Here is a 50289-nt window from a genome sequence, read left to right on the forward strand (position 1 = left end):
ATAAATTAAGTCAATAGTATTTTTATATTTTTTTATTTTTCAAAAAAGCAAAAGCATCAATTTAAGATACTTTTGCTTTATTCATATAGAACATTCAAGTATTTTTACATATAAATCTAATTTTTTAGAATCTTTTAAAGTAGATATTATTACATTCGGATAAAAAGATAATAGCTTTATAAACACTCTAGCAACAAAAATATTTTCTATACTCTTCTTATATATCTTACAAAGAGCATTCAAACTATTTTCATTGACATACTCATAAAATAAATTCATACTTTCATTATAGAATTTAGTTTCATTGGAAAGGATACTAATTATAAGATCAATATTTTGTGATATAAATATATTTTCATAATATTCATCCGCTTCTGAACTTTTAAATATTTTATTTATCTTTTTTAAAATTTCACTATATCTCATTTTAAAATTAGATTTTTTATTTATATCCACTTCATGGTTCAACTCTATATCTTTATGCTCTATTTCATTACCGTTTAATTTAACAAATTTATTTTCAAATAAATTATATATTTCTTCCAAAACTTCAAATTGTGTAAGCGACACAAAAGACTTAGTATATACTTCAAAACATTTGTTAAAAATCTCATATACTAGTACATCATTTTCTATAATTTTATTATTATCTTCCTTAAGCAACTTCATAATAGTCTTTAATTTTAAGGTGGTCATATTTACATCATTATAAATACTAGTACTATCTACGTGATCTAAAAAAACAATTATATAAACAAAAGCATACGAATTTAATTTTGTACCAAATCTATCTAAATATTTAAATATAATTTCCCTTAAACTATCAAGTTTTATATTACCTCTCACCATTTCCCATTTTATCACAAAAACATATGACTCATGAGAAGATAAAATGTATTCTTCATCTAAACACTTAAATTTTCTATAAACTTCATAAAAAATATCACCATAAGTTAATTTTGAAACAACATTCTTATAAACATCTTCATAAATTTTTTCATCTAATTCAAGCGAAAGCAATATACCAAATTTAAACCCTTCTTCATGTGGAGAATCATATATTAAAAAATCACATTCATCTTTTAATACACACTTATCAATACATAATTTCTTAATTTTTTCTAAAATATCAAATTTATAAACATCAAAATACTTGTTATTTATTAAAAATCTATAATAATCATCTCTATTTAAAGAATTTCTATTTTCAAAATAACTTTCTAATTTTTTTATTAATTCCTCTTTTTCATTTAAAACTTCAAAATCATATTCTTGATAAAAAATACTTTTAGCATGAAAATATTCCCTATCTATTCTTCTATAATAAACACCCTGCTCTTTTTCCAAAACAAACTTATAAAATGATTTCCCCTCAAAACTGTATGTATAAACATGTTCAATTTTTGAAACTAAATTTTTAATTAAGTTATACATTTGACTATTTTGAATTTTATTATTTCTACTCAATAAATTTATAACATCTTCAATTCCAGTAATATTAGTTCCACTATTTACTATATCATTAGTTATCCATAATAAATAATTAAATAACACCTCATCTCCATAAGTAAATTCTTCCAATATATTAGTATAAAATATCTTTATAAAATATATAAAATAATCTCTTTTATTATCAATTTCTTCAGATAATATAAGTTTCAAAATATATAAACATATTTCTTTATTAAAACCATACTTTTTACAATTATCACTAAACAAAATAACATAATTAAGTCCCGTTAAAAAAGAAAAACTTAATATATTTATAATATCCTGAGTGTTATTTGAAACCATAATACTTTCAATCTTGTCATACTTAAATACAGGTGAAACTAAGTATTTAACAATTTTTGTCACCTTTTTCACAACATCATAATCCATATAATCAAACATTAATCTTGAATATACACTTAAAATAACACTGCAATCTTCTTCATTAATCAGAAATTCAGTTAAATATTTCAAAAACGTATAAATAACATCTCTATTCTCTATAAATTTCTTATTTTTATCATCAATTTGCTCAATAAACACCAAATTATATTCTCTACAATAATTACTAAATAATTTTAGTGTAGCCAATATAAATTTCTTATCCTTTGACCAAAAATCATTCTCTGAATTTTTTGACAAATTAATTAGTGTTTTATTCAACTTAAATGTTAGAAACATAAGTATGGATATGTGCTCAACAGAATTATCAATAACATCTAAATAATCTTCTGAATATAGTATAAATTCTTTAACATATTTATCTAAATATTTAAATTCAACCATATCTTTCAAAAAATTTATGAGAAAATAAAAATCATCAAATGTTAAACTATTGTATTTTATAATATCATATATAAATTCCATAAATTTCTCTTGAGACAAATTTATAAAAACTCCAAAAATAGATATATAAAAACTTTCATAATCAAATATGTTTTCATTATATATATCCATAAAATCATCAAACATTAAAGATAATGATTTAATGGAAATTCCTCTATTATCTGAAGCCTCAGAATTTATATTTTCAAATAAAAATTTATTTAACTTCTGTTTATAAGAAATATTCTTTTCAATTATGTCATTTATATTTTTTATCAAATGATCTAATTCAAATATACAAAAATTAGAATTATCAAAAAATTCCAACAAATCATTAGAAGATATATCCCCATATAAATAAGATCTTATATTTTCAAAATAAATTAAATAACTATCCCCTTCATAATCACTTCCAAATTCATCAACCAATAATTTTGTAAACAAAGGAATATGTTCTGAATATCCAATATAAGCCATTAATCCCTAACTCCTTTCCAAAATTTTTTGGGCTATAAAATTTATATAACTACTACTTTCATCATAAAATTCTTGATAATCCATAATAATATTTAAAAAACTACTTCCAACAATTTCAAAATTAAAATCTTTATAAACTATACACAAGCTTCTAAACAAAATAATTCTAAAATCAAAATCATTTACAAGTTTAGTTAAATAAAACCTTTTCTCTAATTGACCTATAATAGAAGTAAAATACTCATAATCTCTAAATGCTCTTAAAATAAATTTTCCAAATTCTACAGAACTATACTCTTTATTAAATATTTCAGAAATTTTTTCACCTATATTAATATTTAGTTCATTATATATCATTATAATTTGTTTAACTTCTCTAAAATTTCTATCATAAAAAGCTTCTCTAAGTTTTACAAAAATAAAGTTTAAAAATTCATTCCCTAAATAAATTTCTTTTAAATCATCAAATAAATTTATATTTAAATAAATAAATTCCATATCAAGATTTTCATAATTTAAAAATCTTTCTTTAATAATATCTCTCATTTTATTTAAAACTAAATTCAAATCTTCATTTATATTTTTAAATTCATTAAATTTATCTTCAAATAAAAACCTATCACTAATATTATTTAAAGATTTTCTACAATTTGAAACATATCTAAGTAATATTTTAAAATTAAAATCATTTAAATCACGTAAATTTAAATCTTTAATATTAAACAAATAAAAACCCACAATAAATTTTCTATAACTATTACTATAAATTTTATTTAATCTATCTAATAATTCCGTAATATTCACATTCTTATAGACATACTTAAACAAATCAAAATACGTATAATTATCCTCAATATTATAATTTTTCAAAACAAAACTTGATATTTCTAAATAATCTATATCCTTACATAAAACATTTTTACAAAAATCAATAATTTGATTGAAATCAAAAACACTGAGAACAAAAATAGCTAAACTTATACTATTTACCGTTTCTCCTTTTTTTAATAACTCCATAAAAATAGAATATATTTTCTTAAAATTATTACAATCAATAACAACATTTCTACTTATGTAATCAAAAACTTTAAAAAATCTAAATTCATAGGAATCACATAAATAAATTAATTTTTCAAAATCAAAACTATTTATTGAAGTTTTAATATTCTCTAAAAACTCCAAATCTTCCTCATGAAAATCAAAAGCAAATTTTAATCTATAAAACCCATCTTTTATTAAAGATTGATTACTATTTACATTCTCAAATTTAAAGCTTTTTAAATATTTTATATTCTCTATTTCTTTCTTAACTTCATTACTAATTTTTTTATTGAATTTATTTCTTATGTAAATATCTTTCATTAAAAATTCTCCTAAAAGTAAATTTAGAAACCTTAGACCATTATATCAAATTAATTTATTATAACTAACTAGTTTTTAAATAAAATTTTTAATATTTGTTATTAATTACCATATTTATACTTAAAAATTAAATTATTTTAAATTACTGTACAATTTTATAACTTAAATGTATAATTTACTTATCACTTATTACAAATGAACCTATTTTCACTTTTTGTTTAGGAGAAATATTTATGATTAAGTATAAAATTCTTTCATCCTTGGAACTTCTTAATTTATCAAAACCAAGGGTCACATTAATATTAAAAGAGTTAATAGACAATCTCTTGCATTTAATTAATAATGGTTATTGTGAAAATTTATCTGATTTCAAAAATTTATGTGTACAATTAAAAAATAAAAATATCAGTGATATTTCTTCTTTTCTCACGCAAAATATTGTTGACTATAACATTAAACTAAATACATCTTCAAAAATAACTACAGCGGATATAGAACTTATTTTTAAAAATAATTTTCCTATAAATAAATTAAACATAAAAAATTTAGAATTATGAAAAAAATAGAATCACCTAATTAAAGATGATTCTATTTTTTGTATGAAAATCTAATATATTTTTAATAATTCTAACTTTCCTTTTATGGTATAATCCACATTTTGAAAAATATATAAAGTCTCTCCCTGATTTATAGAAATTTCATTTCCAAAATTATCTAATATTATCCCATCTCCACTTAAGCAAACGTAAACATTAAATTTATCTTTTGAATTATCTCTGTAAACATCTGAAACTAATATTTTTCCTACAACAAAATACGGAGTATTAAGTATTTCAAATTGTTCAATTTTTCCTGATTTTTCATCCCCATTAAAATTTATAACATCTAGTGCTTTATTTATGTGAACTTCTCTGTCTCTTCCCCAATCATAAATTCTATATGTTACATCACTACATTGCTGAATTTCTATTAATTTTATTCCTTTATCTATAGCATGTACTGTTCCTGCTTGTATGTATATCATATCACCTTTTTTTACATATTCTCTTTTTAAAAATCCCTCAATATCATTTCCACTATTAAGTATTTCTAAAAATTTTTCTCTATCTAATCCATCTTTTATTCCACAAATTAAACTAGCATCATCATCAGCTTCTACTATATACCAACATTCAGTTTTTCCATTATCATTTTCATGTTTTTGAGCATACTCATCAAAAGGATGAACTTGAACAGACAATGCATCATTTGCTTTTATCTCTTTTATCAAAATAGGTAATTCTTTTCCTAAATATTCAAATAAATTTTCTTCCTTCCCATCTATAAATGAATACCCATTTTTATGTGTGGACAGAATCCACTTTTCATATCCCCAAACTTTTTCAACATAATATGGTTTTAGTTTTATTATTTTATCCATAAACTCATCCCTCACTTTCTATAAAAAATAAAATAGCGATGTAACAAACTACAAACGCTATTTAAAATCATGGTGCAGGTAAAGGGACTTGAACCCATACGTGCATACGCACACTAGACCCTCAATCTAGCCTGTCTGCCAATTTCAGCATACCTGCAAATATACGTTAATTATAATTATAATTTTTACTATTGTCAATTAATTTATCTCCATAAAGAGCTTTATAAATATTATAATTTAAATTAATTTTCTTTATATAAAGTTCTGTTTCTTTAAACAGTATATAATCTAAATTCTTACCATCTTTTGAAAATTCTGGATTTTGTAACCATTTATTTACATTTCCTCTTCCTGCATTATACGCAGAAAGTATTAACATGTAATTATCATCAAACTCTTTTCTTAAATTATCTAAATACCAACATCCCATAAATATATTCTGTTCTGGATCATACAATTTATCTGGAGAAAATTCCACTAAATTCATTTGTTCTGCAATCCAATTTCCTGTAGATGGAGTTATTTGCATTAATCCTCGTGCATCTTTTACAGAAGTAGCCTTTTCATTAAAATTACTTTCTACCTTTATAACAGACATAACTAAATATTTATCCAAATCATACATTGCAGAATATTTTTCAATGTAACTATAATACTTAATAGGATACATCATCCTCAAAAGATTATTGAACACGAAAAACGTAATTATCAAACCAAATATTATTAAAAAAAACACCTTTAATTTACTCATAACTCATACCACCTATTTATAACGTTTTTAAAATAACACATAGGCGATGTATTTGTTGTCTTAAATATTCTTTTCCTTTTGAATTATCAACAATAAAATCCGCAAACTGTTTCTTAAAATCAATATCTATTTGAGAATTTATTCTTTTAATAGCATTTTCTTCATCTATTTTATCTCTATCTATAAGTCTTTTTAACTGTTCTTCTGCACTTACCCAAATCAATACAACATAATCCATTTCTTTATGTAAATTTTTTTCAATTAATAATGGAGCATCTAATATACACAATTTTTCATGATTTTTCTCGTGGAAGGAAAATTCTTCATTAATTTTATTAAAAATTTTATCCATTATAAAGTTCTCGTATCTAATTCTTTCATCCTCATAAGTAAATATATAATTTCCAAATTCTCTTTTTAAAATTTTATTATTATATACAAATTGATTTCCAAATTCCCTTTCAATATATCTAATAACTTCTTCATCTTCTCTTAAAATATTTTTCACAATCATATCAGAGTCAATAACTTTGAATCCATTCTCAAGTAGTATACTTACAGATGTACTTTTACCTGATGCAATACCACCAGTTAAACCAACTTTTTTCAAAATTAAACCCCCAAAATTTATTTAGCTTCAAACCAATTTTCACCATAAGATATATTGACAACAAGAGGTACTAACATATCTTTATAACATAATTCCATCTCTTCTTTTACAATATTTGAAACCTTATCTAACTCATTTTTAAAAACATTTAAAACAAGTTCATCATGCACTTGAAGTATTATTTTAGATTTTAAATTTTCACTATTTAATCTATTAAAAACTTTTATCATTGCAAGTTTTATAATATCTGCAGCACTTCCTTGAATAGGAGTGTTCATAGATAATCTTTCTCCAAGAGATTTCACTATTTTATTTGAAGATCTAATCTCTGGAATATTTCTAATTCTGTTAAAAATTGTTCTAACATACCCATTTTGTTTTGAAAATTCTATAATATTATCTAAATAGTATTTTACTCCAACATATCTAGCAAAATATTTATCCATGTATTCTTTTGCTTCTTTTCTTGAAATTTTCAAATCCTGAGAAAGTGCAAAATCGCTTATCCCATAAACTATACCAAAATTTACAGCTTTACATTTATTTCTCATTTCAGTTGTTACCTCATCTTCTTCAACAGAAAAAATTTCAGATGCGGTAATTTTATGTATGTCCAAATTATTTCTAAAAGCTTCTATCATTTGTTTATCTTCTGAAATATGAGCTAACACTCTAAGTTCTATTTGAGAATAATCAGCACTTAAAATAACACATTCTTCATTATCTGGAATAAAAACTTTTCTAATCTCTCTTCCTAACGGATACTTAATAGGAATATTTTGCAAATTAGGATCTGTACTTGATAATCTTCCAGTAACAGTTATTGTTTGATTAAAAGAAGTATGAATCTTTCCATCATTATCAATAACCTCAATTAATCCAGTTATATATGTAGATTGAAGCTTTGTAATTTGTCTATAATTAATTATCTCATTTATAATATCATGTTTATCTATTAAAGCTTCAAGCACATCAGCATTTGTTGAATAACCTGTTTTAGTCTTTTTTATAACAGGTAAATCTAATTTCTCAAACAAAATTTTTCCTAATTGTTTAGGAGAATTTATATTAAATTCCTCTCCTGCTAAATCATATATCTTTTCAGAATACTCTTTTATTTTAATTTCAAACTTTTCTTTTAAATAATTCAAAGTATTTAAACATACCTTAAATCCTTCTAATTCAGTTTTAGCCAAAACTAAGGACAAAGGATTTTCTATTTCAAAATATAAATCCTCCATATTATTTTCTTCTATCTTGTTTTTTAAAATATTATAAATTTTTTCAAAACAACAAATTCCTAAATATTTTTTATCTTCATTTAAATATGTATTTGCATAATTGCTACACAAACTAAGAACATCACATTCTTTACCTGGATTTATCAAATATTCTGCAAGTATTATATCAAAAATAACATTATTAATTTCTTTATTGTGTTTAAACATAATTTTATAAATAATCTTAGAATTAAAACAAACTTTTTTAACTTCACAGGAAAATATTTTTGAAATTAAATCAAAATTTTCCTCTATTAATTCTCTACATATTAAATAACTTTCATTATTAAAATTCAAATATATATTTTCAAAGTCAAGATTAGATACCTTATCTCCTCTTGTATCACAATCTAAGTATAAAATTCTTGCATTTTTATGTATGTTTTTTACTAAATTCTCTAATTCCTCAATATTATTAACTTTATTTATATGTAAATTTTCATTTTCACTACTTGTTTTATCTCCAAAACCAATTTTACTCATAATTGATTTCAGTTCATACTCTTTATATAATTCAACCACTTTATTTAATTCAAAATCTTTATAAATTTTAAGCTCATCAAAATTAAATTCAATAGGAACCTCTCTATTTATTCTACTTAATTTCTTAGATAAAAAAGCTAAATCCATATGTTCTATTAAATTGTTTTTAACTTTTCCTTCTTTCATAGAATCTATATTTTCATAAATATTTTCGATAGATTTGTATTCCTTAATTAAATTTATAGCTCCCTTTTCTCCAATTCCAGATACTCCAGGTATATTATCAGACTTGTCTCCCATAAGAGCTTTAACATCAATAAATTCACTTGATGTTACTCCATAAGTCTCAATCATTTTCTTATTATCATAAATTTCTTTATCTGATATTCCCTTTTTTGTTATAATTACTTTTGTTATATCAGAACAAAGTTGAAGAGCATCTTTATCTCCAGTTATTATTATAGGTTCAAATCCCATCTCTTCAAAAATTTTCGAAAAAGTTCCAATTAAATCATCTGCTTCAAAACCATCAAGTTCAAAAATATTTATGTTCATAGCTCTTAAAATTTCTTTTAAAGGATCTAATTGCTCTCTTAATTCATTTGGCATGGATTTTCTACCAGCTTTATACTCTTTATACTCTAAATGTCTAAAGGTTTTTGCTTTTCTATCAAATGTAGCAACTACATATTTTGCATCAAACTCCTCTTGCATTTTAAAAAACATAGTTAAATATCCAAGTATTCCATTTGTATGAATACCTTTTGAGCTTGTTAAAAGTGGAAGTGCATAAAACGCTCTATTTAAAAGACTGTTACTATCAAGTATTAAAATTTTTTCCATAGTTTACCTCTTTAAACGTAAATACTTATCTTTAAATTTACAATAATTAAAAATAATTTTCAATTTTATAAAAGGAGATTTATATGTTAAATATTTTTTTATCTATAGGTATAATAATCATAATTTTATTAAACATATTTTTGATTTTATGTTTCCGAGAATACATATACAAATTTCAAACAAATAACTATTTAAACAAAATATCAAACATAGAAAACATAATTTCAAAAATTGATTCTAAAATCACGAATTATGTTTCAAATACTGAAAAAAATCTACGTGATGAAATTAGAAATCAAATTATGGCATTAATAGAAATTTTAAATAATAGGTTAAACGAAATTAATATAAATTTAAACTCTTCCATAAATTCATTAAGAAATCAATCAAATATAGATTCGAAAATGAATAGAGATGAACTTTCAAATTCATTTGAAAAAATTTCTACAAACCTTGAAAAACAATTAAATATTATTAACACCACTCAAAATAATCTTATTATATCTACAGAAAAAAAACTTGATATAATGCGTGATACCGTTGATGAAAAACTTCAGAAAACTCTTGAAAATAGAATATCAAAATCTTTCGAATTCGTAAGTAAAAGATTAGAATTTGTACATAAAGGAATAGGTGAGATGAACACTCTTGCAGTTTCAATAAACGATCTTAGAAAAATTTTATCAAACGTAAAAACTAGGGGAATAATAGGAGAATATCAATTAGAAAATATACTTTCTCAAACACTTAATGAAAATCAATATTGTAAAAATGTTATAACAAAACAAAACTCAAAAGATAGAGTTGAATTTGCTTTAAAAATACCAACTAAAAATTCTAATGAACAAATACTACTTCCAATTGATTCAAAATTTCCAATTGAAAACTACGCTAATTTATTAAACGCATATGAAACTTCAAATAAAGAAGAGATTTCAAAATTTTCAAAATTATTAGAAACATCTATTAAAAAATTTTCAAAAGATATAAGCGAAAAATATATAGATATAAACAACACAACAGACTTTGCAATATTATTTCTTCCAATAGAAAGCCTATACTCTGAAATATCTAAAAGAGTACATTTAATAGAATTCATACAAAGAGAATACAAAATAATTATAACTGGTCCTACAACACTATACGCATTATTAAACAGTTTAAACTTAGCATTTAAAACAATATCCATAGAAAAACATTCGAGCAAAGTTTGGAAAGTATTAGGAGAGGTAAAAAAAGAATTTGAAAGTTTCTCAAATATACTAGAAAAAGCAAAAGATAAACTAGAACAGGCAACAAACGATTTAAATTCTCTATCAACAACTAAAACAAAAAAGATACAAAATAAACTTAAAAACGTAGAATCTTTACCATACAATTAAAAATTTAACATGAGTTCTAATTTTAGAACTCATGTTTTTATATGTACACTTAATTGTGAAAAAATGAACATTCCTCAAGTTCCTTTAAAATACTATTTGGTATTTCTCCATATATTTTACATTCATTGTTTTCACCTCTATTTTTACAATCATAACAATTAATGCTTCTTATTATAACATCAATATTATTGTTAATTATGTCATTATTGTTCACTTAGACACCCCTCAAAATTATAATAACTTAAAACACAAATAAACTCTTCATCAACAACTTAAAAATATTATACTATATTAATTTTAAAAAATTTGTTTTTTTATGCCTTAAATTTGCAAATATTTTTCTTAATTTCTTCAAATATCCATTCCAAATTTATATTTTCAAAAGTATATTCTATAAAATCTTTATTCCTATCAAGCTCATTTTCAAAATATATAAGCGTGTAATATTCCTGATTATTTTGTGGCACAAAATTAATTACATTGTTAAATAATTCATTAAATTTATACTTTACATTATTAAAAAGCTCTTCTACATTTTCTAAAAATATAAACTTAACATTGAACTTTTCAATTAAAACTTTTAAATCAATTAAAGCTTGTTTAATTTCATTACTTAAACTAAAATACTCTAAATTAAAATATGAATTTATATTATTTAAAATTATGTTTACAAGTCTATCAAAATATTTTTTTATATCCAAAAATTCCTCATCATCTATAGTATCATACAAATTATAAAACTCACTTACAAATAAAAAATATTTAAAATTATAATTATAAAATTCAAAATCTCTTAAAGAATTATAACTATACATTAAATTAAAAAGCTTATTTTTAAATATCTCATTCTCTATTAAAATCTCTTTAAAATCTTTTATAACACAAAAATAATTTATAGCGTTATCCATATTAACATTTGAATAAATTATTCTAATATTTAAATTATCTATTATAGAAAAATCTCTTACTCCTATAATATCAAACAATTCTAAACTAAATTTTAAAAGCCCTATAACATCCTTAATATTATTTGAACATATAATTTCAAACAAATTACACTTTAAATTACTTTCATATTCTTCCTGTGTATAACTAACTTTTATATTTAATTTTTTCAAAATTCCTACAAAGTTTTTCAAATTAGAATAACAACTTATATTATTAAACAAGTCTTTAACAATATTAAGTTCATTTTTTAATTTACTTAATAAGAAGTCCTCAACAACTAAATTTTTTATACAAAAACTTCCATCTTCACATATAGAAATAAATTCATCTTCAAGTTTTTTAAATGATTCCAAAATACTCTCATTAAAATCTTTATTTTCCCTTAAAATATGTTTACCTAAAAAATAATTTTTCGTAATTTTTAACCACATATCTATATGATTTAAATTATTAATAACTACAGAAAATAAAATAAACTTATCCATATAGAAAAATCTAGAATATACATCTTCAAAAGTATTAGTTACTTCTTTTAGGTTACTACCTAAAATATTTAAAATATCATCTTTATAATCATTTAAATTTTCACATAAAGCAAAATGAGAAATTTTATCTTTTGTAAAATCTCTTATATTCACAATTAAAAACTTATTTTTTGAATTAGTTATTCTATCTAAATAACTTTTAAATTTTAATAATTTAAAATTAATTTTTCCAAAAAAATCATTTAAATAAAATATCTGAGCTTTATCACCTAAATAAATTTCATCTAATTCATCCACGCAACTTATTTTAAAAACACTCAAATCTAAATTTTCATTACCATAAAAAAACCTATAAATAACTTCAATACAAATCTCTTCTCTAATTTTGTTATCAAATCCATAAACAATCAAAACATTTTCATTACGAATTTTATTCAAAAATTTATCAAATAAATAACTCTCACTACAACCAAATAATTTATTCCTAAAACTACCATTTTTTATATTAAAAATGATTTCCTCACTTATATTAAACTTAAACATATTATCTCAAAATACCTTCTATAATTTCGCAAAAATGTAACTTCTAATTGATTTCATTAAATTAATTTAACATATTTCAAAAAAAAAATAAACACTTATAAAACCATATAAGTGTTCATTTTTAAATTCTATGTATTAACATTTTAACAAAATTTATACTTAAAACTAAAGGAGTAATAACAATAATTAAAATTAAAGTGTATATAATTCCAACTAAATTCAAATTTATTCCATTTAAAAATTCACCACTCAATATAAAACTAAATACACCTTCATTATAAAGTATGTAATAAATAGGCATATGAAAAGCAAAATAATACAATGAATTTCTACCAATAAACCTTAAAATATTTATCCATTTTAAAATATAAGATAAAAACAAATAAGTAAATACCCCTGTTAAACTTATAAATACATGAAAAAGATATGATATTAAAGCGATCCAAAAACCAAAGTCGTAATATATAATATCTGCATGCTCTATTAAATTAAATAAATTCATAACATTAATTGTTATAGATACAACAAAAACTAAAAATAAATTTTTAAAAAAATGTAAAAAATCTCTATTTGAATATGTAACAACATTTGCAAATAAATCCCCAATGAAATAATAAATAATAAAATACAAAGAGGCATCAAAGCTCCAAGGAAGAGTATACAAAGATCCTGTAGTCCTAAAAATTACGACTCCAATAAATCCAAATACAAATACTAAAATAAAAATTACATAATTATTAAATATACATTTCAAAACATAATAAATAATTTCTACAGTAAAAAACGAAGTTAAAAACCATAATGGTACATTAATATAAATTTTATTTCTTTTAGATATTAAAAGAGAATTCGCTATATCTAAAACATCATAACTCTCCCCCAAATATCTGTTATATAAAATATATACAATAGATGACAATATTCCTAAAATAAAATAAGGAACAAGAACTCTTTTTATTTTTTTCTTTAAATAATCCCAAAATGAATTAATTAAATGAGCATCTCTATATAAAAAACCACCAACAAAATAAAATATAGCTAATTGAAATGAAAAAATATAAGAATATATCTCTCCTTTAATCGGCATATGTCCAAGTATAACAAAAAACACACCAAAAGCCTTAAATACATCTATAAAGTCAAATCGTCTCAAATTTTAATCATCCTTAATCTATTTTAAAAACTCTTCTTAAAAAATAAAAATGCAATACTAACTAATTATAGTATTACATTTTTAATTTTTATTATAACTACAATCTATGTACAATCTCACCATTAATTATAGTATATAAACATTTTGAATCAGAAAATAATGCACTTTTATCAAAAATTACAATATCTGCATCTTTTCCTTTTTCAATACTTCCAACTTTATCTTGTATATTTACAATTTCAGCTGCATTAATTGTAATTGCTTTAAGAGCATCTAGTTCGCTTAATCCTGTATTTTTAGTTGCAAGCCCTGCACAAATTGGAAGATATTCTTGCTCTATTACTGGATGATCAGTAACTATAGCAACCTTTACTCCTTTATTTATTAAAACAGATGGTGTATCAAAAGTTTTATTTCCTAATTCTATTTTTGATGCGTGAGTCATTGTAGGACCAACTATAGCTGGAAAACCTGACTCTTTTATTTTATCTGCAATTAAATGTCCTTCAGTGCAGTGATCTAAAGTTAAATCTAAATCAAATTCTTTTGCAATTCGTATAGCTGTTAAAATATCATCTGCCCTATGACAATGAGCTTTTAAAGGAATTTCTTTCTTAAGAACAGGTATCATAGCTTCATATTTTAAATTAAATTCTGTAAATACTTCATTTTTTGATTCTGCTTTTTCCTTTTTAGCTAAATAATTTTTTGACTCCACTATTAAACTTCTTAAAAGCGCCGCAGTCCCCATACGAGTCATTGGCATTTTAGATTTTGAATTGTAAACCCTCTTTGGATTTTCTCCAAATGCTACTTTCATACCTATAGGATTTTTAACAACCATTTCATCTATACAAGTTCCATAAGTTTTAAACGCTCCAAATGTTCCACCACAAACATTTGCACTTCCAGGTCCAGAAACAACTACAGTAACCCCTCCTTCTCTAGCATGCTTAAAACTAATATCCATAGGATTTATTCCATCTATTCCTCTCATGTGCGGAGTTATTGGATCTGTCATTTCATTTCCATCAGCTCCTTCAAATCCCATTCCCCATTCATACAATCCCATATGTCCATGTACATCAATAAATCCTGGATAAACAAATTCTCCATTAAGTTTTATAACTTCCTCATTATTTATAGGTGATAAATCATTTCCAATCTCAACTATTTTACCTTTATCTATTCTTATATCTCCAGAATTTAAAATTCCAAAATTACTCATAGTATAAACTTTACCATTTTTAATTAACATCTCAAATCCCTCCTATATATAACTAATTTTTACATTTCATTATACACCCATATAAAATAATTTAATAGTCCTGCATAACTTAACCATAATAAATATATCAAAATAATTAATGATGCAATTTTTGAATTTTTAAAAAACCTTATTCCTAAATAAATACATAAAACAATTAAAACTATTATTATTAAAAAACCTATGCCATAAAGTCTTTGTGCAAAAAATATATAACTCCATGAAAAATTTATAAACATTGATATAAAATATATTAAAAAATCTCTTCCACCTTTTTTATAATTTAAAAAAATTGCAACAGCCAGTAAAAAATATAAAATACTCCAAACTATCGGAAACACAATACTAGGTGGTGAAAACCAAGGTTTTTCTAAAGAATTATATACTAACTTTTGATCTCCTGAAAGTAAGCTTGATATGTATCCTCCCAAAAAATTAAATATTAAAATAAAAATCAAAACTCTTAAATTATTTAATTTTTCTTTCACAAATATCACTACCTTTTTTTATTTTTTAATATATTATTATAATCTAATTGCTTTTATACAAAAAAATAATTGGAAGCTAAACCTCCCAATTATTTTTTTATTCTCTATGTTCATGATTAAATATATGTTCACTACAATATTCATAACTTCCATTACATTTAGAACAATATCTAAACTCTAAATTTTCATCATCTTTTTCAGTCTTTTTACATTCACAACATCTATGTCTTGAAATTTTAGAATCTTCAAATTTTAAAACCTTGGACTCAAAAACTTGTCTCCTTTTTGTAGCTTTAATTCCACTTTTTGTATTTTTCAAAAAATATGGCAAAAAGAATATTAAAAAATTTAAAATTGGAGCAATTACTATAAATTTAATTTGCCAAAAACTAGTTGTAAAGAATTTATAACCTAATATAGTCAAAGTAACTATAGCTAAATATTTCATTTTTATTGGAAAAACCATAAATAAATATAACATATGATCTGGATTTAAAACTGCATAAGCCAAAAATAAAGACATATTTAAATCTGAAACTCCAACAACTGGTATATTAAATATCATTGCTGTTACACTACTTATCAATACCCCTGAAAAATAATATAAATTAAATTTAAATGTTCCCCAATAATTTTCAAGTTCTCTACCAATATAAAAATAGAACATCAATACAAATATTAAAAAGAATGGATTAAAAGTTGGAGGTATAAAAATATAACTTATAACTCTCCAAATCTCTCCTTGAAGCACACGACTAGGAATAAGTGCAAGTGCTAAAGACAAATTAATGTTTCCAAACATAGATAATAAATAAACCAAAATATTCGCAGAAATTATTACAAACATTAAGTTTTTAATTCCAAAGTTTCTGTACTTATGTTTAATTTTTGAAGCCTTCATAAAAAGCCTCCTTCCTGAAACTAGCTATCACATTATAACAAAACTACTTTATATCAGATAATATTGCCTTTAAAAATTCCCAAACTTTTTTTGTTGAACCTATAGAAACCCATTCACCTGGAGTATGATTATCTTTAATGATTGGACCAAAGGATACCATATCAAGATGTGGTAATTTTTCCTTTATAAGTCCACATTCAACTCCTGCATGAATAGCATAAACTTCCATTTCATCATTAAACATTTTTTTATAAACTCTTTGAGCAATCTCTCTAATTTCTGAATTTTTATCATATTCCCAACCTGGATATGATGCAGATTCTTTTGTTACAGCTCTAAAAGCACGACTTAAAACATCTATTTCCCTAACAACATTATATTTTGCAGAATCTATAGAACTTCTAATAGCATTTTTAAAAATTACAGTATCTCCATCATATTCAATAACTCCAAAATTATTAGAAGTTATAACCAAATCTTTTATAGCAATACTTTGAGTTTTTACTCCATTTGGAATTAAGTACATTAAATCTATTAAATCTTTAGAATCTTTAACTGTAATCATATTATTTTTTAAAGGTTTATCATTTTTAGAAACTATAACATTAAATTCTTCTTCACATTCTAACTCTTTTTTTATAACTTCTTCTACAGATTTAACAGCTAAAATTATATTGTCAACATCACTAGAATCAACAGCTATTTGACAATCTGCTTCCCTTGGAATTGCATTATCTTTAGCACCACCGCTTAAAGATACAATATTTATGTTAGTATAATTTTTCTCTATATTTATCAAAATTCTTCCAAGTATTTTATTTGCATTTCCTCTTTCTTTATTAATATCAATTCCAGAATGTCCACCTTTTAATCCTCTTACTTTTATTGTAACAATCTCTCCTTGAATCTCTTCATGATTAACCTTTTTTGTCACAGAAGCTCTAAGTCCTCCAGAACAACTCACTAAAAGTTTAGAGTCATATGTTGAATCAATATTTATTAAATATTTACCTCTAAAAAAACTAGGATCAAAAGTTTTAGCACCATTCATAGAAGTTTCTTCATCAACAGTTATTAAAGCTTCTATTTCAGGGTGAGGTATATCTTTTGATGCCATAAGTGCCATTATATATGCTACAGCTATACCATTATCTGCTCCTAATGTTGTATCTGTTGCATAAATTTTTCCATCAATAACTCTAAGTTTTAAAGGATCTTTTTTAAAATCGTGTATTGTTCCCTCATTTTTTTCACAAACCATATCCATATGACCTTGTAAAATAACAGTTTTTCCATTTTCATATCCAGGTGTTGCTTTCTTTCTCATATAAATATTTAAATTTTCATCTTGTACTACTTCTAAATTCAATGTTTTTGCAAAATTTAATAAATAATCACTAATTTGTTTTTCTTCCTTAGATGCTCTTGGAATTTTACTTATATCCTCAAAATATTTTAAAACCTCTTTAGGCTCGATATTTTCTAAAACCCTACTCATAATATAAATTCTCCTTAAACAATTATTTTAACTTTGAAAAAATATCCTTAAAAACATCTCCAAGAGTACTATTTGAAACTTCATTATCTACATAAGTAGAATCATTTTCTTCTTCAAAAACTTTTTTATAACTTAAAGATATTTTTTCATCTTCCCCGTTTATAGATAAAATTTTAGCTTTTATTTTATCTCCTACCTTAAATGATTTATTCAAATTTACCATATCATCTGAAATTTCACTTACATGTATAAAACCTGTTAATTCGTCATTTAAAGATACAATAATTCCTGAAGATACAATTTTTAAAACAGTAACATCATATATATTTCCTTCTATGAAATCATTTTTATATTCTAAAAATGGGCTATAATTTGAATCTTTCATAGTTAATAATACTTTGTTATTTTCCTTATCATAATTTAAAACATAAACATTAACCTTGTCCCCAACTTTAACCAAATCATTAATATTAAATTTTTGCTTGTGAGTCATTTCAGATTTATGTACAAATCCTTGAACTCCTCCAATATCTAAAAAGATTCCAAAATCCTTTATATTTTTAACTGTTCCTAAAAATTTATCTCCAACATTTATTCTACTTAAAAGTTCTCTCTTATTTTTTTCAATTTTCTCTTGCTCTATTTCCTTTCTTGAAAATACAACTTTATTTTTACTCATATCAAATTCAATTAAAACAACTTCTAAAACTTTATTTAAATAATCACTCAAATTAACTTTATTAATTGAAACTCTTGATTTTGGAATAAATCCTCTAACTCCTTTAAAGTCACAAACAAGTCCTGCATTTACTTCTTCTTTAACAAAAACTTCAACCTTTTTACCATTTTTATAAATTTCTCTAAGCTCATTAATAGCATTCTCATAATAAGCTTTTTTCTCAGATAATAATACATTTCCAAATCCATCATCTAATGAAACAACAAACACATCTATTTGCTGACCTTTTAAATATGTTTCTCCAACTACTATATCTTTTAAAAGTTCTTCTTTCCTTACAATTCCGTCACAAAAATAATTTATATTAACAACAATTTCATCTTTTAATGAAGAAATTATTTCTCCTTTTAGTATGCTTCCCTTTTTTATTTTTTTAAAACTTAAAGAATCATCCATTAGTTCTTCCATTATTTTTTTATCTCTATCCATAGCTAAAATGTATTTATAAAAATAAATTTATATAAATACATCCCCACCTCCTAAAACAAACTTCTTTATACATTTTAACACTTTAAAAAAAAAATTAAAACAATTTAAATTTGTATTTACACATTAAAATTTTTATTAAATGAACTAAAGACATTTATTTCTAAAACGACAATAAATACTATAGTTAAAAAAATTACTAAGGAGAGTGCTTATGGGAAGAAATAATCGTGATTATAAAATTAAGGATAAGAATTTAACTAAAAACAAGAAAAATGCAAAATTAAATAAAAGTATTGCTCTTACATTAGCTGGTATGGCTGCTATTGGAGCAGGGGCAGCAATTGGAGGACAAAATCAAGATGCTCAAGCTATGATGGGAAGAGTTGGAAGTATGGCAGCTAAAATGGTTAAAGGAGGAACAATAACTAGAATTCCTGGATCAACTGGAAAAATAAGTTCTTCTTCTGGAGTTAAAATCGGGACTTCAAGAGTATTACACGGAGCTCCTGGGTCTATAAATTCTGGAAGAATAGGATCTAATGGAACTCAATTTGCAGGACTTCCAAAAACTTCTGAAAGTTCAGGAATGTTAAATAAAAACACTTCACCTACTGCTCCAAAAACTCAAACTTCAACTTTAACAACAACAACTTCAACTTCAAGCTCAGCTGGATCATTAACGTCAACAGGTGGTAAAGGAACTCCAAAATTATCAAATGTAGGTTCACTTGGAGATAAAACAAAACCATTTCAAGGTGGAAATGCTAGTAGCTTAACATTAAAAGACGGAGGCTTAAATCAACAGGCTTATAGCCAACAGAAAAATACTGGAGGACCTGTTTTTACTACAGAAGGATTTCATAGAAAATAATTAAACTCAAACTTTATCTATAAATTTCAAAAATAAATTAAGGAGAGTTAGCCTATGTCAAAATATAATTCTTACAAACACAATATACAAGACTATAATAAAAGCTTAAATAAAATAATGGTTTTAGGTCTTACTGGCATGGCTGCTCTCGGAGCATCAATGCTTATTATTGAATCTAACAGAACAAATGCTTCTACAATTAATAAAACATCTGAAACTTCTACCCATTCATCAAATACAAAAACACATTTAAAATTACCCACATTAACCCCCAAAACCATTCAAACACATGAAACTAATCAGTAAATCCATTAAAAAAATCACCAAAATTCACCCCAAACAAATTCTATAAAAAACAAATGTAAAATAATAACAATACCAACTTAAAATTAAATTATCACTTTAATACAAAAAAATAGTCCTCATGAAAGAGGACTATTTTTAATTTGTTTTTTGTAAAATCTAGAGTAAATAAACAAAACCGTTCCAGCTATTACTAGTATTAAAGAAACTATCTGTGATATTCTAAAAATTCCTAAATATAAACTATCTGTTCTCATACCTTCTATAAAAAATCTTCCAATACCATAGAAAATTCCATACAAGTATGTTACTTCTCCAGAATTTTTCCTAAACTTATTGAAAAATATCATGAGAATTATAAATACTACAACATTTAAAACACTTTCATATAAAAAAGTTGGATGAACCGTTACAAACTTTCCATTTTCCATTATAGTCATTGCAAAAAGAGAATTTGTCTCATATCCATAAGCTTCTTGATTTACAAAATTTCCCCATCTACCTATAGCTTGAGCAATAGCAAGAGCTGGAACTATACAATCCGTATAATCTAAAAATTTTTGTTTCTTTACCATAGTATATATTAAAACAGTAAGAGCACCAAAAATTATAGCTCCATATATTGCAATTCCGCCTTCTCTTAAATTAAATACACTTAATAAATCATCTCTATACAAATCAAAATTAAAAACTACATAATAAATTCTAGCTCCAATAATCCCAAATATTATCATGTAAAAAAATACATCCATAAATAAATTCGTATCCAACTTCATCGCTTTTGCATTTCTATATGAAATCATCATGGCTACAATAATTCCAAAAGTTATTATTATAGCATACCAAGCAATATCTATTCCAAAAATAGAAAATGCTATTTTATTCACCATAAATTCTAGCCCAAGATTTGGGAACGATATTTTATCCATTATACCTCCAATTTTTATTGTCTATTTTTTTCCATAAATTCTTCAATTTCTTCAACGGTTTTAATTATACCTTTTGATAATACTTCATAACCATCTTTTGTAACCAAAACATTATCTTCTATTCTAATACCTATTTTTTCATCTTCTATGTAAAGACCTGGCTCAACTGTTACAACCATACCTTCTTTATAAACAACATCTCTTCCTCCAACGTCATGAGTATCAAGTCCTAATAAATGACCTATACCGTGATAATAATATTTAGAAATTTCATCACGCTCATTTATTTTTCCAATTTTTTTAAGTCCTAAATATAAATTCTCTTTTGCAATTTCATTTAATTCTTTTTGAGTAACACCTGGACAAATAGCTTCAATTACTTTAAGTTGAGCATTTAACACTATGTTATATAATTCTTTTTGTCTTTCTGAAAATTTACCATTTGATGGAAAAGTACGAGATATATCCGCTTTATAACAATCTTTTTCTGCTCCCAAATCAAATAAAACTAAATCTCCATCTTTAATCTTACTATCATTTTCTATATAATGTAAAATTGTTGCATTCTCTCCTGATGCTACTATAGATTTAAAGGAAGTATTCTCAGCTCCACTATATTTAATCATAAAATCGAAATATGACTCTATTTGGTATTCATACATATTAGGTTTCAAATTTTTCAAAATATTTATAATACCGACTTTTGTAATATCAATAGATTCTCTAATTTTTAAAATTTCAACTTCATCTTTTACCATTCTCAAATTTGATAAAATAGGATAAATATTTTTAATTACTAAGTTTGGATACTTAAGTTTTAAATTATTAGCATAGTTTTCAGAATATAAAACATCATGTCTATAATCATCACGATCAAAATCAAAATAAACAGTTGGACTCTCTTCTTCTAAAAATATTTTATTTAAAAAAGTATCAAATTCATCTAAGTACTCTACTTCTTCAACAGAACTTATAGAAATAGCCTCATATTTTAAAATAGTTTTTCCCACCCATTTTATTTTATCTTTATCTCTATTTTCAATAAAAAGCGTAGACTTTATTTCACCATTTATTTTTTTCATAAAAAGAATTAAATTTTCATTTTTAAGTCCTGTTAAATAAAAAAAATTCTTATTTACATTAAAATCATAATTTTGATCCCTACTAAGTCTTATTTCTTTACCAGAAAAAATAATGCACATATCACCATTTCTCATGGTATTTGATACATTATTTCTTCTTAATAAATAAATATTTTTCATAAATTCCCTCCTTATTTAATTTTCTTAGAAATTTTATCAATCATATCAATTGTCATTTTATTTAAATCATACTCAAATTTAAATCCCCATTCATCCTTTGCACAAGAACTATCAATAGAGTTTGGCCAACTCTCTGCAATTTTTTGTCTAACAGGATCTACTTCATACTCAATTTCAAAATCTTTAATGTGCTTTTTAATTTCGCTATAAATTTCTTTTGGAGAAAAACTCATAGAGCTAATATTGTAAGCATTTCTATTTATAAGCTTTCCTTTATCTGCTTCCATTAAACTTACTATAGAATTTAATGCATCTGGCATATACATCATATCCATATAAGTATTTTCATCTATATAACATTTATATTTTTTATCACAAATAGCCTTATAATAAATTTCAACAGCATAATCCGTAGTTCCTCCTCCAGGAAGAGTCATATAAGAAATAAGTCCTGGAAAACGAACACCTCTTGCGTCTACACCAAATTTTTCAAAATAATAATCACAAAGAAGTTCTCCTGAAACTTTTGTAATACCATACATAGTATTTGGTCTCATAATAGTATTTTGAGGCGTATTATCTTTAGGAGTGGTATTTCCAAATACAGCTATGGAGCTTGGAACAAATAATTTTAAGTTCAGTTCACGGCAAACTTCTAAACAATTTAAAATACTTCCCATATTAATATTCCAAGTATTTTTAGGATTTTTCTCTCCATTTGCAGATAAAAGGGCTGCAAGATGTATTATAGTATCAACTCCATATTTTTTAGATACTTCAAAAATTTTATCTCCATCTAAAACATCCAAAATATGAAAAATCCCATCACCTGTAATTTCATTATCTACACTTTTAATATCAGTTGAAATAACATTAGAAATTCCATATTCTTTTCTTAGTTTAAGAGTTAATTCACTTCCAATTTGTCCAAGAGATCCAGTAATTAATATTTTTTTCATTTTAAAAACCTTCCATAATGTAAATTTATATAACTTCTAATTCTTTTCCAATTTTCTCATATATACTTAAAGCTTCATCTAAAATATCTTTAGAATGCTGAGCTGTAGGCATATTTCTTATTCTTCCAGTTCCTTTTGAAACAGTTGGAAAAACTATAGCTTTAGCATAAACTCCATTTTCAAATAATTTCTTAGAAAAGGCTTGAGTTTTATTTTCATCACCTATTATACATGGCGTTATAGGAGTCTCACTTTTTCCTATATTAAATCCTAAATTTTTAAGTCCTCTTTTAAAATAATTTCCATTTTCCCAAAGCCTTTGTACTGGTTCAATACTAAAATTTAATATTCTTATAGCTTCAAGTGCTGCAGCTGCACTAGCTGGTGTTAAAGATGTAGAAAATAAAAATGGTCTAGCCTTAACTTTTAAATAATCTATTAAAAGTTTACTTCCAGCAACATACCCTCCAACAACACCTATTGCTTTAGATAATGTTCCCATTTGAAAATCAATTTTATCTTGAAGTGAAAAATGCTTACAAGTACCAGCACCATTTCCCATAACTCCTGTTCCATGAGAATCATCAACATAAGTTATTAAATCATATTTTTCAGCAACTTTAACAAGCAAAGGTAAGTTTACAACATCTCCATCCATAGAAAAAACTCCATCTGTTATAATCATACCTTTGTTAAAATCAAGACTATTTTTTGCTTCTAATATTTTTTCCTCTAAATCTTTCATATCATTGTGTTTATATCTTACAATTTTAGCACCAGATAACCTACAACCATCTATAATCGATGCATGATTTAATTCATCTGAAAATATACAATCTCCTTTCATCATAACAGAAGAAATAACTCCTATATTACAATTAAAACCAGATTGAAATGCAATCGCATCTTCTGTTCCTTTAAAATTTGCAATTTCTTTTTCAAGCTCATCATGAATTAAAAGTGTTCCATTTATAGTTCTAACAGCACCAGCACCAACACCATATTTTTCTATGGCTTCTATAGATTTTTCCATTATAGTTTTGTGAGTTGTAAATCCCAAATAGTTATTTGATGATAAATTTATAAATTTTTTCCCATCTATATTTATTACACTTTCATTTGAACCATTTAAAATTTGTATCTCATTGTATAATCCATCTTTTTTCAAAGAATTTAAAGAATCTTTCAAAAATAAATTAAGAGTTTTATTTGACATAAAATTATCCTCCAAATTTTTACTGTTAACTAAATACTATTACATTATAGCATGTCTTAAAATATTTTTTTATAATATAAACTAAAGGAGGTATTAAAATGTTTTACGTAAGAAAACGAATTATGTTATCTTGTTCCCATAATTTAAATCTTCCTTACGAGACACCTTGTAACAATCTTCATGGACATAACTACGTAATATACATTCACTGTAAATCTAAAAATTTAAATGAAAATGATATGGTTGTAGATTTTAAAGAGATAAAATCTAAAATACATAATAAACTAGATCACAAAAATATAAATGAAGTTTTAAACTTTCATCCTACTGCTGAAAATTTAGCAAAATGGATATGTCATGAAATTACCAATTGTTATAAAGTTGAAGTTTATGAAACTGAAAATAATTTAGCAATATACGAAATTGATTAGAGGTGATTATTTGGATAAAAACATAAATTTAGAAAATGCGGTTAAAACCATATTAAAAGAAATTGGAGAAGATTTAAATAGAGAAGGCTTAATAGATACTCCAAAAAGAGTTTCAAAATCACTTAGGGAAATTTTAAATGGATATAATGAAAATATTGAAGAAATAATGAGTAAAAAATTCAAATTACATAATCATTCAAAGGATATCGTAAAAATTAATTCAATTGAATTTTTTTCATTATGCGAACATCATCTTCTACCATTTTTTGGACACGTTAACATTGAATATATTCCAAAAGAAGAAATACTAGGATTATCAAAATTCGGTAGACTAGTAAACGCCTTTTCAAAAAGACTCCAAGTTCAAGAAAAGTTAACTAAGCAAATAGGGGAAACAATAGTTAAATATTTAAACTGCGATTATGTAAAAGTTCATATAAAAGCATCTCATATGTGTATGACTATGAGAGGAATTTCAAAAACTAGTTCTTATACAGAAACAGAATTTGTATACAAAAAATAAAAGGCATAGAAAAACCTATGCCTTTTTAAAATATAACTGCTAATATAAAAAACAATCCAATACCTACTGTTACATAAAATTGAAGCCTTTCTTTTGCACTCATTTCACGCAACCCTTGTTCTATATCATTTTTTATATCTCTTAAAGATATCATACAAACCACCTTAAATATTAATAACTAAACTCTCCTAGAGAATCAAATTTTATAAACCAATCTGCGTTTGCAATACTAAGCATTTTTTCCTGATCAATAACTTTATCATCTGCCTTATCCTCTCCAGCCATTATACTTGTATGTATCGCTTCATTTCCATTTTCTTCTTCTAATAAACCACTACTAGAATTTTTTGTTTCATCATTTTCAACAGTTTTATTATCATATTGCCTATCTATATTTAAACCATATATATCAACAAGTTGTTTTTTTAATAGTTCTTTAAGTTCTTCAACTTTTAAAATTTCAGAATCTAAAGTTTCTTCCTTAACCTTAAGAGAGTTTAAAGTTTCATTTAATTGCTTATTCTTCTCTTCATATTCAAGTTGTAATTTCAAAAGTTTGTCATTTTCTTCTTTAAAAGTTTTTTCCATAGAAAGTCTTTCTTCTGCCAGTTTTTGTTTTTGAAAATTTAGATTTTCTTCAAAACTCTTAACATTTTCAAATTTATCTTTAATAAAAAATATTCCACCAAATATAGTAAGAGATAGAATTATAAAAATCGTAAATCTTATTAAATATTTTTTCTTCTTTAATTGTTCACCATTTATTCTTGAATGCACATTAAAATTTTCATTTTTAATTACTTGTAATCCACTATTATTCATATCAAACTCCTAATACTCTTCTCATACTAAATGATACAAAAGACATTAATATAAAACATGATATTGTAGTTTGAAATATTTTTATAATAAATGTAACAAGTAATTCCCTTCCACTTGTTAAAAATTGTTGTACTGGTTCAACTCCTATAAAACATGTAAGTAAACCGACTATCATTAAAAAACCTTTTACTATTCTCAAGAAGAATACAACTCCTTAAATTAATTCTCCTTCGTATAATATATTAAAAAACCTTAATAAAAATTTATTCATTTTATTTATTTTTTATGTTAATTAAAAAATATTATTTTTGTAATATTTATAGCGAGTATAACTCCAATTATTTCAGATAAAATAGCAGTCCAAAGTGTATGTCTTATTTTTTTTATTTTTACCGCCCCAAAATAAAGAGCAATAGTATAAAATATAGTTTCAGTAGATCCCATTAAAACAGAAGATAATACACCTAAAAATGAATCTGGACCAAAATTCTTCATATTATCTGTAAAAATTCCAAGTGCTCCACTACCTGATAAAGGTTTTATAAAAATTTGAGTTATAACTTCTTTTGGTACTCCCAAAACATTTGTAAACGGTTCAATAAAATTAATTATGTACTCAAGTATTCCAGATTCTCTAAAAACTTTTATAGCTAAAAGCATACATAAAAGATAAGGAAAAATATTTTTACATATTTTAAGCCCATCTTTAGCTCCTTCAACAAATACTTCATAAACCTTAACTTTCTTAAACACACCATAACTTACTATAAACAAAATAATAATTGGAATAAATGAAGATGATATTAATGACATTTTTTCACCTCCAATTAAAAAATTCTTTGAAGAATTTTACAAATAATAACTGAAATTATACTGGTTAAAAAAGTTGTAGTAATAATTCCAAACATAACTACTCCATGATTAGAAGACCCCTCAATAGCTCTAATAGATAAAATTGTTGTTGGAAATAATTGAATACAATTAGCATTTAACACTAAAAAAAGTGCCATATCATTAGAAGCAATGCCCTTTTTTTCATTAACAACATCAAGTTCCTCCATAGCTTTTATACCAAATGGAGTTGCAGCATTTCCAAGTCCTAAAATATTAGCAGTTAAATTCATAACCACAGGTCCCATAACCTTTTCATTATTCTTTTCTTTAAATAAAATTTTCAAAATTGGTTTTAAAATTTTAGAAATTTTATTTGTAAGACCACTTTCTTCTGCAATTTTCATGATTCCACACCATAAACACATAATACCCACTAAAGAAATTACAAATGTTACAGTAGAAGAAGTTGAATCAGTTATAGCTTTAGTAATTTTTTCTCCACTTCCATTAATTAAAGAAACAATTAATCCAGATCCTATCATAAAAAACCAAATATAATTTATCAAATAATCACCCCAAATAACTTTTAAGATAATTTTATTTTTCTTATTCTCTTTTTATGTTAAAAAAGAAAAAAAGAGCACAATTACCTTGTGCTCTCTCTCTCTATTAAATTATGTGATACCACGTAATTTAAATTATCAACATGCTCATTATTAATAATTTTTAAAAGCATTCTCATGCCTATTGATCCTAAATCATAACTTGAAGGATCAACTGTTGTCAATTTAGGATAAAAAACCGATGACATTAAAGTATTATTAAATCCTATAACTTCACAATCATTTGGAACTTTTATATTATTATCTCTTAAAGCATTTATTGCTCCCATAGCTAATTCATCACACGTACAAAATACTCCGTTAAAATTAATACCTTGAGATATCTTCTTTTGCACATAATTATAGCCATTGTTTAAAAACGGCTTACAAAAACAAACAAGCTCATCTAAAATCTTTAAATTATTTTCAAGTAAAGCTTCTGTATATCCCTTAAATCTATAAGCAGAAGCATTTAAAACATCTTTATGATCTCCTATATACAAAATCCTATCTCTTTTATTTGAAATAAGTTTATTAACCGCCTCTTTAGCTGCTTCTACATTGTTTATTGTAATATTTGGAATATTTTTATTATCAAACTTTGTTTCAATTAAAACAGTTTTCATGTTAAGTTTTTGTATAATACTTAAAACATCTTCATCTAACGAATTACTCATAAAAAGTAAACCATCTACCATCTTTTCTTTTAGTATATATACATATTCTTTCTCTTTATCAAGATTCAAATCTGAATTACACAAAATTATATTATAATTATAAATATTTGCAACATCTTCAATCCCACGTACTATCTCTGGGTATAAAGAATTCGAAATATCAGGAATTAAAATACCAATAGTTCTTGTTCTTTGAGTCTTTAAACTTCTAGCTATAATATTAGGTCTATACCCTAATTTCTCAACAGCATCTCTAACTCTTTTCTGTGTTTCTTCATTTACAACTTCAATTCCATTTAAAACCCTAGACACAGTTGCAATGGATACTTTTGCTTCTCTTGCAACATCTTTAATCGAAATAGCCATAACTACATTTGCTACACTTAGTAACTGCTCCTCTCTTAAAATTTTATATTTTCAAAATATCTAACGTCAATATTTCTCCATTTATATTTAAATCAATATAATTTAAATTGTTTTCTTCAAATAATATATCAACTGTTAAAGTTTCCTTTTTTATATTATCCTTATACTTTTCAATGACATTAATTAAACTTTCACTATTTTTTATATAAATTCTTATTTTATCACTTACTTCAAAACGTTTTTCTTTTCTTAGATTTTGAATTTTACTTATAATTTCTCTAACAAATCCTTCTTCTTTCAAAGTTTCATCTATACTCGTATCAAGTATAACTCCTATAGATCCTTCTCCAGAAAAAGCATACCCTCCAAGTCCATTCATATTTATTAATAAATTTTCTTTACTAAGTAAAATACTTTCTTCTCCTAGATTTAACTCTACACTTTCACCTTTATTTAATTTCAAAGCAAGATCCATTTGATCACTTTCATTTAAAAATTTACGTATAGTCGGTATATGTTTTCCATAAGCCTTACCTATTATAGGTAAATTAGGTTTAATATCAAAATTAACATACTTGCTTATATCGGCATTAAATTCAATTTCTTTAACATTCAATTCTTCTTTTATAATGGAATGATAATATATTTCTAAATTTTCCCCACTAACTAATATTTTATAAAGCGGTTGTCTATTTTTTATATTAGCATTATTTCTCGCACTTCTTCCAAGTTTTACAATTTTATAAGCCAAATCCATATGTTTTTCAAGATCTTTATCAATTAAATTTTCATTACATATTGGAAATTTACATAAATGTATACTTTCTGGAGAATTTTTATCAATATTAACAACAAGATTTTGATAAATCTCTTCTGTAATAAATGGAATAAATGGAGACAATAATTTTGATAAATCAACCAAAACTATATAGAGAGTCATAAATGCACTTATTTTATCCTCATCTACACCACCTATCCAATATCTGGATCTATTACGTCTAACATACCAATTTGAAAGCTCATCAACAAAAGTTTCAATTTTAAATGCAGCATTTGTTATTTTATAAGATTCAAGTAAAGAATCTACCTCTTTAATCAAAGTATTTAATTTAGATAATATCCATTTATCCATAATGCTTACAATTTTAAAATCTCTATGTTTTGAAGGATCAAATTTATCTAAATTAGCATACAAAACGTAAAAAGAATAAACATTCCAATAAGTTGATAAAAATCTTCTATGAACTTCTTTTACATCATCTTCTGAAAATCTAGATGGAAGCCATGGATAACTTGATGTATAAAAATGCCATCTAACAGCATCTGCTCCCAAAGAATCTATAACTTCATTTGGATCTACAACATTTCCTAAATGTTTTGACATTTTTTTACCATGTTTATCTAGAACATGACCTAAAACTATACAATTTTCAAAAGGACTTTTATCAAAAATCGCAGTAGAAATAGCCATTAATGTATAAAACCATCCTCTTGTTTGGTCAACAGCTTCTGATATAAACTGTGCTGGAAAATTTTTCTCAAATAATTCTTTATTTTCAAAAGGATAATGATATTGTGCAAAGGGCATGCTTCCAGAGTCAAACCAACAGTCAACAACTTCTTTAGTTCTCTCCATTTCCTCTCCACACTTTTCACACTTAAGTTTCACATTATCAATAAATGGTTTATGAAGCTCAATATCTTCTGGAACATTTATTCCCTTTTCTTTAAGTTCAGAGATAGAACCAATACATTCTCTATGTGAGCATTTACATTCCCAAATAGGAAGAGGAGTTCCCCAATATCTATCCCTTGAAATACTCCAATCTATTACATTTTCTAAGAATTTTCCGAATCTTCCAGTTCTAATATTATCAGGATACCATGAAACCTCATTATTATTTTTCAAAAGATTTTCTCTAATAGCAGTAGTTTTAACATACCAACTATCTTTTGGATAATAAAGAAGTGGAGTATCGCATCTCCAGCAATGTGGGTATGAGTGAGTATATTTTTCAGATTTAAATAAACTATTTTTATCTTCTAATAGTTTTATAATTTTTAGATCACAATCTTTTACAAACATACCTTTGAAATCTGTTATTTCATCTATAAATTTTCCTTGAAGATCTACTGGATTTATAAAAGGTAAATTATATTTTTTTCCAAGTTTATTATCATCTTCACCAAAAGCAGGTGCAATATGTACAATACCAGTACCATCAGATAAAGTTACATAATCCCCATGAACTACATAAAAACCTTTTCCCTCTGGTTTTATATAAGAAAGTAATTGTTTGTACTCAAGATTTAAAATTTCTTCCCCTTTAAACTCTTTTAGGATTTCATATTCTATATCTCCTAAAACCTTTATTAAATCCTTAGCTAAAATAAAAATTTCATCTTCCACTTTAATTTCAACATAAGTGTAAGATTTATTAATAGCAAGAGCAGTATTTGAAGGAAGAGTCCAAGGAGTAGTTGTCCAAGCTAAAATGTATTTATTTTCAAATCCTTTAACTTTAAATTTAACAACAACAGTATTATCTTTAACGTCTTTATATCCTTGGGCAACCTCATGTGAGGAAAGACCAGTTCCACATCTTGAGCAATAAGGAAGAATTTTATGACCTTTATAAAGCAAATCTTTCTCCCACATTTCCTTAAATGCCCACCAAACAGATTCTATATAATTGTTGTGATACGTTACATATGGATTCTCCATATCTACCCAATATCCAATTTTTTTAGACATTTCTTCCCACATCTCAACATATTTAAAAACGTTATCTTTACATTCATTTACAAATTTACTAACACCAAATTCTTCAATTTCTTTTTTACCAGATATTTTTAATTTTTTCTCAATTTCAAGCTCTACAGGAAGACCATGAGTATCCCATCCTGCTTTTCTTAAAACTTTATATCCTTTCATAACTTTGTATCTTGGAATTATATCCTTAATAACACGAGTTATAACATGACCTATATGAGGCTTTCCATTAGCTGTTGGTGGACCATCATAAAAACTAAAATACTCACCATCTTCATTTAATGCAAAATTTTTACTTACAATATTATTTTTTCCCCAAAAATCGAGTATATTTTTATCTATTTCACTCATAGAAACACTAGAATCAACTTTTTTATACATAAACTCCTCCAACAAATTAATTTCTCCCTAGAAACTAAAAATACTTCACTCTAAAATTTAAAGTGAAGTATTTTAAATCATTTTTTAAAATTATAAATTCATATAGTAAAATTGTCAATTACGTACACTTCCTATTAATTTAAAAAAATAATTTTAGTTTCAATTCGTATATGAAAACAAAGATAATTATTTATGAAGTAACTCACATCTTAACCTATCTATCTTAGATTTTATTCTAGAGTAATCACTAAGTTTAAAGGCAGGATCTAATCCTACAGTTCCTACTATAACGATGATAAACTTATTCCTACACAACCACCAATTACTCAGCGATTCATAAAACCCTCTTCTATGTAAAACTCTATTTAATCCGCTTATAACACTTAAAACTTATATAAATTTTAAATATTAGTTTTCATATCCAGGTGAAGGTAATGAAGGCCCAGTTCTTGGTAATACTCTAGACTCTGGTGGAATAGGTGGATAAATAGTATCATTAATTTCATCACTTAATCTATCTATTTGACTGGGCTTATCAAGATTAGAAACCCCAACTCCAGCAAGTCCTCCTACCAATCCTAAAACTGTAACCATACCTGCTCCAACAACTAACCAACGCAATTTCATAAAATTCCCCCTCCTTTTTCTTTAAATTCAATTTACTTACCTAGAATTAATAAATCCTTTTCCGCCAGGTGGATCTATATTTATATCATCTGCTATTAATCTACTTGTCCTTAATTCATCTTTAAGAATTTCAATTTTTTCATCATAAACAGCTTTTTTGCTACCTTCAATTCCAAGTCCAACACTTAAACCAATTACTGTTGCTAAACCTAAAGTTCCTCCAAGTAAAACTTTTCCAAGTCCAACACCATTACCAGGATTAAACCCCACGATACACACCTCCTAAAAACACAAAAAAATTTATTTTAAAAACCATGATGTAAATTCACAATATATTAATAATATTATATAATAATTTACATTTAAACACAATACTTTTTAAACTTTATTGTAACTTTTTCTAATCTTGAAATTTAAAATCTATATCTTTTGTATTGTTTATTCCATTTAAAATTCTAAATCTATAACCTAAATGATCCTCATTTCTTATTGAAATAAGAGTTTTTTCTATACCTTTTAAATTTCCATAATTAGTCGTAACTACCATATCTTCAATTAAATTATCTCCACTTAAAAATAAAAACTCCTTATTTTTAAGCACAATATACTCATCTATACTCTTTAAACTTTGGTGTTTATCTTCTAAAGTTACTTTATTTAAAAACACTTCATCTTTAGGCTTCTTTGAAGAAAAGGAAATATAAAACCCAGAATTTATATCCTCTAAAGTTTCAAAATCAACCATGTAAATTTCAAAAACATCAAAATTATCTTCAACATTAAAAAACTTTTTCAAAAATCCAGATGAAGTAACCTTTGCAAAATTATCCGATTCATCAAAAGCTAGATAACTTCCATAATCATCTTTTATTTTAAATTCATTATCTCTTCCATCATTTTTTTCAAGAACAAATCTAACTTTATTGTCATTATTTTTATCAAATATTAATTTATTATTTAAAAATCCATAATCAGTATTTAAAGATGTTCCCGTAGCTTTGCTGTATAAATTAAAACTGGTAAGTTCATTATTATATGGACGTATTTCAAATAAAAAATTACTTAAATCACTAACACCTTTATTATAATTAAACTTAATATTTAAATAAGAATCATTGTATAAAGTTTGATTTATAGCTTCAGATGACTTTAAATCAACACTTAAAAATTCATCTGTTTCTTTATTCTTCAAAAGAACTTGTATGTAATTTCCAGAAACTATTTCTTTTTTTATTTCATCATAACTAACTTTTTTAAATAAAGAGGATGTCATATTATTAAATTCAAAAACATGTCCATTTTCAAAATTACTATCCCCTATATAAAAATAATTTTTATTATTTCCTTCATCTCTTTTTAAAAAAACTCTATTTGAAATATCAAAAATTTTATTATCATTTGTTATTACAAATTTACTTCCAATTTCTTTATCAACAAATTTATTTGTTTCTTCGTTATAAGATAAAAATTTATCTTCTTTAAAATCATAAAATCTATATAAACCAATGCTTTTATTAGGAGCAAAAACATAATTTCCATCTCTTAAATCTCTATAAATTCTAAAGTTAATTAAATTCTCATCATCAATTTCTCCTTCATCTTCATAAAGTTTATAAGTTTTCATCATATTTTCATCAAAATATATTTTGTAATTATCAATTAAATTAATTATATCTACAGAATCATCTTCTCTTTTGCTGATTTTAAAAATATTATCTTCATTCGATTCAAACACAAATACTTGATCCTTAAGCTCAATATCATATACATTTGACAAATTATAATTATTTATAACCCTAAGTTCTGAAGAATTTAAAACTCCTATAGTTATAAAAGGATTTCCAAACCTATTATACAAAGTGAAACTAGTATTTTCTTTGAAAAAAGTATCCACATCTTTACTTTCTAAAGAAACCTTCAAATTATTTACAATAGGAATTTTCACATTCTTATTTACATGACCAAAACTATAAATAAAATTTTGGGAATTATCGCTATAATAACTAGTTTCCACTTTAAATTCTTTGTCATAAAAATTTGATATGTAATTTTCAAAATTCAAATATAAAAAATTAGAATCTTTTGAAAAACTAAATCTAAACTCAAAAGAATCAATTTCTATGTTGTAAAAAATATTATCATACCTATTATAGACAGTTATAACTTCCGTTAATTTATTTGTGTTATTTTCACTAAATTCACTAATTGGAATTTTAAAAATACTTTTTCCATCTTTAGTTTCAACAACTTCAAAATCATAATTTAAAAGTGGAGTACCATCTATTATTATTTCATTTAAAATTACATCTCTTAAAACATTTCTATCTTTAACAATAATATTTAAACTTTCATAAGTATTTTTAATTTCATAAATATCTTTAACCCCTTGTGATGAAACCTTATTTAAAGAAGAATTCCACCATTCTAAATAAATTTTTTCAATTAAATTTGTATTTTCTTTTAATTGACTTATGGTTCCATTAGCCATTTTCACATCTTTATCTTTCAAAAAAATTTGAAGAATCCCCACAATTAAAAAGAATATAACTAAAACAAACCCAATTAAAAAATAAATAAACTTCCTTGTCTTTATATAATCCCCCATATATTCCCTCCTAATTTAATTTTACACTAATCAAATATGTTATAAAATATAAAAAAACTGACAATTTACAAGAAAAATCTCATAAACTTGCCAGTTTTAAAAATCTCTATTCAATTTTATCTACATCAAATCCGTAATCACCTATTGCATTAATTATCTCTTCATTAGATTTATCAATTTCTACATTTACAATTTTATTTTCTAAATCAATTTCTATAAAACTTGCACCAATATCTTTTAAAGCATTCTCTATTTTACTTTCACAATGCTTACAGTTCATACCGCTTATAAATATTTTTTTCATAAACTATACTCCTATAAAATCAATTTTGCTTTTTAAATCCGCTATCAGTAACATATCCTTCTATACTCCAAATATTTTCACCTTTAACTTTAGCATTTTCCTGAGCTAAATTCAATATTTCTAAATGTTTAGCACCTTCAAAAACATACGCAACACGTGCCAAGCCCTCACCAACGACATCTTCATTTAACATTTTAAGTTTATCTCCATCATAATACCAAACATAAGCAAGAAGTCTTCCATAGTTATCTCTTTCTTTACCATCCATCTCCAAATAAACATATTCATCATCAGAAAGTCTACGTTCTAAAAATTTTCTAGCTTCACTTGAATAAGGATAACTCCCTCTAAGCTCAGGTGCATCTATAAGAAGTAACCTAACATTTTCAAGTTTACCATCTATTGAAACTTTTATTGTATCTCCATCTATTACTCTATTTAAAGATACCTTTTTTAAATTTCCATTATATCCACTTAAACAAGACAGTAAAATAAAACAGCTAAAAATAATTATAAATAGATTTCTGAATTTAAATTTCAAATTAAACCCTCCAAAATATTTAACTTATTTTTATAAATTTAAGCCTTATTGCATTTAAAATAACCGATACAGAACTAAAACTCATAGCAAGTGCTGCTATCATTGGATTTAATAAACTTCCTCCAAATAAATAAAATACTCCCATAGCAAAAGGAATACCGATTACATTGTACAAAAAAGCCCAAAATAAATTTTGTTTAATATTTCTAATAGTATTTTTTGAAAGTTTGAAAAACTTTGGTATATCAAACAAGTCATTTTTCATTAAAATAACTGATGCAGATTCTATAGCAATATCAGTACCAGATCCTATAGCAATTCCTATATGTGCATTCATAAGAGCTGGGGCATCATTTATACCATCTCCTACCATACAAACCTTATATCCAATATCTTTTAATTTACTTACTTCTAAAGATTTATCCTTAGGTAAAACCTCAGCTATAACTTCTTCTATTCCAACTTCTTTTCCAATACTTAAAGCAGTTTTTTTATTATCTCCAGTAAGCATTAAAACCTTTATTCCCATTGATTTTAATTTTTCTATAGCTTTCTTAGAGTTTTCTTTAACAGTATCTGCAACTGCTATAATTCCACCAAATTTATTATCCACAACCATATACATTGGCGTTTTACCTGAATTAGCGAGAATATCACTTACATTTTTAAACTCTCCGATGTTTATATTATTCTCATCTAAAAGTTTTTTATTACCAAGTAATATTCTTTTAAAATTTACTGAAGCTGAAACACCCATTCCTTCTATATTTTTAAAATCTTCAATTTCAAAAATATCTACTTTTTTCTCAATACCATACTCTAAAATAGCTTCTCCTAAAGGGTGCTCAGATCCCTTTTCAATACTAACTGCATAACTTAAAAATTCTTTTTCATCATTAAACACATCACTATTTATAAGTAAATCCGTAACTTTAGGCTTTCCCTCAGTTATAGTTCCTGTTTTATCTAAAACAACAACATTAGTTTTATGAGCAATCTCAAGAGCTTCTCCTGATTTTATAAGTATACCATTTTCTGCTCCAAGTCCTGTTGAAACCATAATAGACGTTGGTGTTGCAAGACCTAAAGCACATGGACACGCTATAACAAGTACAGACACAAAAATAGTAAATGCAAATTCAAAATCTCTTCTATAAAATATCCAAAACAAAAATGAAACAATTGCTATAAAAATTATTGTTGGAACAAAATAATAAGATACCTTATCTGCAAGCTTTGCAATTTTAGATTTTGAATTTTGAGCTTCTTCAACAAGTTTAATTATTTGAGATAACATTGTATCTTCACCGATTTTTGTTGAAACATATTTTACAAATCCGTTTTTATTTATACTAGCACCTATTACTTTATCATTTATTTTCTTTGAAATAGGAATACTCTCACCTGTAATCATAGATTCATCTACCAAACAAGAACCATAAATTATTTCACCATCTACAGGAAATTTCTCCCCAGACTTTACAATTAAAATATCTCCAACCTTAACATCTTCAATTTTAATCTCCACCTCAACTCCATCACGTTCAACTAGTGCTGTCTTAGGTGAAAGACCTATTAATTTTTTTATAGAATTAGATGTTTTTCCTTTAGTAACCTCTTCTAAATATTTTCCAAGTGTAATTAAAGTAAGTATAGTGGCTGAAGATTCATAATAAAGATTCATGGCTGAAGCATGATTTCCACTAATAACTTTTACACTTTCATAAAGAGAATATAAAAACGCAGAAATAGTCCCAATAGTAATCAATGAATCCATATTGGGTTTAAAATTTATTAAACTTTTTATTCCCTTTTTAAAAAAAGGAGTACCTACAATTAAAACTGGTATAACTAATATAAACTGAGCTATAGTAAAATTCAGTGGATTTTTTTCATGATTTAAAAAATCAACAACCTCATATGAAAACATATGTCCCATGGATATATATAAAAGTGGAACAGTGAAAATAAGTGAAATTATAAATCTAATCAATATTTTTTTTGTATGAATATTTTTATCTAAATAACTACTACTTTGTGATTTATCAATTCCATATCCAAGTTTTAAAATTATTTCCTCTATTTGATCAAGTAAAATAATATTTTCATCAAATTCTACAGTTAACCTTTCTGTTGAAAGATTAACCATAGCACTTTTAATTCCTTTCTTCCTTGAAATTGCTTTTTCAATAGATGAAGAACATGCAGCACATGTCATTCCCGTAATTTTTAAATTCTTCTTCATATAATTTCCCCTATGAAAACAATTTTCTTATAATTATAAATTTTTAATTTGATTCACATCCCTATCATAAATTAAATTAAATTCCTTTAATTTTTCATAAAATTCATTTACTTCTATAGAAAAATAAGAACACAAATCTTCTATATCACTAAAAGAATCTCTAAGTTTCATATTAACTATACTTAAAAACATATTTTTATCCATTTTTAATAAATCCATAAAACACCTCACAAAAAATTTAACTTCCTTAAAAAATTTAAGAAAGTTAAAAAATTAAATCATTTAAAATTTTAAAGTTAAATAGTAGCCTCTTCAACTACTATATTATTTGAGGATTCTTCCTGTACATTTTCATCTGAATCATCAGCACAATCAAAATCACATTCTGCATTTCTTTTCTTATCTAAAATAATAACTGTAGCCACTAATGATAAAGTCAAAGCCAATAAACCTAATTTGTATAACTTCATAAAATCACCTCAAAACTTCTAAACTTTTTATTTAATTATACCACAACTAAATACATATTAATATAAATTAATAAATTTAAATTTAATATTCCCTTATATATCCTAAAACCTTACCCAAAACAATAACATCATCATCCATACGTATTTCTTTAAATATATTTTCACTTGAAATGAATTTAAATTTATTTTCATCTTCAATAAATTTTCTAGCATAAATATATCCATTCTTTAAAATTACAACAACATCACTATTTTCTATATTAGAGCTCCTATCAATCAAAACAATATCTCCTCTAAATAAATCATATCTTCCCATACCCTCATCATCTATTTCTACAAAACACAAATCCTCTTTATAATTCATCCATTGTTTAAAAACTTTGACAAAACCTTTAATATTTAACTCTCTATTTAACAAACAAACATCTAAACTTTCATTTGTCACATTATGTAAAAATGTACCTTTATCTATATACAAATTTCTACATTTTGTGTAATAACCATTTATTTTCTTCGTACAAAAATCTACATATTCTTTATAAGTATAATTTAGATACTTAATATCTGGGGTCATACTTATTTGAGTAAACTCATCTCTATCTCCATTATCTATTACATATCTAAATTTAAATACTCCCTCACGTACACCTATTAATTTTCTTGAACATTCCAGTATACTTAAAACATTTTCAATATTATCAATTGAATTTTGTATAAAATAAACTTTGGAATAAGAACAATTTTTAAAAAGTGAAAACACGTATGTTATCTTATTTTCATCCATTTTTTCAATATTATCAATTATCACATGAGCATAAACCTTGTCCATTTTTAATGAAACAAGATCTTCATATGATAAAACATGAACTTCAATATCATCTGATGGGATTATTGATTTATATAAATCACTTCTATTTATGTAATTAAAAATATCTGCAACATTTCCACACTCTTCTTTTGATGTTAAAAATAATATTTTATCTTCTTTTTCGAAACAATAGTTTCTTTTTAAGTATAAAGTTTTAAATATTATCGAAATTGTTTTTCCTGAATTTCTGTGTCCTTTAACTAAACAAAATTTATCATTTTTATGTTTAACAAATGTATCCTGCGTATTATTTAAAAACATATCTAAAGAAACTACTACCATATGTCATCCCTTCCAAGTTTTAATCATCTTTTGTTATTCTAAGTATTTTATAAGTATTATAATATATATTTATAAAAAAGTATATTTTAATATTTCATTTTTTGACAAATTTAAATAAATTTTCGCAAATTTTAACATAAAAAGGAAGTGTTTTATCAAACACTTCCTAAATATCTTTTATATCTAAAAATGAAATTATACTTTTAAATATTGCTTGTGAAATATTTTTTTGATACTCTTCATTAATAAGATTTTTAAGTTCTTCATTATTGGTTATAAATCCACATTCTATAAGAGTTGAAGGAACTATATTCTCACGTAAAACAACAAAATTTGAATTTTTTATACCTCTATCAAAAGCGTTTGTTTCACTTATTAAATTTTTCTGTATAAATTCACACAATTCTTTACTAAAATTTTCCTTTAAGTAATAATACGTTTCAATACCATTAACTTTTTCATTATCAAAAGCATTTTGATGTATTGATAAGAATATATCTCCTCCTAAAAATGAGCATAATTTTACTCTATCACTTAAATCAATTTTTATATCATTTACACGTGTATTTTTAACCTTAACTTTTTCAACATTTCCTAATAGTTCACTAATATAGTTACATATAGATAAATTTATATCCTTCTCTAAAATTCCATCAAAACTTTTAGCTCCAAGCTCTTCTCCACCATGTCCAGCATCTAAAACAACAACATATTCATTTTTAACCTCAAAATTTAAATAGGATTTTAAAATATTTTCTCTATCTTTATCTTTAGATATGAACACATTTAATTTATAAATTCCCTCTTTTTCTGGAATAAAGGAGTATAAATTTTCATTTCCAAATTCACTTTCTAATAAAAACTCTCCATCTCTTTCAAGCAAAAATTTAATCTCATTATTTTTACTATATGAATTTACCATAAATTGAATTTCATCATTAATAACTCTAGGTTTATCAACTAAAAATTTCTCTTCAATAAGTCCAAAATCATCATTTAAAATAAATGCTGAAACTATTTTGCTTTCAATAGAATTATAATTTAATTTTGTAACAGCATAAACACCATTATCTTTTTTAACATTTAACTTAGTTAATTTACCACCACTAGGTAATATATCTTCTATGTATTTTCCATTTTCAAAATTTAAATCATCATATGGAAACTTATATACAACAAAACTTTTTGTATTTTCAAACCCTTCATCTAAAACACTAAATTCTATATTTTCTCCAACAATCTTTGGAGTAACTTCAACATTTGTAGCAGTATAATAACTATCAAAAGATTTAAACCTTGGAATCAAAGCTTTTTCACTTAATAAATGTTTAATTTCATTATTATTTTCAAATTCCTTAAGTACAAACCCATTTATAAAAAAATTATCTCTAACTTCATTTAAAATATTTAAAATATTTTTATTTCCTTGGACAAAAACATCAACTAAATGTATTCTAAGTTTCTTTTCCCACCAAGAAATAATATCTTTTATATTATCTTCTTCTACTATACTATCATCAATTTTAACAACAATATAATTAACATACCCCATTTTACTTATATTTAAAGAATCAAAAGAACCCCTATCATAATCAGAATATCCATCATAATTTAATCCATTTGAATCATTGTGAATAGTCCTCCAAATGTAATTAACACCAACTCCAAACTTCAATTCATTTTTATAACTTTTAAATTTTTCTCCTAAAATTTTCATAAAATCATTTATATTTTGGCGTCTCCAACTATCTTTTGAAAGTTTATCTTCATTGTATTTAGCATAACTGTATGAATCATTAAAAACATATCTATTAATATTTTCAGGATAAATAGTATCATTTAAATAAACACCATCAAACTTAAACTTATTAGATAAATTCACTATTAAATTAATAAAATAATCTCTAACCTCATGTACCCCTGGATCTAAATAATACTTATCATTAAATTTTACAATCCACTCTCTATTATTTTTTATAAATGATTTCTCTGGAAGAGCAGTTAAATACGCTTCTATATTTTCATTTTCTATATTTTTTAAAGAAAAATCAAAAAAAGATGCATGTATATCTAAACATCTTTTTAAACCTTCTTTAACAATAAAATTTAACATATTTTCTTCTCTATTGTTAAATTTTTCAGTGATATGTAAATCAATAAATTTTGATAAATCAATAAATACAGTATTAAAACCGTTATTTTTAAATTCATCATAAGAAGTTGTTATATAATTCTTAAATTTAACTAAATCAAATTCATCTAAATAAAAATCAAATTCATCTAAACTAAGAATTGCTCCTCTCATTTCATACTTAATTTCTTTAGTTAAAACTTCATAAGAATAGAACAATACGTGAGAAAATGTACACAAAAAAAATAAAAGTAGCTTAAAAATTTTTTTCAAACAAACCACCTACAAAAGAAATTAATCTTATATATGTTTTGCATTTTGAAAAAAACTATACTTCCAAATAAAAGCTACTTTTATAAAATTTTACTTATTTTAATTTGAAAGAACTCTTAAGAGATGCTATTCTATTAAAAACTAATTTATCTTGGGTTGTATATTTAGGATCAACTGAAAAATATCCATGTCTAAATATTTGATATTTATCAAATCCCTTACTTCCTTTAGCATTATCTTCTATAAATCCCTCACAAATCCTTAAAGAATTCTCATTTATATTTTTAAGAAAATCAGAGTCACTGCTCCCATCTAAAATAAGAGGTTCAAATAATCTAAACTGAGCAGGTATTGAAGAAGAAGAATCAACAAAATGTATTGTTCCTTTAACCTTTCTTCCTGAAAAACCACTTCCACTTTTAGTTTCAGGATCATAAGTACAATGAAGCTCAATTACTTTTCCATTTTCATCTTTTATAACCTCATTACACTTTATAAAATAAGCTCCCTTAAGCCTTACTTCATTTCCTTTAAAGAGTCTAAAATATTTAGGAGGTGGATTTTCCATAAAATCATCTCTATCTATATAAATATATTTTGAAAAAGTTATTCTCCTAGTTCCCATAGATTCATCATCTTTATTATTTTCAATAAATAACTCTTCAACTTTTCCCTCTTCATAATTAGTTATAACAACTTTTATAGGATCAATTACTGCCATAATTCTCTTACATTTTGGATTTAAATCCTCTCTTAAAAAGTGCTCAAGCATTTGATAATCAACTAAACTATTTGCTTTAGCAACCCCAATAGCACGGCAAAAATTTCTAATAGATTCTGGTGTAAACCCTCTTCTCCTAAATCCAGCAATAGTTGGCATACGCGGATCATCCCAACCATCTACAATATTTTCATCAACTAAAGCCTTAAGCTTTCTTTTACTCATAACAGTATTTGTTAAATTAAGTCTCGCAAACTCAATTTGTCTCGGAACATTTTCCATTTCACACTCACGAACAAACCAATCATAAAGAGGTCTATGATCCTCAAACTCAAGAGTACAAATAGAATGAGTAATTCCTTCTATTGCGTCTTCTAATGGATGAGCAAAATCATACATTGGATAAACGCACCATTTTTCTCCTGTGTTATGGTGTGGAGTGTGAGAAATTCTATAAATAACGGGATCTCTCATATTCATATTACTAGAAGACATATCAATTTTAGCTCTTAATACCTTTTCCCCATCTTTAAACTCTCCATTTTTCATACGAGTAAATAAATCTATATTTTCCTCAACACTTCTATTTCTATATGGAGATTCAACTCCAGGCTCTTGAAGATTCCCCCTAAACTTTTTAATTTCTTCTCCTGTTAAATCACAAACAAAAGATAATCCCTTTTTAATAAGAAACATTGCCTTTTCATACATAATTTCAAAATAATCAGATGCAAATATAACCTTATCCCACTTATATCCAAGCCACTTTACATCTTCCTCAATTGAATTAACATATTCCACATCTTCTTTTAAAGGATTTGTATCATCAAATCTTAAATTTGTTTTTCCTCCAAACTCCTCAGCTAAAGAAAAATTTATTTCAAGAGATTTAGCATGACCAATATGTAAATACCCATTAGGTTCTGGTGGAAACCTTGTTATTATAGTTTCATATTTTTTATTCTTTAGATCATCAATAATAATATTACGAATAAAATTCGATGTTTTAAATTCACTTTCCATAAAAAACCTTCCTTAACCTTATATTTTATTTTACTATAGCATATTTAAATATTTTAGTGTACACTCTTTAATATTCCCTATTTAAAAAGCTTTTAAAAGGAGGTCAATTTGGTAAAAAAATTTACATTAACAGAGATAATAAATTTATCCCTATCAATTATAATTCTGATTTTAGCTTTTTTTACTCCAAATAAAAATTTATATTATGGAGGAGTATCTTTTTTAATTGCAGAAATACTTAGCATACTTTTTGTTAGAGTACTTCCTCTTCCTTTCACATCATTTGAAGTAACTATATTACAATTTCAAATTTTTATATCAATTTTTTTAGGGACAACCTTAAACTTTTATGGATTAATATCTGAATTTGATTTTCTCCTACACATATCCTTTGGAGTTGTAGCATCTGTTTTATCCATACCATTTATAAAATTCTTCATAAATAAATTAAATCTAGATATAAATAAAACACAAATATTATTTATAATTTTTATAATTTTTTGTTTCTCAACAACTTGTGGTACACTTTGGGAAATTTACGAATTTTCCGTAGATAAATTATTGGGATTAAATACTCAAAATAATAGTCTGTTAGATACAATGTCAGATATTATAGCAAATACCATAGGAACACTTTCCTTTTGCATTATATATTCATATAAACACAAAAAACAGGCCAAATAATGCCTGTTTTTACTTTTTTTGGTAACTTAAAAACAAATTATATATAAACTCCAAATTATCCTTATCATTAAATTCATAAGAATTTGTAAAAAGTATTATTGACATAAACAAGGATAATGCTATTCTTCTTCCTATGTTCTTATAATCATCGTTTATAAAATTTACAATATGTCTTGCTACATCATTTACTATTTTATCATACAAATTATTTACGTTATTTGCTTTCTCAATTGGTATACTCTTAAATGTTAAACCAAATCCCTTATTGTTCCTAATATAATAATAAATCTCTTCTATAAATTCACCTAACACCTTCTTACGTTTCAGTGTTTTAAAAAACAAATTCCAACTATCACTTATAATTTCACAAAATATTTCTTCCTTATTTTCATAGTAATTATAAAAGGTTCCTACTGCCATTTTACATTCATAAGCAATAGTCTTTATATCAACCCCCGAGTAACCATTTACAAGAAATAAACTTTTAACTCTTTCATAAATTTCTTTTTTGTCGCACAAAACCGATTTAGGCATCCACATTTTGAAACTATTCAAATTTAAAAATTTAAATAGCTATCTCCTTTCTCAAAAAATGAATTTATCCTCAATTTCTTTACCTCAAAAAAATTATAACTTAATAAATATTAAATTAAAAAACATAATTTAATCTACATATTAAATTACAATCTGGTAAAAATAAATCTCAAATACTATACTATTATATAATTATTTTAGTGTTTTAGAAATAACTTTACCAATTTTTAAAACTTTTAATACACTTAACATTTATACAATTTGTTAAATTAACAAAATTTATAAAAATATATAAAGTTTTTAATAAATATCTTTTATATAAAGTTGAATATCTATTTCACTTATGATAAATTCAATTTGTACTTAAAGTACTTAAACTTTTTAAATTTATATTTAAAGGAGATATTTTTATGGAAAGAATTGTTGGACTTAAAGCTCCTGATTTTAAAATGACTGCAATATCAGGAGACGGTTCTAAAGAATTAACTGTTTCTTTAAAAGATTATTCTAGAAAATGGCTTGTATTATTTTTCTACCCACTAGACTTCACTTTTGTTTGACCTACTGAAATAAGAGCCTTCAGTGAAAGGTACGATGAAATTAAAGAATGTGGAGCTGAAGTTTTAGGAGTAAGTATAGACTCTCACTTTACTCACGGAGCTTGGATTAAAAATGGTCTTGGCGAATTAAAATTTCCACTAGCTTCTGACTTAACTCACGAAGTTTCTAAAAACTACGGAGTTTATATCGAAGATTTTGGAGCTGCTCAGAGAGGAATATTTATAATTGATGATGAATCTATCATAAGATATGTATCTATTTCAGATCTAGGCGCTGGTAGAGATGTTGACGCTGTTGTTAATATTTTAAAAGCTGCTCAACAAGCTAAAGCTGGAAAATTAGTTCCTGCTAACTGGAAAGAAGGAAATTCTTTCTTAAACTAAAAAACAAAAAAGAGATGAATTTTAAATTCATCTCTTTTTTTAAAATGTTTATTCATACTCATCTAAATAAGAAATTTTTTCTCCATCTTTTACCCAACCAAGTATACTATCCATATTTACATTTTGAGCCGCCGAAAAAATAGATTTATCTACATGTTTATAATTTTTCTTCATACTAGAAATTAAATCTTTTATTTCATATCTTTTATTTCCAATTCTTTTCGCCGCAACCATACAAGCACAATTTAAAGCTAATATACCAGAATTTTTTATAAATGTAATAATAGATTGCTCTTCTATAAAATACATCGGTCTTATAAGCTCTATATTATCAAAATTATCTGATCTAAGCTTTGGAAGCATTGTTTTAAAATTTCCTGAGTAAAAAACATTTAAAAGTGTTGTCTCAATTACATCATTAAAATGATGCCCTAAAGCTAACTTATTACATCCAAGTTCTCTTGCTTTTGCATACAAAAAACCTCTCCTCATACGTGCACACATATAACATGGATACTCTCTAGCAATTTTATCTACAACTAAAAACACATCTGACTCAAATATTTTTACAGGTATATTCAAATGAGCACAATTATCCTCCAATAATTTACGTATATGTTTATGATATCCTGGATCCATTGCAATAAATTCAAGTTCAAAATTATTTCTTCCATGTCTTTTTAACTCTTGAAATAATTTAGCAAGAAGAAGAGAATCTTTTCCACCTGAAATAGCAATTCCAATTTTATCTCCATCATTAACTAAATTATATTCATTTATTGCTTTAGTAAATTTTGTCCAAATCCTCTTTCTATATTTTTTTATTATACTATTTTCAATCTCTTCTAAAGATTTTCTTTCCCCTTCCGGAATATGAGATTCACAATGAGAAGCAATTGTATTTCTATCGCTCATAATAAATTTCTCCTTATGTGGAATACACAAAATAATTTAAATTTATATATTAAAAAATAAATTTATTAATTTTAATTTTAAATACTTTATTTTTTTATATTGACTACGAAATAAATTTATTATATATTTTAAGTCAGATATATTGCAAGTCAAAGTTTAATATACTATACTTCAAATTGATTTTCACAAGTCATTATTATATTTAATTAGAATTAGTTAAATATTGTAGTGACTTGAATTTTTGTGTTATAGAGTTTAATTATACTAAACTTTATATATTTATTAAGTAAACTTTTATTGTTTTAAGGGAGGGTGTGAAGTGCATACTATTAATGCATTAGGTCGTCATATTTTAGTTGAATACTATAACTGTAACAGTGAACTTTTAAAAGATCCAAAATTTATAGAAACTCATATGAAAGAAGCTGCTATTAAAATGGGAGCGACAATCGTTGAAAGTTGCTTTCATCATTTTAACCCTTACGGCGTAAGCGGTGCTGTTATCATATCTGAATCTCATTTAACTATTCATACATGGCCTGAATATGGTTACGCTGCTGTTGACCTATTTACTTGTGGAACTATTGACCCTTGGGTTGGGTTTGATTATCTAGAAGAAAAACTTGATGCTGACCTTAGCGAATCAACAGAAATTCCAAGAGGACTTACTCAAAAAATTGCAAAACATGGAAAATTTGATATAAAAACTATTTATCATAAACCTAACGATTAAAATACTGGAGGACAATAATGAACTGGTTTACAGAAAAATATGATGAAAATGTTAAAATTTCATACAAAGTAGATAAACACTTATTTCATACTCAAAGTAAATTTCAAACAATAGATGTATATAATAACGATTTATTTGGAAATTATCTAGTAATAGACGATATAATGATGGTAACAGAAAAAGATGAGTTCATATACCACGAAATGATAACTCACGTCCCAATGGCATGTAATCCTAATATTAAAGATGTATTAGTTATAGGAGCTGGAGATGGAGGTACTGTTCGTGAACTTTGTAGATATGAATCAATAAACTCAATAACAATGGTTGAAATAGATGAAGAAGTTGTTAATGCATCAATAAAATTTCTTCCAACAATATCTAAATCTCTTAAAACAGATTCAAGAGTAAATCTTTTATTTAAAGATGGTATTGATTTTGTTAAAAATTCTTCTAATAACTCTTACGATTTAATAATAGTTGATTCAACTGATCCTATAGGACCAGGAGAAGGATTATTTAGTATAGAATTTTATGAAAATTGTTATAGAATCTTAAGAGAAAACGGTATTCTTGTTAACCAAAGTGAAAGTCCTTATTATCCATTTAATATAAAAGAATTAAAAAGATCTTGTAATAAGATAAATAAAATATTTCCTATTTTAAATTATTATCAAGCTTTTATTCCAACATATCCTTCTGGACATTGGCTATTTGGATTTGCATCTAAATCAGTTAATCCTCTAAATGAAAATATAGATAATTGGAATAAAAACAATATAGACACCAAATATTATAATACAGAACTTCATAGAGGAAGTTTTGCTCTTCCTAATTATGTTAAAGAAATTATAAAATCTTCAAAAATATAGCCAAAGGGAATTAAATTTAATTCCCTTTGGCTATTAAAATTTAAACTCACCTAAAGAAACACCTTCAAGATTAAAAACTTTCAAACAATCATTTGTAAAAATAAATATATTATTTTTATGTAATTTTATATAATCAATATCTATATAATCAACTACCTTAAATTCTTTATTATTATCAATTACAAATTTCAAGTCTATACCCGCTTCATCATTAACATCAAAAACATATACTCCATTAAATAATTTTTCATAATTTAAAATAAAATTACTATAAAAATTATGACTAACTTCCATAGCACTATTTATATCAACATCATTATTATAATTATTAATATCTAATGGAAGAACTAATATATTTTTATCTCTTAAATATAAAAGTTTGCTTTCATCCATAAATGAAGGTGAATAAACTTGCTTACCTTTAATTAAATATTCATCAAATATTTTAGGATTAACTTTATCACAAACATCTATTAACATAACCTTAATTCCTATATTTTTAATAATTTCATACACTTTATCACTTTGTAAATTCTTATATGTATCTCCTCTATTTTCACTTCCTATAGCAAGAAATTTATTATCACTTAATTTATAAATATTATTAATAGAAGAAGATAACTTTAATTTTCCAACTTCTTTAAATTCATTACTTTTTAAATCGTAAATATAAAAATACCCATTTTTAAAAAAACCAGATGCATAACACATATCTCCATCAAAATAAACGTTATTTATATTCTCATTTTCAAATATTCCATCTATAGAATTTATAAGTTTTAAATCCTCATCAAAAAAATAAATCTTATTTCTATCATTATCACAAGAAACTAAAATTCTCAAATTATCCATATGTTCATTCATAAATTTTTCATTCAAAATATTACCATCAAAAGATATTTTATCAACATAAGTCAAAATATCTTTATCAACATGAAATTTATGTAATGTTGTAAACTTTTTATCTATCATATCCTCATTGCAAACAATATATAAATCATCAAAAGACAAATGCATAAAATTAATTTTAGTTCCATTAAATTCTTGCATTTTAGGATAAATTCTATCTTTATTTAAATCTACAGAAACTACACTTATTTTATTTTCTTCTTCCTGAACTAATAAATGTATAATCCCATCCTTTTCTTTAAATAAATAATAATTCCCATCAATTGAAAATTCATTTATTTTAA

General features: G+C 24.6%; 50 protein-coding genes and 1 tRNA gene. 9 read left to right on the plus strand and 42 right to left on the minus strand.

Annotation, left to right across the window (positions count from 1 at the left end):
• Positions 1 to 81: 81 nt before the first annotated feature.
• Both A6P36_RS05305 and A6P36_RS05310 read right to left on the minus strand, forming a co-directional pair.
• Positions 82 to 2793, minus strand: a complete 2712-nt coding sequence (locus A6P36_RS05305) for a hypothetical protein (protein WP_066761703.1) — start codon at positions 2791 to 2793, stop codon at positions 82 to 84.
• A gap of 6 nt (positions 2794 to 2799) precedes the next feature.
• On the minus strand, positions 2800 to 4155 hold the full coding sequence (locus A6P36_RS05310; RefSeq protein ID WP_066761705.1) for a hypothetical protein: 1356 nt from the start codon (positions 4153 to 4155) through the stop codon (positions 2800 to 2802).
• A 233-nt stretch (positions 4156 to 4388) separates the two neighbouring features.
• Here A6P36_RS05310 and A6P36_RS05315 point away from each other — a divergent pair, with 233 nt between their 5' ends.
• Complete coding sequence (locus tag A6P36_RS05315; RefSeq protein WP_066761707.1) at positions 4389 to 4712, plus strand: hypothetical protein; 324 nt, start codon at positions 4389 to 4391, stop codon at positions 4710 to 4712.
• 50 nt (positions 4713 to 4762) lie between these two features.
• Here A6P36_RS05315 and A6P36_RS05320 read toward each other — a convergent pair whose 3' ends face one another.
• The 5 genes from A6P36_RS05320 to polA all read right to left on the minus strand — a co-directional run bounded on the left by A6P36_RS05320 (position 4763) and on the right by polA (position 9542).
• Entirely contained in the window at positions 4763 to 5575 is an 813-nt protein-coding gene (locus A6P36_RS05320; RefSeq protein ID WP_066761712.1) for a class I mannose-6-phosphate isomerase, read from the minus strand.
• Positions 5576 to 5645: 70 nt separating this feature from the next.
• Positions 5646 to 5732 (minus strand) — tRNA-Leu (locus A6P36_RS05325).
• A gap of 9 nt (positions 5733 to 5741) precedes the next feature.
• Positions 5742 to 6326, minus strand: a complete 585-nt coding sequence (locus tag A6P36_RS05330; protein ID WP_066761714.1) for a lytic transglycosylase domain-containing protein — start codon at positions 6324 to 6326, stop codon at positions 5742 to 5744.
• A gap of 16 nt (positions 6327 to 6342) precedes the next feature.
• On the minus strand, positions 6343 to 6936 hold the full coding sequence (coaE, locus tag A6P36_RS05335) for a dephospho-CoA kinase (RefSeq protein WP_066761716.1): 594 nt from the start codon (positions 6934 to 6936) through the stop codon (positions 6343 to 6345).
• 17 nt (positions 6937 to 6953) lie between these two features.
• Positions 6954 to 9542: a DNA polymerase I gene (polA, locus tag A6P36_RS05340; RefSeq protein WP_066761718.1), complete on the minus strand. Its 2589-nt coding sequence runs from the start codon at positions 9540 to 9542 to the stop codon at positions 6954 to 6956.
• A gap of 83 nt (positions 9543 to 9625) precedes the next feature.
• On the opposite strand from polA, the gene A6P36_RS05345 reads away from it, so the two are divergent.
• A complete protein-coding gene (locus A6P36_RS05345; RefSeq protein ID WP_066761720.1) occupies positions 9626 to 10924 on the plus strand; it encodes a DNA recombination protein RmuC in 1299 nt (432 codons plus the stop codon).
• 49 nt (positions 10925 to 10973) lie between these two features.
• Here A6P36_RS05345 and A6P36_RS08225 read toward each other — a convergent pair whose 3' ends face one another.
• From A6P36_RS08225 to A6P36_RS05380, 8 genes are all read right to left on the minus strand, one after another.
• The gene (locus A6P36_RS08225) at positions 10974 to 11138 is read right to left on the minus strand and encodes a hypothetical protein (protein WP_191335949.1); all 165 of its coding nucleotides are present in this window, start codon (positions 11136 to 11138) and stop codon (positions 10974 to 10976) included.
• A gap of 100 nt (positions 11139 to 11238) precedes the next feature.
• Positions 11239 to 12900, minus strand: coding sequence for a hypothetical protein (locus A6P36_RS05350; RefSeq protein WP_066761723.1), 1662 nt, complete (start codon positions 12898 to 12900; stop codon positions 11239 to 11241).
• 121 nt (positions 12901 to 13021) lie between these two features.
• Positions 13022 to 14053, minus strand: coding sequence for an acyltransferase family protein (locus tag A6P36_RS05355; RefSeq protein ID WP_066761725.1), 1032 nt, complete (start codon positions 14051 to 14053; stop codon positions 13022 to 13024).
• A gap of 97 nt (positions 14054 to 14150) precedes the next feature.
• Complete coding sequence (locus A6P36_RS05360) at positions 14151 to 15311, minus strand: amidohydrolase (RefSeq protein WP_066761729.1); 1161 nt, start codon at positions 15309 to 15311, stop codon at positions 14151 to 14153.
• 29 nt (positions 15312 to 15340) lie between these two features.
• Positions 15341 to 15808: a TspO/MBR family protein gene (locus A6P36_RS05365; protein ID WP_066761731.1), complete on the minus strand. Its 468-nt coding sequence runs from the start codon at positions 15806 to 15808 to the stop codon at positions 15341 to 15343.
• A 97-nt stretch (positions 15809 to 15905) separates the two neighbouring features.
• Positions 15906 to 16709, minus strand: a complete 804-nt coding sequence (locus A6P36_RS05370) for a rhomboid family intramembrane serine protease (protein WP_066761733.1) — start codon at positions 16707 to 16709, stop codon at positions 15906 to 15908.
• Positions 16710 to 16752: 43 nt separating this feature from the next.
• Positions 16753 to 18207 carry an aminoacyl-histidine dipeptidase gene (locus tag A6P36_RS05375; protein ID WP_066761735.1) on the minus strand — a complete coding sequence of 485 codons (1455 nt, stop codon included), beginning with the start codon at positions 18205 to 18207 and terminating at the stop codon, positions 16753 to 16755.
• Between the two features lie 22 nt (positions 18208 to 18229).
• Positions 18230 to 19354, minus strand: coding sequence for a 30S ribosomal protein S1 (locus A6P36_RS05380; RefSeq protein WP_242861669.1), 1125 nt, complete (start codon positions 19352 to 19354; stop codon positions 18230 to 18232).
• 232 nt (positions 19355 to 19586) lie between these two features.
• Between A6P36_RS05380 and A6P36_RS05385 the strand changes: the two genes are divergently transcribed.
• On the plus strand, positions 19587 to 20246 hold the full coding sequence (locus A6P36_RS05385) for a hypothetical protein (RefSeq protein WP_066761739.1): 660 nt from the start codon (positions 19587 to 19589) through the stop codon (positions 20244 to 20246).
• 92 nt (positions 20247 to 20338) lie between these two features.
• Here the strand turns inward: A6P36_RS05385 and A6P36_RS08110 are convergent, their stop codons facing one another.
• The 5 genes from A6P36_RS08110 to A6P36_RS05405 form a co-directional block, all read right to left on the minus strand.
• Complete coding sequence (locus A6P36_RS08110) at positions 20339 to 20509, minus strand: hypothetical protein (RefSeq protein WP_156507983.1); 171 nt, start codon at positions 20507 to 20509, stop codon at positions 20339 to 20341.
• A 159-nt stretch (positions 20510 to 20668) separates the two neighbouring features.
• Positions 20669 to 21478, minus strand: coding sequence for a prolipoprotein diacylglyceryl transferase (gene lgt / locus A6P36_RS05390; protein ID WP_066761741.1), 810 nt, complete (start codon positions 21476 to 21478; stop codon positions 20669 to 20671).
• A gap of 14 nt (positions 21479 to 21492) precedes the next feature.
• Positions 21493 to 22740 carry an aminopeptidase P family protein gene (locus A6P36_RS05395; protein ID WP_066761743.1) on the minus strand — a complete coding sequence of 416 codons (1248 nt, stop codon included), beginning with the start codon at positions 22738 to 22740 and terminating at the stop codon, positions 21493 to 21495.
• A gap of 11 nt (positions 22741 to 22751) precedes the next feature.
• Positions 22752 to 23699: an L-threonine 3-dehydrogenase gene (locus A6P36_RS05400; protein WP_066761745.1), complete on the minus strand. Its 948-nt coding sequence runs from the start codon at positions 23697 to 23699 to the stop codon at positions 22752 to 22754.
• Positions 23700 to 23724: 25 nt separating this feature from the next.
• Positions 23725 to 24915 carry a glycine C-acetyltransferase gene (locus tag A6P36_RS05405; RefSeq protein WP_066761747.1) on the minus strand — a complete coding sequence of 397 codons (1191 nt, stop codon included), beginning with the start codon at positions 24913 to 24915 and terminating at the stop codon, positions 23725 to 23727.
• A 98-nt stretch (positions 24916 to 25013) separates the two neighbouring features.
• Between A6P36_RS05405 and A6P36_RS05410 the strand changes: the two genes are divergently transcribed.
• Positions 25014 to 25346: a 6-pyruvoyl trahydropterin synthase family protein gene (locus tag A6P36_RS05410; protein WP_066761749.1), complete on the plus strand. Its 333-nt coding sequence runs from the start codon at positions 25014 to 25016 to the stop codon at positions 25344 to 25346.
• 10 nt (positions 25347 to 25356) lie between these two features.
• Positions 25357 to 25869: a GTP cyclohydrolase I FolE gene (gene folE, locus A6P36_RS05415; protein WP_066761752.1), complete on the plus strand. Its 513-nt coding sequence runs from the start codon at positions 25357 to 25359 to the stop codon at positions 25867 to 25869.
• Between the two features lie 25 nt (positions 25870 to 25894).
• Here the strand turns inward: folE and A6P36_RS08455 are convergent, their stop codons facing one another.
• The 19 genes from A6P36_RS08455 to A6P36_RS05495 all read right to left on the minus strand — a co-directional run bounded on the left by A6P36_RS08455 (position 25895) and on the right by A6P36_RS05495 (position 44414).
• Positions 25895 to 26023, minus strand: coding sequence for a hypothetical protein (locus tag A6P36_RS08455; protein ID WP_255363893.1), 129 nt, complete (start codon positions 26021 to 26023; stop codon positions 25895 to 25897).
• A 17-nt stretch (positions 26024 to 26040) separates the two neighbouring features.
• The gene (locus A6P36_RS05420) at positions 26041 to 26691 is read right to left on the minus strand and encodes a hypothetical protein (protein WP_066761756.1); all 651 of its coding nucleotides are present in this window, start codon (positions 26689 to 26691) and stop codon (positions 26041 to 26043) included.
• 1 nt (position 26692) lies between these two features.
• Positions 26693 to 26890, minus strand: coding sequence for a hypothetical protein (locus A6P36_RS05425; protein ID WP_066761757.1), 198 nt, complete (start codon positions 26888 to 26890; stop codon positions 26693 to 26695).
• An 89-nt stretch (positions 26891 to 26979) separates the two neighbouring features.
• A complete protein-coding gene (locus A6P36_RS05430) occupies positions 26980 to 27504 on the minus strand; it encodes a spore maturation protein (protein WP_066761758.1) in 525 nt (174 codons plus the stop codon).
• Between the two features lie 14 nt (positions 27505 to 27518).
• Positions 27519 to 28091, minus strand: coding sequence for a nucleoside recognition domain-containing protein (locus A6P36_RS05435; protein ID WP_066761759.1), 573 nt, complete (start codon positions 28089 to 28091; stop codon positions 27519 to 27521).
• Between the two features lie 80 nt (positions 28092 to 28171).
• Positions 28172 to 29170 (minus strand): LacI family DNA-binding transcriptional regulator, encoded by a 999-nt coding sequence (locus A6P36_RS05440; protein ID WP_066761761.1) that lies wholly within the window; start codon positions 29168 to 29170, stop codon positions 28172 to 28174.
• A 43-nt stretch (positions 29171 to 29213) separates the two neighbouring features.
• Positions 29214 to 32324, minus strand: a complete 3111-nt coding sequence (gene ileS / locus A6P36_RS05445) for an isoleucine--tRNA ligase (protein ID WP_066761763.1) — start codon at positions 32322 to 32324, stop codon at positions 29214 to 29216.
• 186 nt (positions 32325 to 32510) lie between these two features.
• Positions 32511 to 32639, minus strand: a complete 129-nt coding sequence (locus A6P36_RS08460; RefSeq protein ID WP_255363895.1) for a hypothetical protein — start codon at positions 32637 to 32639, stop codon at positions 32511 to 32513.
• Positions 32640 to 32732: 93 nt separating this feature from the next.
• On the minus strand, positions 32733 to 32951 hold the full coding sequence (locus A6P36_RS05450) for a hypothetical protein (protein WP_066761765.1): 219 nt from the start codon (positions 32949 to 32951) through the stop codon (positions 32733 to 32735).
• 36 nt (positions 32952 to 32987) lie between these two features.
• On the minus strand, positions 32988 to 33221 hold the full coding sequence (locus tag A6P36_RS05455; protein ID WP_066761767.1) for a hypothetical protein: 234 nt from the start codon (positions 33219 to 33221) through the stop codon (positions 32988 to 32990).
• A 130-nt stretch (positions 33222 to 33351) separates the two neighbouring features.
• The gene (locus A6P36_RS05460; RefSeq protein WP_066761769.1) at positions 33352 to 35556 is read right to left on the minus strand and encodes a molybdenum ABC transporter substrate-binding protein; all 2205 of its coding nucleotides are present in this window, start codon (positions 35554 to 35556) and stop codon (positions 33352 to 33354) included.
• A 106-nt stretch (positions 35557 to 35662) separates the two neighbouring features.
• A complete protein-coding gene (locus A6P36_RS05465) occupies positions 35663 to 35860 on the minus strand; it encodes a heavy-metal-associated domain-containing protein (protein WP_066761771.1) in 198 nt (65 codons plus the stop codon).
• A gap of 19 nt (positions 35861 to 35879) precedes the next feature.
• Positions 35880 to 36401 (minus strand): thermonuclease family protein, encoded by a 522-nt coding sequence (locus tag A6P36_RS05470; RefSeq protein WP_066761773.1) that lies wholly within the window; start codon positions 36399 to 36401, stop codon positions 35880 to 35882.
• Between the two features lie 19 nt (positions 36402 to 36420).
• Positions 36421 to 38646 carry a heavy metal translocating P-type ATPase gene (locus A6P36_RS05475; RefSeq protein ID WP_066761777.1) on the minus strand — a complete coding sequence of 742 codons (2226 nt, stop codon included), beginning with the start codon at positions 38644 to 38646 and terminating at the stop codon, positions 36421 to 36423.
• A gap of 33 nt (positions 38647 to 38679) precedes the next feature.
• Complete coding sequence (locus A6P36_RS05480; RefSeq protein ID WP_066761778.1) at positions 38680 to 38865, minus strand: DUF4250 domain-containing protein; 186 nt, start codon at positions 38863 to 38865, stop codon at positions 38680 to 38682.
• Positions 38866 to 38942: 77 nt separating this feature from the next.
• Entirely contained in the window at positions 38943 to 39116 is a 174-nt protein-coding gene (locus A6P36_RS08115; RefSeq protein WP_156507984.1) for a hypothetical protein, read from the minus strand.
• Between the two features lie 82 nt (positions 39117 to 39198).
• Complete coding sequence (locus A6P36_RS05485; protein WP_066761779.1) at positions 39199 to 40266, minus strand: S24 family peptidase; 1068 nt, start codon at positions 40264 to 40266, stop codon at positions 39199 to 39201.
• Between the two features lie 166 nt (positions 40267 to 40432).
• Complete coding sequence (locus A6P36_RS05490; protein ID WP_066761780.1) at positions 40433 to 42670, minus strand: N-acetylmuramoyl-L-alanine amidase; 2238 nt, start codon at positions 42668 to 42670, stop codon at positions 40433 to 40435.
• Positions 42671 to 42764: 94 nt separating this feature from the next.
• Positions 42765 to 44414: a glutamine--tRNA ligase/YqeY domain fusion protein gene (locus A6P36_RS05495; protein ID WP_066761782.1), complete on the minus strand. Its 1650-nt coding sequence runs from the start codon at positions 44412 to 44414 to the stop codon at positions 42765 to 42767.
• Positions 44415 to 44522: 108 nt separating this feature from the next.
• Here A6P36_RS05495 and A6P36_RS05500 point away from each other — a divergent pair, with 108 nt between their 5' ends.
• Entirely contained in the window at positions 44523 to 45098 is a 576-nt protein-coding gene (locus A6P36_RS05500; protein WP_066761784.1) for a hypothetical protein, read from the plus strand.
• 9 nt (positions 45099 to 45107) lie between these two features.
• Here A6P36_RS05500 and A6P36_RS05505 read toward each other — a convergent pair whose 3' ends face one another.
• On the minus strand, positions 45108 to 45632 hold the full coding sequence (locus A6P36_RS05505; protein WP_066761792.1) for a TetR/AcrR family transcriptional regulator: 525 nt from the start codon (positions 45630 to 45632) through the stop codon (positions 45108 to 45110).
• Positions 45633 to 46042: 410 nt separating this feature from the next.
• Here A6P36_RS05505 and A6P36_RS05510 point away from each other — a divergent pair, with 410 nt between their 5' ends.
• Positions 46043 to 46576, plus strand: a complete 534-nt coding sequence (locus A6P36_RS05510) for a peroxiredoxin (protein WP_082917629.1) — start codon at positions 46043 to 46045, stop codon at positions 46574 to 46576.
• Positions 46577 to 46624: 48 nt separating this feature from the next.
• Here the strand turns inward: A6P36_RS05510 and A6P36_RS05515 are convergent, their stop codons facing one another.
• Complete coding sequence (locus tag A6P36_RS05515) at positions 46625 to 47491, minus strand: tRNA 2-thiocytidine biosynthesis TtcA family protein (RefSeq protein WP_066761786.1); 867 nt, start codon at positions 47489 to 47491, stop codon at positions 46625 to 46627.
• A 328-nt stretch (positions 47492 to 47819) separates the two neighbouring features.
• On the opposite strand from A6P36_RS05515, the gene speD reads away from it, so the two are divergent.
• Together speD and speE are read left to right on the plus strand one after the other, a co-directional pair.
• Entirely contained in the window at positions 47820 to 48224 is a 405-nt protein-coding gene (speD, locus tag A6P36_RS05520) for an adenosylmethionine decarboxylase (RefSeq protein WP_304438766.1), read from the plus strand.
• Between the two features lie 17 nt (positions 48225 to 48241).
• Complete coding sequence (gene speE, locus A6P36_RS05525) at positions 48242 to 49096, plus strand: polyamine aminopropyltransferase (RefSeq protein ID WP_066761790.1); 855 nt, start codon at positions 48242 to 48244, stop codon at positions 49094 to 49096.
• 33 nt (positions 49097 to 49129) lie between these two features.
• On the opposite strand, the gene A6P36_RS05530 is transcribed toward speE, so the two are convergent.
• The coding region (locus A6P36_RS05530; protein ID WP_156507985.1) for a beta-propeller domain-containing protein at positions 49130 to 50289 on the minus strand (1160 nt) is incomplete at its 5' end.

The organism is Candidatus Arthromitus sp. SFB-turkey (assembly GCF_001655775.1).
GTDB lineage: Bacteria > Bacillota > Clostridia > Clostridiales > Clostridiaceae > Dwaynesavagella > Dwaynesavagella gallinarum.

What these genes read in the sequence shown, in the direction of transcription:
- A6P36_RS05480 (WP_066761778.1), bottom strand. Translation starts at nt 38,865, where the DNA reads ATGGATTTATTAAAAATGGATAAAAATATGTTTTTAAGTATAGTTAAT.
- A6P36_RS05430 (WP_066761758.1), bottom strand. Translation starts at nt 27,504, where the DNA reads ATGTCATTAATATCATCTTCATTTATTCCAATTATTATTTTGTTTATA.
- ileS (WP_066761763.1), bottom strand. Translation starts at nt 32,324, where the DNA reads ATGTATAAAAAAGTTGATTCTAGTGTTTCTATGAGTGAAATAGATAAA.
- A6P36_RS05400 (WP_066761745.1), bottom strand. Translation starts at nt 23,699, where the DNA reads ATGAAAAAAATATTAATTACTGGATCTCTTGGACAAATTGGAAGTGAA.
- A6P36_RS05310 (WP_066761705.1), bottom strand. Translation starts at nt 4,155, where the DNA reads ATGAAAGATATTTACATAAGAAATAAATTCAATAAAAAAATTAGTAAT.
- A6P36_RS05315 (WP_066761707.1), top strand. Translation starts at nt 4,389, where the DNA reads ATGATTAAGTATAAAATTCTTTCATCCTTGGAACTTCTTAATTTATCA.
- A6P36_RS08455 (WP_255363893.1), bottom strand. Translation starts at nt 26,023, where the DNA reads ATGATATCTTTAAGAGATATAAAAAATGATATAGAACAAGGGTTGCGT.
- A6P36_RS05350 (WP_066761723.1), bottom strand. Translation starts at nt 12,900, where the DNA reads ATGTTTAAGTTTAATATAAGTGAGGAAATCATTTTTAATATAAAAAAT.
- polA (WP_066761718.1), bottom strand. Translation starts at nt 9,542, where the DNA reads ATGGAAAAAATTTTAATACTTGATAGTAACAGTCTTTTAAATAGAGCG.
- A6P36_RS05360 (WP_066761729.1), bottom strand. Translation starts at nt 15,311, where the DNA reads ATGTTAATTAAAAATGGTAAAGTTTATACTATGAGTAATTTTGGAATT.
- A6P36_RS05485 (WP_066761779.1), bottom strand. Translation starts at nt 40,266, where the DNA reads ATGGTAGTAGTTTCTTTAGATATGTTTTTAAATAATACGCAGGATACA.
- A6P36_RS05345 (WP_066761720.1), top strand. Translation starts at nt 9,626, where the DNA reads ATGTTAAATATTTTTTTATCTATAGGTATAATAATCATAATTTTATTA.
- speE (WP_066761790.1), top strand. Translation starts at nt 48,242, where the DNA reads ATGAACTGGTTTACAGAAAAATATGATGAAAATGTTAAAATTTCATAC.
- A6P36_RS05385 (WP_066761739.1), top strand. Translation starts at nt 19,587, where the DNA reads ATGGGAAGAAATAATCGTGATTATAAAATTAAGGATAAGAATTTAACT.
- A6P36_RS05505 (WP_066761792.1), bottom strand. Translation starts at nt 45,632, where the DNA reads ATGCCTAAATCGGTTTTGTGCGACAAAAAAGAAATTTATGAAAGAGTT.
- A6P36_RS05375 (WP_066761735.1), bottom strand. Translation starts at nt 18,207, where the DNA reads ATGAGTAGGGTTTTAGAAAATATCGAGCCTAAAGAGGTTTTAAAATAT.
- A6P36_RS05495 (WP_066761782.1), bottom strand. Translation starts at nt 44,414, where the DNA reads ATGGAAAGTGAATTTAAAACATCGAATTTTATTCGTAATATTATTATT.
- A6P36_RS05460 (WP_066761769.1), bottom strand. Translation starts at nt 35,556, where the DNA reads ATGGGGGATTATATAAAGACAAGGAAGTTTATTTATTTTTTAATTGGG.
- lgt (WP_066761741.1), bottom strand. Translation starts at nt 21,478, where the DNA reads ATGGATAAAATATCGTTCCCAAATCTTGGGCTAGAATTTATGGTGAAT.
- A6P36_RS05380 (WP_242861669.1), bottom strand. Translation starts at nt 19,354, where the DNA reads ATGGAAGAACTAATGGATGATTCTTTAAGTTTTAAAAAAATAAAAAAG.
- A6P36_RS05410 (WP_066761749.1), top strand. Translation starts at nt 25,014, where the DNA reads ATGTTTTACGTAAGAAAACGAATTATGTTATCTTGTTCCCATAATTTA.
- A6P36_RS05320 (WP_066761712.1), bottom strand. Translation starts at nt 5,575, where the DNA reads ATGGATAAAATAATAAAACTAAAACCATATTATGTTGAAAAAGTTTGG.
- A6P36_RS05440 (WP_066761761.1), bottom strand. Translation starts at nt 29,170, where the DNA reads ATGGCTATTTCGATTAAAGATGTTGCAAGAGAAGCAAAAGTATCCATT.
- A6P36_RS05465 (WP_066761771.1), bottom strand. Translation starts at nt 35,860, where the DNA reads ATGAAAAAAATATTTATAAGCGGTATGAACTGTAAGCATTGTGAAAGT.
- A6P36_RS05370 (WP_066761733.1), bottom strand. Translation starts at nt 16,709, where the DNA reads ATGAAGGCTTCAAAAATTAAACATAAGTACAGAAACTTTGGAATTAAA.
- A6P36_RS05475 (WP_066761777.1), bottom strand. Translation starts at nt 38,646, where the DNA reads ATGAAGAAGAATTTAAAAATTACGGGAATGACATGTGCTGCATGTTCT.
- A6P36_RS05330 (WP_066761714.1), bottom strand. Translation starts at nt 6,326, where the DNA reads ATGAGTAAATTAAAGGTGTTTTTTTTAATAATATTTGGTTTGATAATT.
- A6P36_RS05420 (WP_066761756.1), bottom strand. Translation starts at nt 26,691, where the DNA reads ATGAATAATAGTGGATTACAAGTAATTAAAAATGAAAATTTTAATGTG.
- A6P36_RS05450 (WP_066761765.1), bottom strand. Translation starts at nt 32,951, where the DNA reads ATGAAATTGCGTTGGTTAGTTGTTGGAGCAGGTATGGTTACAGTTTTA.
- A6P36_RS05405 (WP_066761747.1), bottom strand. Translation starts at nt 24,915, where the DNA reads ATGTCAAATAAAACTCTTAATTTATTTTTGAAAGATTCTTTAAATTCT.
- A6P36_RS05515 (WP_066761786.1), bottom strand. Translation starts at nt 47,491, where the DNA reads ATGAGCGATAGAAATACAATTGCTTCTCATTGTGAATCTCATATTCCG.
- A6P36_RS05395 (WP_066761743.1), bottom strand. Translation starts at nt 22,740, where the DNA reads ATGAAAAATATTTATTTATTAAGAAGAAATAATGTATCAAATACCATG.
- A6P36_RS05305 (WP_066761703.1), bottom strand. Translation starts at nt 2,793, where the DNA reads ATGGCTTATATTGGATATTCAGAACATATTCCTTTGTTTACAAAATTA.
- A6P36_RS08115 (WP_156507984.1), bottom strand. Translation starts at nt 39,116, where the DNA reads ATGAAGTTATACAAATTAGGTTTATTGGCTTTGACTTTATCATTAGTG.